The following is a 56794-nucleotide window of genomic DNA, read 5'->3' on the forward strand; positions in this document are numbered from 1 at the left end:
TGTTATAATTTGTCTGCATAAACAAATTGTACAGCAAATGAAACGAGAGGCCAACCCCCAAAAAGGTTAGCCTCTCGTTTTGTTGTTCTGGCCTATTTTGCAACAGGCCCATTTGTGTGTTTAGGAAGCTTTGGCCACTTCCGCCTCGTAATCTTGAAGGAGAGTGTTCCAGCTGGCGTATTTGCTGTCTCCCCGACGATCAGAGAACATCTGGGTCCCTTCCAGGTATTTGGCCAGGAATTGAGAGACTTTGACCGTTCCGGTGTGATTCAAGTGATCGCCCCGGTCAAAGGTGTCTTTGGACCAGTCGATGGGAACCTCCTGGGTCCTGGTGTTCAGGTCGATGTATTCCAGGCCCAGCTCGTCCGCCAGCTCCTGAATGCCGTTGTGGCGCTGATAGTTCCAGTTGACGGTGCTGGGGGTACTCAGCAACAGCAGCTTGGCGCCGTGTTCCTCACACAGCTCCTGAATCTGCTCCACCAACAGCCGGTTGAGCACGGGAATGGATGCAGTTTTATCCGTGTAGGCCATGTAGTTGGTGGCATCTGCACTGCTGGCTGCACTGCTCAGGCGGTATCCCTTATAGGGGGTGGTGTAGCTGTTGCCGTCGGTGGGGCTGAAATCCTCCCGGGTCATGGTCTTCCAGCGGTCGTGGTAGCGGAGGATGGGCAGGTACCGGGATACCTCATCCATCACCACGGTTTTAGCCGGAATTTGACGGTAGATACACAGGGTTTCCAGAATCACCAGCTTGGGGGACTGGGTCTCAAAAGCACGCTCCAACAGGGTCTTGCTGTAGGAGAGATACTGGCGGCCGCTGCCGCATACGTAGCTGGTGTATCCGGTGTCTTTCCAAATGAGCAGGGGGGAGATGGAGAAGTAAGACTCGCTGTCTCCCACCACTACCACGTCAATGGAATTTTCGGGTTCTCCCTGAATGCCGTTGGCGATGACCTCTTCCATACCGGCGTCCTTGGTGTTGTTCTTGGGAATGAAGAGAAAGGACAGGCTGTAGAGGATTACCAGAAGCCCCAGGGCAAAGGCGGCAAGGCCCAAGAGGGTTTTTGCGATTTTTACCATGAGATTACCTCCGATTAAAAGCCTGCATAGATGGGGTCAACAGGGATGTAGCCGATGCCGTAGGCACCGAAGATGACCAGGAAGCAGATGGCCGCATAATACACGGCAATGCGCACCGGCCAGGACTTGGACACCAGGGTCTCACCCAACTTGACGCCCCGCTCCTGCATAATGCCCACAACCAGCAGAAATACCAGGAAGAGCGCCACCAGAACGGTGTCGGGGCCGTCAATGCCGTAGGCAAAGAGGTTGCCCTTGAGGATGGGAGAGAAGGACCAGTCGGTCACTATGCGCCAGGCCATTTTCAGGCCGTTCTTCAGGCCCTCCGCCCGGAAGAACAGCTCACCGATGCACACCAGCACACAGGTTCTAAGGGTCTGCATGAGCCGGTAAGCGATGTGGTTGCGGTCAATGTGGAGCCGCTCGGTGACGGTGAGGACCAGAGGTTGCACCAGATTTCCAGCAAAGATCAGGGCGAAATGGTACAGGCCGAAGAAGATGTAGTTCCAGGCCGAACCGTGCCATAGGCCGTTACACAGCCAGACACACAACAGCGCCACGCTGCTGGTGAGGATGGGGCCGTAACGGGGGCCGAAGCGCTTTCTGGCCTTGGAGGTGAGCTTCTTCATGGGCTTGGACATGCTCACCGGGTAGAAGATGTAGTCCTTGAACCAGGTGCCCAGGGTGATGTGCCACCGCTGCCAGAACTCCGAGATGGTGCGGGAGAAGAAGGGACGCTGGAAGTTTTCCGGCAGGGCGACCCCGAAGAGCTGGGCGCTGCCCAGAGCCACGTCGATGGTGCCGGAGAAGTCCATGTACAGCTGAATGGTGTAGCAGATGGCGGCCACGGCGATGATGGAGCCGTTGTACTGGTCGTAGTCGGAAAAGACGTTGAGAATGAAGATGTTCAGTCGGTCCGCCACCACCATCTTCTTGATGATGCCCCACAGGATGCGCTGACCACCCAGCAAGAAGTTGTTCCAGCACATGGGGGGCGCCTCCCACAGCCGCTGGGCGGTCTGCTCATAGCGACAAATGGGGCCCTCCATCATCTGAGGGAAGAAGCCCAGGAACAGAGCCAGGCGGAAGAGGTTGTGGTCGGCCTGAATCTTGCCCCGGTACACGTCAATCAGGTAGGACACCGCCTGGAGGGTGTAGAAGGAGATGCCGATGGGGAGCAAGAAGGAGGGCACCGGAAGAATGGCGGGCATGTGGAGGAAGCGCAGCAGGGCGTTTCCGTTGCTGAGGAAGAAGTGGCTGTACTTGAGGGTGAGGAGCAGGCCGATGTGAATGACCACCGCCAGCAGGATGATGCCCCGCTGTTGCCGCTGAATGCCAGCACGGATGGCTTTCCGTTGGTCCGACTCCGCCAGTGCCAGCCTTTCCTTTCCGTTGCGTGCGGTCAGTTCCAGCCACAGCCCCAGGTGGTGAATGGACAGAGTGGAAAAGAGTAAGTAGACAATCAGCGACCCGCTCACCGCCCAGAAGAACGCATAGCTGGCCAGCAGCAGAATCACGCGGCGCGCCCGTTGCGGTGTGATGGCATAGAGCCCCACCGTAGCAGGGAGCAGGACGGCCAGGTACTGGGGGGAGAAGTAGGAGGCCATGTTATCCCTCCTCTTGGAGACGTTGAATCATAGCCCAGAGGTTTTGGGCGGAGTTGAAGTTGTGGGGAATGACTTCCACGGTGGGAACGGTGATGTCAAAGGCGTCCTCCAGCTCGGCCACGATGGAGATAATGTCCAGAGAGTTCAGGTGGTGCCCATCAATGAGGTCCTGGCAATTGGCAAAGTCCAGGTCGGGGCGAATTTCCTCCAAGATTTCCAGCAGTTGTTCCATGATAATTACCTCATTTCTGTAGATTTGATGTATTGAGATGGTAGGTTTCAAAGTGGGAACGCAGCTCGTTCACCTGTCCGTCTGGGTGGCGGTACAGCACGGCGGGCAGGTCCCGGCTGAGGAATAGGGAAATACCCTCGGTCATGCAGTAGGCCCCCGTGCGCTCAAAGGCCAGCACATCTCCCACGTGGAGAGAGGGGAGGGGTAGCTGCTTGACCAGAATGTCATTGATGGTGCATAGAGAGCCACAGATGTTCCACGGCTCCACATTTCCCGGGGAATGGTGGGTGTAGTGGCGGATGGGGGGCAGCTTCATGGCCATGGACTGGCCGTAGTACACCAGCTGGTGCATGCCACCGTCTACAATGGCGTAGTTCTGCTTGTGGTTGCACTTGGCGTCCACTACCCGGGTGAAGTAGGTGCCACAGTGAGCGGCCAGGCTCCGGCCCAGCTCCAGGGTGATGGTGCCGGAGAAGGTCATAGTTTGTAGCAGCTGGGCAAATTGCTCCAGGTACTCGTCCTCCGGGAAGTCATCTTCGGCGTAGTAGCTCACCGGGAAGCCGGGGCCAAACTCCAACTCTTCCATGGGGTGACCCAGCAGCTGCTCCAGAGTCTGCAAAAACTCGTCCACCGTGGACAGCTCCCGGGTCAGACGCTTCACCGAGGTCTTCTGGGTGCCGGAGAAGTACTGGATACCCTTAAAGTGGAGCAGCGGATCATTCTGGTGCTGGGTGAGAATCTCGATGATCTCGTCCTTTTCCAGACCAAATTGATTTCCACTGGTCAGCCGCAACAGCAGGGACACCGGGGAGCCGCTGTCCTGGGCGGTGCAGTGGATGAGATCAAACTGCTCCATGGACTCCACCGTAAAGATGGCCGGAGAGTTGGGCAGGATTTCCTGGATGAACTCTGGGGTCTTGTACACCCCAGATACCACAAACTGGGACAGGGGCAGGCCCTGTTGGGCACAGATGCGGTACTCACCGGGGGAGCACAGCTCCAGCCGCTCCACCAGAGGAGAGAGGTACCCGGCCAGGAAGGGATTTGCCTTGATGGCGTAGCACAGACCTACTCCGGAAGGCAGTTTGGAACGCAGGTAGGAAACCCGCTGTTGCAGCGTTTCCCCGTCAAACAGGTACAGGGGGGTGGCATATTGCGTGAGCAGGGATTGCACAGCGATATCATCCACGGCTACCAGCTCCTTTCATCAGTAATGTGCGGTCAATTTTGCCGTTCTTGTTCAGGGGGAACTGGTCCACCTGACGGAACACATTGGGAATCATATACGGGGGAAGGGTGGGGAGCAGCTGCAAGCGCAGTTCCTTGGAGGTGAGCTCTCCTTGATAGAAGGCATACAGCCGATGTTTTTCGCTGTGGAACACGCAGCAGCACCGATGCACACCGGGGAGATTGGACACAGCCCGCTCAATTTCCTCCAACTCAATACGGTGGCCCATGTGCTTGATCTGGAAGTCCTTGCGACCACAGAAGTGCAGCTCTCCCAGGGTGGAGTATCGGGCCAAGTCTCCGGTGCGATAGATGCGATCGGGATAGCATGGGTTGAGGGGATTGTTGGGAAAGGCAGCGGCCGTCTGGTCCGGGTTTCGGTAGTAGCCCAAGGCCAGGGCCGAGCCTCGCACACACACCTCGCCCACTACGTTGGGAGAAGTGACCAGCTGGTCGTCTCCGTCCAGCAGGAACACATCCTCGTTGGGAAACGCTTGTCCCATGGGAATGCCGTCGGGATAGGACCGCTCCCGGTCAATGATATGGTATGTACAGTTGCAGGTGATCTCAGTGGGGCCGTACAGATTGACAAATTGGGCGCGGGGCAAGTGCTCCATCCAGATTTTCAGGTGCTTGGCGGGCATCACCTCGCCGCTGAACAGCACCTTGTTCACCGTCTCTGGTGTGCGATAGTCCAAACCGTGGACAGTGGTGATTAAGCACAGAGCGGATACCGCCCAGATCAGGGTGGTGGCCCGGTGTTCACACAGGAAATCCAGCAACTGCTGAGGCTGGGAGAACAGGGGGCGGGGCACCAGCACCAGGGTGGCACCAGTGGCCAGGGCAGAGTAGATGTCCTTTACCGATACGTCAAAGTCAAAGGGGGCCTGGTTGGCAATGACGTCCTTCTGAGTAATGGAGAAGATGGGGCAGAAGTGGTCAATGAAATCCAGGGTAGAGCGATGGCCCACCACTACGGCTTTGGGTACCCCGGTGGAGCCGGAGGTGAAGTTGGCGTAGAGGGGGGCGGTGTCCACGTGGCGCTGCCGGATTTGGGCCAGCAGGGCACGGTCCACAGCGCTTTTCACCAGGTCCTGATAGAGCAGGATGCGGTGAGGCGGAAATACCTCTTCCAGAGCTGCCCGGTGCTCCTCGTCGGTGATGACAAAGGGCGCCTGCAACACCGACTGCATTTGCTGGAGCCGGGACGTGGGAAGCTGGGTATTAAAGGATACGTAAAAACCGCCGGCATACACGATGCCCCAGAAGGCGCAGAGGTTTTCCACGCTCTTTTCCATATAGACAGCCACAGGCTGTCCTTTGGCCAGGGAGAGGGCCAGAGAGGAACCCACCCGTCGGCTGTTCTCCAGCGCTTGGGCGAAGGTAATCGACTGCCGCTCGTCCACCAGAGCCGGTTTTTCAGGGTACAGCTGTGCGCTGCGTTCCAGGTATTCCAAAATATTCGTCATAGCGTATCTGTCTCCTATGAGGTGTCAGGGGGAACAGCCCCCTACATGTGTCATAGTATGGGGGATAAATTTTAATACTGCCATGGGTCTTTTCTTAAGAATTCTTAAGGATGTGGAAACAAATTGTAGTAATTACACCCGCTGGTTGCAGCCCTTACAGGGATGTGGTATAATGTGTGGAAAACAGCAAAGGGCTGAAATTTGGCCCATTTATGCCCAATACGGGCGGCTGATTGGGAAAAATAGCAAAGGTTGTGAAGCATATGCAACAGCAAACGGAAAAGAAAGTCATGCTCTCCGGTATTAAGCCCAGCGGGGATTTGACCCTGGGCTCCTATTTGGGCGCCATTAAGAATTGGGCAGCCCGGGCTGAAGAATATGATTGTTACTACTTCATGGCAGACCTGCACTCCATCACCGTGCGTCAGAAGCCCGCTGATCTGCGTCGGCGCACTCTGGAGCAGCTGGCCCAGTATATCGCCTGTGGTCTGGACCCGGAGAAGAACACCCTGTTCATCCAGTCCCATGTCCACCAGCATGCCGAGCTGGGCTGGGTGCTCAACTGCTATGCCATGTTTGGCGAACTGTCCCGCATGACTCAGTTTAAGGATAAGTCTGCCAAGAATGCGGACAATATCAACGGCGGCCTCTTCACCTATCCCTCTCTCATGGCCGCGGATATCCTCCTCTATCAGCCCGACTATGTGCCTGTGGGAGAGGACCAGAAGCAGCACGTGGAGCTGACCCGCAACATTGTCCAGCGCTTCAACGGCATTTATGGAGATGTGTTTAAGATGCCCGAGCCCTATATTCCCAAGGTGGGCGCCCGCATCATGTCCCTGACCAACCCCGACTCCAAAATGTCCAAGTCGGAGAATGAGGACACCGGACGGGTGTGCTTGATGGATGACCCCACCGTCATCATGAAGCAGTTTAAGCGTGCCATCACCGACAGCGATCGGGAGAACTGTGTGCGCTATGACCCCGAGCACAAGCCCGGTGTGGCCAACCTGATGACCATTTACTCCTCCGTGACGGGTAAGACCTTCCAGGAGATCGAGCAGGAGTTTGACGGACAGGGCTACGGCGTCTTTAAGCCCGCTGTGGGTGAGGCCGTGGTGGAGTGCCTGCGTCCCATCCGGGAGGAGGCCACCCGCATCATGAAGGACAAGGCCTATTTGGAGAGCGTCTACCGTGACGGCGCAGAAAAAGCCTCCCGCGTGGCCCAGAAGACCCTGCGGAAGGTGTATAAAAAGGTGGGCTTTGTGGCCCCCTAAAGGGTTATGTTTTTTCCTCATCGCCCCCCAGACCCAACAGCAGCATGAGTCCCAAGGTGATGACCAGTTCCAGGTTATCCCCCTCTAAAAAGAGAAACAGCAGGATGAGCACCAGGAGAATGTCGCCCGTGTCGATGTTTTCCAGGGAGAAATGCTTTCCAAGCCCGTCTAATAGCTGCGTCAGGCCCCCGGACACCTCCCGAAAGATGGCGTTGTTGGCCGGGGGCGTTGGCTGGCTGTGGGGCCGCTCCCGTCGGGGCGGCTCCTGGGCAGGCTGGTCGTCCAATACCATCCAATCGTCATCGTGTAAGTAGTGGCTATACATGGTCATCCTCCTTTGCCCGGAATAGCTCCAGTCCGCTGCGGATGAGCACCGAGAGTTTGGCGATTTGGATGGCTTTGTCCAGCTTGGCGTACCGCTCCGGTTTCACAAAGGGCCGCAGGGCCTGGAGCAGAGCGGTGCGCCGATCGTCCTGTCTACCCATTTGAGAGAAGAGTTTGGCCGCTGTGGACAAGATTTTAGGGTCCAGCTGCCCAACACTCCCCAAGAACCCGGACAAGTCAGAGGGGGCAGAGGGCGGGGAAGGGGCCGGAGCGGAAGCGGATGGAGAGGCGGAATTCTCGCCCCCCTCCAGAGATTTGGTCAGAGACATGATCTGTTCCATGGCCTGGGGATTGGACAAAATCCCCTCCAGTTTTTCTTCCCACTCCGCCATTGGCTCCCCCTCCTGTTTGTGGCTATTGGTTGAGATGTTGTTTCATCTTCTCCATGAGTTTGGCCCCTTCCGGGTCCCGCATCAGCTTGCGAATGGCGGAGACCAGGGAAGCGGAATCCCCCTGAGCGGCATGGTTGGCCGCCTGTTCCAGGTCGCCGCCGGTGCTCTTTTGCAGCATGGAGAATAGCTGTTGCGTCTCCGGGGCGTTACGCAGTTCTTCCAGCTTTTTTTGGTCGGACAGCAGCTGTGCGGCCTGCGGATTGTGGAGCAGACCATTCAAGTTTGCCATGGCAATTCCTCCTCTACGGCAGGAGAGCCCTTCTGGCTCGCCTGCTCTATTATATGAGTAAACAAAGAAAAGGTGACTACCATGAAAATACTTGTATTCTCCGACTCCCACGGCGCCATGGGTAAGATGGTGGAGGCCATGGAGCACGAACGGCCCCACCATGTGTTCTTTCTGGGTGACCACTACCGGGACGGCATCGAGCTGTCCCAGCTGTACCCGGATATCCCCATGGACATTGTCCGAGGCAACTGCGACTGGGGGAAGGGCCCAGACCTGCGGGTGGTGGAGCTGGAAGGAGTGCGGTTCCTCCTCACTCACGGACACCTGCAATACGTAAAAAGCGGGCTGGATGAGTTGCTCCAGGAGGCAAAAAACCGTCAGGTGCAGGTGGCTTGCTTTGGACACACCCACCTAGCCAAGGTGGTGTACCGGGAGGGTATCTACCTGATGAACCCCGGCTCCGTGGGCGGCTGCCACGCCCGGGAGGGGTACGGCGTCATCGAAGCCCTGGGCGGTTCCGTGAATTTGTTGTTAAAATAAGCAGATAAAAATCCCCCGACTTTCAAAAGTCGGGGGATTTTTACGGACTTATCCGTGATAGGTCTGTCGGTTGTCATGGTGTTCCATGGGACGGAACAGCAGGGTGATGCACCACACAGCGGCCAGACCCACCAGCGCATAGATGGTGCGGGCCAGCCAGTTTCCGGAGCCACCACAGATCAGGGCCACCAAGTCAAAGTTAAAAAGACCGATAGCGCCCCAGTTCAGACCACCGATAATGGCCAGGGACAAGGCTAATTTGTCTAAAAACACGTGAAAAACCTCCTTTTCTCTGCCACTGGTAGTATGGGCAGGGGAAAGGAGGTTTATTCATCAAACATCGTTGAGCTGTTGAGGGCCAAAGCCGTGGGGCATCAGTTGCTCCAAGGTTACTTCCTGATAGCTTTGGTCTCCTCGGGCCACTAAAATACGTAAATTTGGTTTGAATTCATACAACATTTGACGACAGGCGCCGCAGGGCCAGCAGTAATCTTCTCCCCGGGAGATCACAGCCAGGGTCTCCCAGTCGTGGGTGTGCCCCTCGCTCACCGCCTTAACCAGCGCCGTGCGCTCAGCACATAAGCACTGCCCATAGGCGGCATTTTCCACGTTGCAGCCAGTAAATACCGTCCCGTCCGAGCACAGCAGCGCCGCCCCAACCGGGAAGTGAGAGTAGGGGGCATAGGCCCGGTCCAGCATGACGTGGGCTAGAGCGACCAGTTCACGGTCTGTCATAGTTGTACCACCTTTCGTTAGTGGGGATGTACGTGGATGTGCAGATGGCTGGAGATGAGCAGCAGACCCAGGGCAAAGCCAATGATGGTGGCCAGAATGGCCCACTTGGACCGCCACTGCTGGTAAGCCTCGGGGAGTAGTTCAAAGAACACCACATACAGCATGGCGCCGCCTGCAATGCTCATGGCCACGGATAGGGCCATGGGGGTCTGGTTGCCGATGAAGTAGCCCAGCAGAGCGCCCAGCACCGTGGGAGCGCCGCTGAGGGCGGCCACGCCGATGGCAGACCAGGGCTTGGTGCCGTCGTGGAGGAGGGGGACCGCAATGCTCATGCCCTCGGGGATGTTGTGAAAGGCGATGGTGACAGCGGTGAGCAGGCTGGCATAGCAGATGCCCTGTACCGCCACGGTGGTGCCCACCGCCATACCCACCGGCATGTTGTGCAGGGCCACGGCGGCGGCCAGCACAAACCCGGCGGTCTTCAGGTCATGGTGGCCGCAGGCACAGTGGTGGGGGTGGTGGTGATCCTCGTGGTGCATGCTCTTGTCAATCCAGGCGTTGAGGGCGAAGGTAATGAGAAAGCCCAGCACCAGGCATGCAGGGGGGATGATGAGCTGGTCCACCTGCTCCATGGCCTCGGGAATCATGTCGAAGCAGACAATACACAGCATCAGCCCAGCGGTAAAGCTCAAGAGCAGGCTGGTGCCCTTGGGGGACTCCCGCTTGAGCAGCAGAGCCAGCAGGCCACCCAGGGCCAGGCCGCCCACACCGGTGACCGCAGAGAGAAGAATGAGATAAATCAGTTGGGAATGCATGGTGAAACTCCTTTGCAGTTTGGTTGCGCTAACGCCAATGGTATCACTGGACGGGGACTTCGTCAAGGGGGCGTTGACAGTTGCTGTGAAGTTGCTGGCAGATCTCCCGATATTCCTGGGCAAAACAGCTGTTTTTGCTCCAGATGAAGGTGAATTCGTGGTGCATCTGGAAGTCGGAAATGGGAATTACCTTCACTTTCCCCTCTTTCAATAGGTCTTGCACAGCGGCCTGGTAGACAAAGGCGATGCCGCAGTCCTGGAGCAGCAACCCCACAATGCTGTGCATGTTCTCCACCTGGGCATAGTGGGAGAAGTCTGACACACTCAGGTTGAAGGCCGAGAGGTATTTCTCCAGAATTTCACGGGTGCCCGACCCCTTCTCTCGGATGAGCAGTCGCTCCCCCAGCAAATCCCGCAGGGAGGACACCGGCTTTTGAAAGACGTGGCCTTTGGCACATACCGGAAGATATGGCTCCACCCGGTCTACCAAAATGTCGAAGTCGTCCAGGGAGACATAGCCCTCCACCAGGGCGAAGTCGATCTCCCCGGCGTGGAGCAGGTCCGCCAGCATTTGGGTGTTGCCATACCGCACCTGGACATTCACGTCTGGGTGCTGTTTGAGATACTGGGACAGAGCGGGGAGGATGGCATACTCTCCAATGGTACGGGTGGCACCGAACACCAGGGTTTTCCCCTGGGACCCCGCCTCTTGCATCCGCCGGATCAGGGCTTCCTCGTCGTTGCGCAGGGAACCCATGGTGCGCAGCAGCACCTTACCGGCCGGAGTGAGGGCAATTCGTTTCCCATCCCGGAGAAAGAGCGGACAGCCATAGGTCTTCTCCAGAAAGCGAATGTGTTGGGAGACGGCGGGCTGGGTGATGTGCAGCTCCTCCGAGGCGGCGGTGAAGCTCATATGCCGACATGCACTTAAAAAGGTTTCAATGCGAAAGTCCAGCATGGGGAGACCCTCCTCGTCAATCATCCCCTATATCATAATGGAAATTTATCTATATATCAATATAAATAATTTTATTTTTTGGAAGAGCCATATTATAATGCACTTGAACAACAAGAGAGACCAAAATCAGAGAAAGGTGGAATAACGTTGCAGTTCGTGAAAAAGAATGGATATGGAATTTTGCTGTGCCTGGCCATAGCGGTTCCATCTTGGTTTGCAGGGAAAGCATTCCCGATTATTGGTGGGGCGGTCATCGCCATTTTGGCCGGCATGGTGATCACCTTAGTTTGGAAGTGGCGGGAGCCCGTGGACAGCGGCATCAAGTTCGTCTCTAAGAAAGTGTTACAGTGGGCGGTGGTGCTTCTGGGCTTTGGAATGGACCTGAACGTGGTGATTCAAACCGGACGCCAATCGCTACCCATCATCGTGTGCACCATTACGGTGTCCCTGGTGGTGGCAGTTCTCCTCAGCCGATGGATGAACATCCCCGGCAAAGTGGCCACCTTGGTGGGTGTGGGGTCCTCCATCTGCGGCGGCTCCGCCATCGCTGCCACCGCTCCTGTTATTGACGCCGACGAAAACGAAGTGGCCCAGGCCATCTCCGTGATTTTCTTCTTCAATGTCTTGGCCGCCTTGCTTTTCCCTGCGCTGGGCCAGCTGGTGGGCTTTGATACCACGTCCGGCGAGGCCTTCGGTATCTTTGCCGGGACGGCGGTGAATGATACCTCTTCGGTCACAGCCACCGCTGCCACCTGGGACAGCATGTGGAATCTGGGTACCCAGACTCTGGACAAGGCGGTGACTGTGAAGCTGACCCGCACCCTGGCCATCATTCCCATCACTTTGGTGTTGGCTCTGATGCGCACCCGGAAGGAGCGGGGCAACGGCGAGGCCAAAATTCAGATGTCTAAAATCTTTCCCTTCTTCATTCTGTTTTTCATCGCCGCATCGGTGATTACCACCGTGTCCGTGAGCAATGGGATTCCTGCTGCGGTGTTTGATCCCCTGAAGGAGCTGAGCAAGTTCATGATCGTGTTGGCCATGGCTGCCATCGGTCTGAACACCAACATCATCCAATTGGTCAAAAGCGGCGGTAAGCCCATTGCCATGGGTGCCTGCTGCTGGGTGGCCATCACCGTTGTGAGTTTGGTCCTGCAATTTGCCCTGGGCCTGATGTAAAAAGAGAGGAGTATGCGATATGTATGATATCATTGTGGTGGGCGCTGGCCCCGCTGGGATTAGTGCTGGTATTTACGGTGTCAGCCGTGGCAAGAAGGTTTTGATTCTGGAGAAAGGCGAGGTGGGCGGTCTCATCGGGAAGGTCTCTACGGTCACCCACTATGCAGGTATTATCCCTGGAGAGACGGGAGTCTCCTTTGCCGCCCGGATGCGGGAACAGGCGGAGAGCGCTGGAGTGGAAATCCGCCAGGAGACGGTGGAGCAGGTCCAGATGCAAGGAGACGTGAAGACGGTGGTCACAGACCAGGGACAGTATACCTGCAAGAAGCTCATCCTGGCCAATGGTACCACTGGGCGCAAGCTGGGGATTCCCGGAGAAATGGAGTTGGCAGGAAAGGGAATGGGCATGAACGCTGCCAAGCACGGGGCCAACTACGCAGGAAAGCATGTGTACGTGGTCGGTGGTGCTGACGGCGCTGTGAAAGAAGCCCTGTACCTGGCCAGCCTGGCAGAGAAGGTGACCATCATCCACTTCGAGCCCCAACTGGGCTGCATTGCGGAGTTCCGAGACAAGGTGAAGAAGACCCGCAACATCCAGTTGATGCTCAACACACGCCTGCACGCCGTCCGCGGGGAGAACCAAGTGGAGCAGCTGGACCTTCGCAGTGAGGTGGACGGCTCCATCACCACCGTGGACGATCCCGGGTGCGGCATCTTTGTCTATGCCGGGACGGTACCCAATACCCAGCTGTATACGGAGCTGGAGCTGCAAGACGGCTACATCCCCGTCAACGACTGGATGGAGACCCGCATTCCTGGTGTCTACGCCGTGGGAGACATTCGGGTGAAGCAGGTGCGTCAGGTGGCCACGGCGGTGGCAGATGGAGCTACTGCCGCAGTTCATGCCTGCATAGGTTGAGCAAAAGTCAACGAGGAGCAAGCATACGCTTGCTCCTCGCAGCCTGTCGAAAAAGGCCACCAAAAGGTGACCTTTTTCGACAGGCAGAGGGAGCCGCCCATGCGGCTCCCTCTGCTGTTTTCTTAGGCGTCCACCTCGTCCAGCTTGGAGGCAGCAGTTTCCTCTGCCTCCTTGGCAGCGCGAGCTTCATTCAAGTCTTTGGCAGAGGCAAGAATGTCAGCAGCATTCTCCTGTACCGTGGTTACGGTCTCCATTACAGAATCCTTCATGCGCAGTCCTGCGGCAGTGGCATGAACGTAGGCTTTTTTTGCGTCCTTGCTGGACAGCAGTTTGATCCCGAAGGATCCAAACAAGGCTCCGCCTGCAAAGCAGGCCAATTTGCTATAAATACTCATGGTAACCCATCCTTTCCCTTACTTTCTCTTGTAGCCTGTCACCATGACCATGATCATACAGATGATGGCCCCCCAGGCCCAAAATCGATGCTGCTTCATTGGCGTCACTCCTTTTGTTCCAGGCTTCTTTGGAATATCTCATCATTATAGCAGCAAAGTAGGACGCTTGTCGTTGTCAAATCGGACGCGAGATTGCGGCTTCTGACATTTTTCTCAGTCGGCTTGGGGTCATACCATAGAATCGTTTGAATGTTGCATTGAATTGACTGATTCCGGCGTAGCCTACAGCTTGTGCGATTTGGTGGATGGGGAGTTTGGATGTGCAAATCAGTTTATGGGCCTGTTTCATGCGCTGTTCTACCAACCAGCTATGGACGGGAACCCCATACGCACGGTGAAACCATTCCTTCAAAAATGTGGGGGAAACAGAGCATTGTTTGCAGATGTGGGGGATGGTGAGTTTCTCCCCCAAATGGGCCTGCATATACCATGTGGCCTCCAAAATGCTCTGGGGGACATAGCGATGGACATTGGTACCTGGTGTATGAGAAACCGGTACTTTGGAGCAGAGCAAATATAACAATTCCACAGCCTTAAATACGCAATACCGATCCTGAGCTTCTTTCGACAGGTTCAGAAGATCCTGAAACAGTGCTTGGGACCAGGAGGTTCCGGATATGACCATATGACCCCTGCTTGAAATCATCTTTTCTCTGACGATTTTAGTGTCGAGTTCCATTCCCATTGTGGTACAGATAGAGGAAAAACTGTCCTTTGCCAGCTTTGCATCTACCGCCACCAGTACACCACACAGGTCTGGGCTACATTGGCAGGAGGGAAGCCATGAGGGGTCTGAGAGAAGAAGAATATCTGACGTTTCCACGGTATAGGGCTCTGCTTGATCAGGATGAAGGAAAAGCCGACCACCGAAACAAAAGAAGGCTTCAAAATGCAGAGGCTTTCCCACCACCGGAATGGGCAGTTGTCCATTTCTGCTGGACCTTGTCAGGGAAAAGTGACAGATCTGGACTCCAGGCATACTGACACTCCATGAAATTTGGTGAATCCGTTGACTTTGTAGATATTCTCGTAACATGTTCTTATCCCGCCTCATGATAAAACAGACCTTTTCCGAGAGGAAACGCCAGTGGTTAGCGCATACTAACTGGATGATACATCATAACACGACAAGATGCAAGAATTTTCTGAATACAGGGAACAGAGGAGATGGAATCATGCTTGTCATAGCGACTTCTGCTTCCAGCCAAGGAGAAGCGCCGAGTTGATAGTGACCAGGACGGAACCCGCATTATGTACCAGCGCTCCCACAACCGGCCTTAATACATCGGTGGTGGCAAGGACGGTGGCCAAAAAATTTAATCCCATGGAGAAGGTAAGATTTCGCTATGCAAATGGTCTTATGATTGACATGGATAGAGTCGTGTGGTAGAATTTAATGCAGTTAGCGACAGCTAACTGCGAGCGTTCTATGTTCTGATTATTCTCGGAACACAAAATAATACAAACTACAATGAAGGAGTGTTTTTATGCTGGAACACAAGAATACCAACGTCATGAATACTAAGGTTTCCGTCGAGAAAGTTGATTTACTGCATTTTGATCCCTTCAACCCGAATGGCCATTGTTGCTGCGGCGGGCACGATGGGCACCACTGTTGCGGAAAACATCATCACAATCATGACAACAGACCGGATGAAATATCTGATTTATGCCGAATGGATGCTATTACTGATTCATGATTTTTACGCTCGACTTTTCTTGATGGGTCGTTTTTTGATGATACATGAGTCATATAAGCGCAAGTAAAAGTGAAAATGGGAGCGTACTCATCAGAGCTGTCCGATGGGGACGCTCCCGTTTTACCTTCGAACGGTTAGAGCACTTTTGGAGCGGCAGGTAAGCAGCCTGTTGCTGACGCTCGGCGCACTGGAGGTGTCCATGCATATCCAGATTGTCCAGGTAAACTTTGCGAACAAATACCATGACCAGATTGGAGGATCGTATGTCAATGGAACTATGGCAAGGCCTGCTGATTCCTTTTGTTGGGACAACGCTGGGTGCGGCCTGTGTCTTTTTTATGCGAAACAATTTGAGCGAGCTGGTACAGCGTGCGCTTATCGGCTTTGCGGCAGGAGTGATGGTGGCCGCTTCCATCTGGAGTCTGCTGTTACCTGCGATGGAGCAGGCAGCAGATATGGGCCGATGGTCCTTTGTGCCTGCTGTTGCGGGTTTCTGGCTTGGTGTTCTATTTCTGCTGGGGCTGGATCGGCTGATTCCTCATCTGCACCGCGGCAGTTCGGAGGCAGAAGGGCTCAAAAGCAGTCTTGGAAAGACAACTATGCTCACTTTGGCCGTGGCACTGCACAATATCCCAGAAGGAATGGCAGTAGGCGCGGTCTACGCCGGGTGGCTTTATGGAGACAGTGGGATCACGCTGGCGGGGGCGTTAGCTCTTTCTTTGGGAATCGCCATTCAGAACTTCCCGGAAGGCGCTATCATATCCATGCCTTTGAAGGCGGAAGGGTTCTCAAAATTCCGCTCCTTCCTGTATGGGGCGTTGTCCGGTGCGGTGGAGCCGTTAGGCGCCATCCTGACCATCCTTCTGGCTGGAATTTTAGTCCCGGTACTGCCCTACGCCCTGAGCTTTGCCGCAGGAGCGATGATCTATGTGGTGGTGGAGGAATTGATCCCGGAAATGTCAGTGGGAAAGCACTCTAATGTGGGAACCATTCTGTTTGCAGTTGGATTTACCCTCATGATGACACTGGATGTGGCGCTGGGCTGAGGCTAGTTGCTTGGAAGGAGGATAACGAATGTCTCATTTAGGCGTTGTGGAAGATACGCTGTTTGTCCCTATGCTGGGTAGGCTCTATGCCAGCGAACATTGCCCGCAAATCTTATATGATAAAAAGGCGCTGGAGTTGAAGGAGAAGCTGCCGGCTGGTCTGCGGAAGCCGGGTGACCAGAACCAGTACACCTTGCTGGCCTCCGCCGTTCGGTCAGCCAATATGGATCGGTTCATCCGGTCATTTCTGGGACGCAGGCGGGACGGGGTCATCGTCCAGCTTGGATGCGGTCTGGAAACCACATATCATCGCTGCGACAACGGCCGCACTCGCTGGTATGCTGTGGATTTGCCTCATGTGGTGGAGTATCGGCGGGAGTTGCTGCCGGAGCCGGAGCGGGAAACCTATGTTGCTGCGGATGCCTTTGATGACGACTGGATCAGGCGGATCCGTGCCAATGTGCCGGAGGCTCCCCTCCTTGTCACCGCTGGTGGGCTGTTCCACTATTTTGAGGAAGCCGAGGTTATGGGGCTGCTTCGAATGCTGCAGCAATTCGGAGAGATAGAACTTGTCTTTGATGCTGTGAGCAAAAGCGGCATGGCCATGGTGCGGAAAAAGTACATGAGGCAGGTAGGCCACGGCGATGCCCGGATGTTTTTCTATGTGGATGAAGCCTCGGAACTGACCGGGAAAATCGGCGGCGGGGTCGAGATTCTTGCCCAGGAAGCTTATTATCGCCATATCCCCAGAGATGGTTTGCGATTCTCCACAAAGGTCAGTATGGCAGTTTCTGATCGATGGTGCATGGTGAAGATGATACATCTGAAGTTATAAAACGACCATTTTGCCCATATTTTATCGCAGAACTTTCTGGTAGCGTATAGGTGAGCAGTATACTATGTTTTGGTGGACACGGAGTAGTAGAAGTTTATACAAAAGGATAAGAACTACGTTTGGTATGATATAAAGGGATTGCTGTGTTAATTTTATACAGCAATCCCTTTTGCGATATTTCTTCCACTGCCTCTTGACAAAAGAAGCTCACCGCTCTATTATAACAGTGTTATATATCACTGTTATATGAGGTTGTATATGGAAGAAAAATCGACTGCCACGCTGGAGAGAATCCAGCAGGCCGCTATGGAGGAATTTACAGAGAAGGGCTTTCAGGGCGCCTCTCTGCGGCAGATTGTGAAGCAGGCTGGTGTCACCACCGGCGCATTTTACGGCTATTTCTCCAGCAAAGAGGCGCTCTTTGCATCCATCGTGGAGCCCCACGCCGCTGCGCTGATGGGCCGGTTCATGGAAGCCCAGACCTCCTTTGCCGAGCTGCCGGAGCAGGAACAGCCGGAACACATGGGACTGGAGTCCAGCCAATGCGTCCATTGGATGGTGGACTACATCTGCGACCACCGAGAGCCGGTGAAGCTGCTGCTGTGCAAGGCCGAGGGCACCAGCTATGAGCATTTCGTCCATAATATGGTGGAGGTCGAAGTGGAATACACCCTCCAATACCTGGAGGTACTCCACCGTCTGGGGCATGAATGCCCCCAGCTGGATGCACAGCTATGCCACATCATTGCCAGCGGAATGTTTAACGGCATTTTCGAGATCGTCGTCCACGACATGCCCAAGGAGCAGGCCATGCGGTATGTGGACCAGCTGCGGGATTTCTACACTGCCGGGTGGTTGCAGCTGATCGGCCAGTAACATACCGCCAATCTTTTTCGTAAGATCGGGGCTTTGCCCCTTTCTTTTTACACAAAAGGTTAGCAATAGCTAACCATAAAAGGAGGAATATTTGTGAAGGAAAAGAAGCAAAACGCTCTGACCGTTCTGCTGGGATATGCGGGCAGCCACAGGCGGCTTACCTTCCTGGGGCTAGGACTGTCAGCAATATCCATGGTGTGCAGTATGATTCCCTATCTCTGTATCTGGCTGGCGGCCCGAGATTTGATTGCCGTGGCGCCGGATTGGACGCAGGCCCAGAGCGTGACGCGCTATGGCTGGATCGCCTTTGCTTTCGCGGTGGGCGGCATCCTCATCTACTTCCTGGGTCTGATGTGCACCCATCTGGCGGCGTTCCGCACGGCGTCCAACATCCGCAAACAGGGCATGGCACATGTGATGCAGGCTCCGTTGGGCTATTTTGATGCCAATGCTTCCGGTTTGATCCGCAGCCGCCTGGACGCAGCGGCCGCCGATACAGAAACCCTGCTGGCTCACAATCTGGCGGACATCGTGGGCACAATCACCCTGTTTCTTGCCATGCTGGTGCTGATGTTCGTGTTTGATTGGCGTATGGGTGCGGCATGCCTGCTGTCGGCGGTGATCTCCATCCTTGCCATGTTCAGTATGATGGGCGGCAAAAACGCCGAGCTTATGGCGGAATACCAGGCGGCCCAGGACCGTATGACCAAAGCTGGCACGGAATATGTACGAGGCATCCCGGTGGTCAAGATCTTTCAGCAGACCGTCTACTCCTTCAAGGCCTTTCAGCAGGCCATTGAGGAGTACAGCGCTAAGGCGGAGTACTATCAAGGTGATGTGTGCCGCGTTCCGCAGTCCATCAATCTGACCTTTACTGAGGGCGCCTTTCTGTTTCTGGTGCCGGTGGTGCTGTTCCTGGCTCCCGGCGCACTGGCTTCGGGTGATTTTGCGGGACTTGTCACAAACTTCGCCTTCTACGCCGTATTCTCTGCCATCATTTCCACGGCACTGGCCAAGATTATGTTTGCGGCTTCCGGTATGATGCTGGCCAACACCGCTCTGGGGCGTATCCAGCCGGTCATGGACGCACCGATGCTGCCGGTGCCGAATCATCCCCAGACTCCCAGGGACAACCGGGTGGTATTCCGGGATGTGAGCTTTACCTACGACGGCGCGCAGTCTCCCGCCCTGTCCCAGGTCTCCTTCACCGCCGAGCCCGGAGAGACCGTGGCGCTAGTGGGGCCTTCAGGCGGCGGCAAGACCACCGCCGCCAGTCTAATTCCCCGGTTTTGGGACGTGGACACCGGCGCCGTGGAAGTGGGCGGCGTGGATGTGCGTCAGATTGACCCCCATGTGTTGATGGAGCAGGTCGCTTTTGTGTTCCAGAACAACCGGCTGTTCAAAGCCAGCATTCTGGAAAATGTTCGGGCGGCCCGGCCCGACGCCAGCCGGGAGCAGGTGCTGGCCGCCCTGGAGGCCGCCCAGTGCGGCGACATTCTGGAAAAGCTGCCCCAGGGACTGGACACCGTGATCGGCACCGAGGGAACCTATCTCTCCGGTGGCGAGGCCCAGCGCATTGCCCTGGCCCGGGCCATTTTGAAGGATGCCCCTATTGTGGTGCTGGATGAAGCCACCGCTTTCGCGGATCCGGAAAATGAAGCCTTGATCCAGAAAGCCTTCGCACGGCTGACAAAGGACCGCACCGTCATTATGATCGCCCACCGACTCTCCACCGTGGTGGGCGCGGATAAGATCCTGGTGCTGGAGGGTGGCCGGGTGACAGAACAGGGCACCCATAGAGAACTGATCGCGGCAGGCGGATTGTACACCCGGATGTGGGCCGACTACAATCGGGCGATCCAATGGAAAATGGAAAGCGGCAAGGAGGGGAAATAAATGTTCGGAGCAAAATTTCAACGGAAATATGCCCTGACGGATCAGGGCGTACAGAATACCAAAAAGGGCACCTTTTGGACGGTGGTCGTCAATCTGGTGGTCATGGGCGGGGTCAGCATCGTGTACCTTGTGATGTCCGGCCTGATGGCATCTCTGACCGACAGTGCCTCCTTGACCGCCTCTCTGCCTGTACTGGCCGGTCTTGTAGTATTTGCGCTTCTCTCTTTTCTCACCCATTTCCAGCAGTATAAGGCCACCTACGGTCTTGTGTACGGCGAAGTCAAAGCCACCCGGCTGGGTTTGGCGGAACGGCTGCGCAAGCTGCCCCTTGGCTTTTTCGGTAAGCGCGATCTGGCCGACCTGACGGAGACCCTGATGGGTGATGTCAACCGCATGGAACATGTCTGGAGCCATGTGCTGGGCTACCTGTACGGCTCCTACATTTCCACCGCCGTGATTGCGGTCTGCCTGCTCTGGTATGACTGGCGGCTGACCATTGCCTGTCTTTGGGGAGTTCCGGTCGCGTTTGGCCTGCTGTTTGGAAGCCGGAAGCTCACCGAGCGCCGGGCTGAGCAGACCAAGCACGCCGCCGTGCGGGTTTCAGATGGGATGCAGGAGGCGCTGGAACATGTGCGGGAGATCCGTGCCACCAATCAGGAGGAGCGTTATCTTGCGGGGCTGTACCGGAAGATCGACGACCATGAACGGATCATGATCCGCGGCGAGCTGGTTACCGGCCTATTTGTCAACGGGGCCAGCGTCATCATGCGGCTGGGCGTGGCGACCACGATCCTTACGGGCGCGGGGCTGATCCTGTCCGGACAGATCGACTTCATGCTGCTGTTTCTGTTCCTCATGGTCATTACCCGTATCTATGCCCCCTTTGACCAGAGCCTTGCGCTGATTGCCGAGTTGTTTGTCTCCCAGGTGTCGGCAGACCGGATGAACGCTCTGTTTGAGACACCCATCGCCGAAGGGGCGGAAATCTTCCAGCCCAAGGGACACGACATCGTATTTGACCATGTGGAGTTTGCCTATGACAAAAAGGCTGTCCTGCACGATGTCAGCTTTACTGCCAAAGAAGGCGAGATCACCGCGCTGGTGGGGCCCTCCGGCTCTGGAAAAAGTACCTGCGCCCGGCTTGCGGCGCGTCTGTGGGATGTCACCGGGGGCGCCATCAAAGTGGGCGGGGTGGATATTGCCACGGTGGACCCAGAGGTGCTGCTGACCGATTATTCCATGGTTTTTCAGGATGTGGTGCTGTTTGACGACACGGTGATGGAAAACATCCGCCTGGGCAGGCGCGGCGCCTCTGACGCGGAGGTGATGGCCGCAGCCAAAGCCGCCAATTGCGAGGAGTTTGTCAGCAAACTGCCCCAGAGCTACCAAACGCCCATCGGAGAAAACGGCGCAAAGCTATCCGGCGGCGAGCGACAGCGCATCTCCATCGCCCGTGCGCTGCTCAAGGACGCGCCCATCGTATTGCTGGACGAAGCCACCGCCTCTCTGGACGTGGAAAATGAGACCAAGGTACAGGGGGCGCTCTCGAAGCTTCTCGCCGGAAAGACGGTACTGGTCATCGCCCACCGGATGCGTACTGTGGCTGGGGCAGACCATATTGTTGTTCTGAAAGACGGTTGTGTGGACCAACAGGGAACCCCGCAAGAGCTGATGGCAGAAGGTGGCCTGTTCCGACACATGGTAGAGCTTCAGAACGAAAGTGCTCTGTGGCAGTTGAATCGGGCAGGCTCATAATTCTTTGTGCAATCAGGAAATGAGAGAAGCCCACAGTTCGAAAGGAGCTGTGGGTCTTTCTCTTGGCAGCAATTCTGTTGTCCGGTAGATCCAAAGCCTGTTTCTGCGTACATATAGAAAGCACTTCCTTGACAAGTGGGAAAAACAGGCGTATAGTTAACTCGAAAGTTAGCATAAGCTAACCTCGGTTGAAAGCCTAAGTCATTTGCCCATGCGCATTCCGTTTTTGCCGCATGAAGGGATGAGAGAGAAGGGAAGATTGGTATGTCAGAAGCATTGACGCCATTTCAAATTCAGCTGTTGCTGTACTATCTGGAGGCAGAGCCGTCCAAGCGTACGGTCACCGATTCTGCCAGAAGCCTGGGGGTAGGGAAATGGGCCATTACCCGTGCCATGGATGCCATGGAGAAACAGGGAATTGTAGAACGGCTGGAACACCGCAAAACGGCCCTCACCGTACCTGGAATCAAGCTGGCGGAGCAATACAGACGTAAATTCTGTGTTTTTCATCGATATATGCAGTACCTAGATGTCCCATTAAGTCAAATTCGAGAAAATGCGCTGCAGGGGCTGGCAGCGGGGTTTTCTGACGCATTTATGGATCGGCTCTCCGAACAGGAGAGCCGTATGGAAATCAAAGAACACTTTGCAGGCCGTCAACGATTTCATGGCGGCGAAATTTGTGACCTCCTGGAAGACGGAAGCTACCACTTTCCGTTTATCATCTATCGAGAGCAGATGAAAAATCACAGCAATATCTCTATGGCAAATCAAGGTTTCGAGCATCCCTGTGAGCTGATGGTGAAGGATCACCAGGGACTGGTATATCTCACCGTCAAAACTGTGTCGGCCCAGTCGGCATCCAGCGGCAAGCAGATGGAGGGGCGGATTCAGAAGCTGCAATATCTATGCGACGGGGAATTCCGGGACGGTGGAATGGACGGACGCTACATATATTTCCCAGCAACTGCGCTGCAGTTTATCTCTATGGGGAAAGGTCGTGACACGTTGCTTCATGGGAGCGTGTGCCTGAAGATGCAGTGCAGTGTGGGGGAAATGCATATGCCAGAGAGTACAGCAGTATTCACTGTGTTCATCCATTAAACACGGTGTTGCCCGAAAGATAGAAATTTTCTGTTGCACAGTTGCTCCAATCTTGATTTCTTTGTGGCTAAAGGATTTCAGGCGTTTTCTAATGGGGAAAAGATAGGTTTGTAGCAGAAGTGCAACAAAATATTCATTGACTACACTGGGAACAATGGATATACTATGCGTGCTTTAGGAAATGTTTGAGGTCCAAAGAGAAGAATATATATGGCGATTTACAGATCGACGAAATCCGGCTCCTTGTGGAGTTATTTTTTGGCCGGGCAGTTAGTTTCGGCTAATCGCTTGCCTGGTGAACAGTCTAACATACCTAAGGTGGAAGGTGCTGTATCATGTGAATAGAAATAGGAGGTGGTTTGATCCCGTATTGCCGTGTCAGCGGCTTTCTTTTTGTATAGTGGTTAGCGATTGCTAACAAGAGATCGTCAGTTTTTTCTTAGGAAAGAGAGGGGTTGCTTCTATGTGGATTGGAAAGCGTATGGCCAAGCAGGGCACATCTGCCGTTTTGGCAGCAGCTATGGTAGCCAGCCTGGGTAGCAATTATGGATTTGCGGACACTGTCCATGAGATAACCTACCCAGAAGGCTCCAGAGTTGTTCAGCGACTGGATGCGCCTGTGGAAGACGGGGTATACACCGCTTCCTTGAACTTAATGAATGCAAACAGTAGTGGACAGTACTCGATGGGAAACGCAGCACTTCGAGGCAGTGAATCGTTTCTGCAAAAACATCCCGACGACACCCAATACCAGGCGCTCTTGGTAGTGGAGCAGGGTACAGCCACTGCAATCGTAGAGTTTATGCCTATGGGGTATATTGGGCAGTATGGCTTTATGATGGAGTTGGAATCTGTCCAGGCAGAAGTTTTAACGAAATACGGGTATCCCGACGACAATTTCTGTACATACACTTCTGCAGAGCTGTTGACCCAACACCGAACACAAGATGGGAGCGTCGTGTATGATGCCTATAACAATCCAGAATCTGAAATGGTGTATGATGGGTCTAATCCTGATACCATGACACGACCGGCTGGATTTGGGCATGATGAACCTCGATTGATTGACATTGACAACCTGCCCTATCAGCATATGATGGCCTTGGATGTGACTCCCGTTGTGGTGGCCAATCAGTCCGGTGAGTTTGACATTCCGCAGACTAGCAGCGAGTTCACAGTCAACAATGCAGCCTATGTGCACGTATTTGTTCCCATTATGTTCTCTATCAGTCCCACATCTGGAGACCAGTATGCCAGACTACAAGTGGATTGGAGCAGTCTTACTGAGGTGGAAAATGCTCAGGAAAATGTAAGTTATCAGCTTTGGAAGGCTAAGAATATTTCCAAAGGGAATTATACGGAAAGCTCCTATCAGGCTTTGCAGGAAACCATCGAAGATGTGAGTGGTAAACTCACCAATATATGGCCCGATTCCACGCTGGAGATGTCGGGAGCTGGCTTCCAGGCAGTTCCTGTGCTGAATCAGAAGGAATTTACGGTTCAGGAGCAGCAGGACATGGCCTCTGCTATTGCTGCTGCTATAAGCGAATTGGAAGAAAAAGGAGATAAGACATCCCTCCGTGCCCTCATCGAGAAAGCGGATGTTTGCCAAGAGTCTCAATATACCCCTGAAACATGGGAACCCTTCCAGGTTGCGCTGGCTGCAGCAAAACAAGTGGAGCGGGACGACAATGCAGGTGTCTCCGAAGTTACGCGTGCTGTGAGTGAGCTAGGAAACGCGTTGGAGGCTTTGGTGAAGCGCGCCAATACGGACGAGTTGAAAACTATTCTGGAACAGGCGAGTGTTCTGAAGAATGAAGGATATACGCAGGCTACTTGGAGCGCATTGCAACAGGCCATTGACCACGCTCAGCGAGTGCTGGACAACGCCAATGCCACACAAAGTGAGGTGGATGCCCAAGTTCAGGCACTGCAAACCGCTATGGATAACCTGAGAAAAGAGGGGGAGTTGGATCGACATACCCTGGAGGATGGGGTCTACTCTGTTTACGGTGAAATGTTCAAGACAAACCAAACGGATTACTCCATGTCCAATGATGCCATCCACCATACCTTGAAACTCACCGTGGAAGACGGTAAGTACTATCTGACAATGGATTTTCAAGGTCTTTCTTATCTGAATAAATATGGGTATCTGGCGGAACTGGCCTATTATGAAAATGGCTATCAATACGGCGCTTATGGTGATTTGCAGGGAACTGTGGTGCCTGCAACCGTGTTGTCCACACAGAAAAATCCAGATGGAACGGATATTGTGGATGAATTCAATCAGGCGGGTGGGATTTATGCTGGAAAACTTTATCCAGATCAAATCAAATTCCCCCTGGTATCGGATGCTCTGGAGGATGAGCAGGGATTCGTGCCGCTTCAGGTATTTGTTCCGGTCATGGAGGACATCTCCGCTGGATCTGGTACTCAGGATGTATTACTGAAGTTGGACTGGTCTACCTTGAAAAAGACCACCGAGGATGATCCTAACTTCCAGCCGGAAGAACCTGTGGAGCAGTCCCCCGCCGTCAACGTCACCGACACCACCACCGGCATCAAGGTAGAGGCTGACAAAGGTGTGTTTCCTGAGGGCGTCCAGCAGGTGGTGACCCAGATTACCTCCGGGGAAGTCTACGAAAAGGCTGCTGAGCTGCTTGACGACGTGGGCAAGAAGTTCCGCCTGTTCGAGATCCATTTTGAGCTGAATGGTGTTGAGGTTCAGCCCAACGGTGTGGTCACCGTGTACTACCCCATTCCCGAAGGATATGATGCTGACAAGGTGGTTTTGTATCGAATCAATGAGGACGGAACCAAGACCCTGGTTAAGGGTACTGTGGAGAATGGCTACTATAAGGTGCTGACCAAGACCTTCAGCACCTACGCGCTGGTGGAGCAGGGCAGCACCATCACGGATGCGGAAAACAGCGCAAATGTGAATGGCAATCCCGACACCGGTGATCGTGCAAACGTAGCTCCCTTTGTAGTGTTGACTCTGTCCTGTGTCGGACTGATGGGGATTCTGCTTGCCAGAAAAAAAGAACAATGATACAGGGAGATTGATGTTATGAAGAATACCGCAAGAAAAGCTGTTCGAGGGCTTTGCGGTATGGTGGCAATGCTCGCCCTTGCGGCGAGCATTGTTTCCATGCCTGCATCGGCAGCTTCCCACGGCATATATACTGCCACCGCTACCGCCCACTACCGGCATCCAACCACAGGAGTCATCGAAGACTCTGGCGGAGAGAATTCTGCAGTACTAGGACAGTCCATGACAGAAAGTGCTACCAATAAAAAGGCTCTGGTAGAGGTAGATGCAAGTGGTAACACATGGATCACCGTTCGCTTAAATCTGATGGACAACATTCAATCACCCAAGTTTCAGGTGGATGGACGTTCCGTTTCTGCCAGTCTGATGCAAGAAGACTATGGCAGCAATACTGCAGATTTTCGCTTGAGAGCCAACAGCGAGAAATCTATCATCCGCTGCAATATGTATGTGACCCCCATGGGCCGTGAGGTCATCTTTTACATTACCGTGGGCAATCTGAAGTCCGGTTCTGGGGATTTTGTTACTAGCATCTCGGTGGAACAGCCCAAACCGACCCCTGCCCCTGCAGCAACCCCGGTGCCCACCAAGGCTCCGGTGGCATCCACGCCTGCGCCCGCCAGGACCCCGGTGACGACACAATCGCCTGCGTCTGAGGCCACAGCTGTACCCTCCGCTACCCCGGAGCCGTCTCCCACTACAGACCCAGAGGCCCAGTCCAGTGCCAGCGGCCTGGAGGAATTTGACGCCTCGGGCAACGCTGTGGAGGAAACCCAGGCTCCTGAAAACACCGACTCCTCCTCCGGCTCTCCCGTTCTCTGGTGGGTTATTGGAGGGCTGGTGGTCATCGCAGCTGTGGGCGGCGGCGTGTGGTACGTCTTCTTTGTAAGAAAGGGCAAGCATCCCTTTGGTAAGAAGTGAGGGAAGGAGCCGAGTATGAAACCAAGAAGACTTCTGTCTCTCTGCCTGGCGGGAATGCTGGCCCTGTCCGCCACCGGCTGTGTCAACCAACATCCAGAGCAAACTGCAGATGACGGTTCAGACCAGGTGCGTATTGTAGCAACCTCACCTGCTGCGGTGGACATCTGCGACAAGCTGGAACTGGATCTGGTGGGTGTGTGCTCCTCCACTCTGAGTACCATTCCCGAACGATATCAGGATGTGACCACTGTAGGGACGGCTATGAGTCCGGATTTGGAAATTTTAAAATCTTTGAACCCGGACTATGTGATTTCCCCCAACAGCCTGCAAAGCGATTTGCAGCCCAAATACGCCTCCATTGAAGTCAACTCCCTGTTTCTCAATCTGCGCAGCGTGGAGGGGATGTATGCCTCCATCGAGGGACTGGGGGAGAAGTTTGACCGGGAGGAACAGGCCCAGGCTCTGGTGGAGGAATACCAGCAGTTTATGGAGGAGTACCGAAGCCAAAATGAGGGGAAAGAATCCCCCACGGTGCTGGTGCTCATGGGTCTGCCTGGCTCCTACATTGTGGCCACGGAAAGTAGCTATGTGGGCAACCTGGTCAAACTGGCCGGTGGGGTCAACGTCTATGGAGATGGGGACGGCCAGGAATTCCTCACCGCCAACACCGAGGACATGAAAACCAAGGAACCAGATATCATTCTCCGGGCAGCCCATGCTCTGCCCGAAGACGTGGTGGAGATGTTCCAGGATGAATTTGAAACCAACGACATCTGGAAGCACTTTGAGGCGGTGCAGGAGGGGCGTGTCTACGATCTGCCCTACGACCTGTTCGGCATGAGTGCCAAGTTCAACTACCCCGATGCGCTGGAAGAGCTGCAGCCGCTGCTCTACGGCGAGGGAATAAAGCAAAATCCATAAGGGAGGCAAGATCATGACAACAACCAAACAGACGTGGGTCAAGCGCAGCTTGGCCATGTCCTTGGCTTCGGCCCTCACGTTGGGCCTGGCCACACCTCCGGTGTGGGCGGCTTCTCCGTCCACTCCAGAATTTGAAACCAATGCCACTTACCAGGTGGATGTCCAGATGCGCAAGCCTGACGAGGAAGGCGGATGGAACAGCAGCTTCTACAGCCATCTTCAGCGCACGGCCACTGTGACCACAGATTCCGATGGCAATCCCACCTTGGAGCTCCGGTTCCCTGAAGTGGTCGTCTGGGCAGACGACTATGAGACATCGGAGACCCAGTGGGTTACTGGCGTGCAGGTTTATGAAAAGGATAGCACCGACCCTGTTGCACTGGAATTTAATGAGGTGTCCTTCACGGAAGGATATTATACCATTCGTGGCGAAGCCACATTTGTGCTGCCCTACTGGGACAGTAATGAGTACACAGGTACTGTGACCCTCAACAACGAGACCCAGAGTGACATGGTGCTCACGGTGGACTGGTCCACGCTGGAGCAGATGCTGCCTGAGGCAGCAGTTCCGGAGATCACCCCCAATGGAGCAGATTTTGAAACCTCCCAGGAGGTCACCATCACCTGTGACACTCCGGGGGCAACCATTCTCTACACCACCGACGGCAGTGACCCGTCCTATTCTTCCGGCTATCAGACGGGAGAGGTGTACAGCGAGCCCTTTACAGTAACCAGAACCACCACCGTCAAGGCGATTGCCTACGTTCCGGGTGAATATGACCCCAGCGCTGTAGCTTCTGCCACCTTTACCCGTACCACCATGCCTGAACTGGTGCCTGGCCAAGAGTATGCGGTAACCATCTCGGTGGACGACCCTCAATGGGAGCTGACCAGCTATGTACACACTCAGGCTGTGGTCACTGCAGACCAGAATGGAAGTCTGACCATGAAACTGACCTATCTCCAGGATTGGCAGGGGAACAAGGTCTCTGCTCTGAGCATGTACCAGGTGGAGGGATCTGAGGATAGTCAGAATTTGAAGAACTTAGAGATTACACCAGCCTCCGGTACAATTGGCTGGAAGGACATCAGCGGCACCTCTACCTTCCAGCTGCCTTACGCTGGTGTTAAGCAGAACTACACCGGCACCTATCAGCTCAGCGACGATACCTCTGGCACCTACACCTTGTCGGTGCAGTGGGACACTGCCCACCAACAGACTGCCTCTGTGGCCACACCGGTCATCTCCCCCAACGAAGGCTCTATTTATGAGGAGACAGAGGTGACCATCACCTGTGATACCCCGGATGCCACCATCTACTACACCCTGGATGGCACCACACCCACCCAGGAGAGCACCCAGTACACTGGCCCCTTTACCATTAACCAGACGACCACGGTCAAAGCCATTGCAGTAAAAGATGGTATGGGAAGTAGCTTTGAGGCTACTGCTACCTACACCTGGAGTTTGCTGGGCCAGTTCACCGGTGCCGAGATCCAGCCCAAGGATGGATACACCACCCTCACCCTGAATACTGAGGATACCCGTTACGGTGATGCCATTTGGAGTGACCAGATGTCCAGCTCTCAGTATTTTGTCCGGGTTACCCAGGGGGACCGGGAGGAGAAGTTTGTCTATAACGGCGGCGTGGGCGGCTTTGCCCTCAAGCGGGTTGATGATGGCGTACAGATGCTGCTCAACTTCGATTCTGAGACTTGGGATCTTTCCCAGCCCATTACCCTGGACGTAGTGATGGAGGGTTCCAGCACCAAGCACGTGGTGCTGGATGCCAGCAACCTCGACGAAGTTACCTTGACTCAAGAGGATCAGTCTGCCGATGCAACTGGTGGTGCGCAAATTTCTGCCAGTGAAATGAAGCCGGGGCAGACGTACACCGCCACCTTCCAAGCCTTCCGCATTGACGATGGGGTCACTGAGTCCATGCTGGCTGGCTTCTTTGATCCCTATGTGGAAATCAAGGTGGCCCAGGACGGTACTCTCACCGCCTCCTTTTACAACACCGTGTACGCTCACTCCATGCTGGACTTTGCCATTCAGAGCAGTGATGGCACCTGGAAGGGCGCCATCACCGATGGTTCTCGTGTCCCTGAGACGGACGCTTCCGGGAAAGTGGTAGCCGCTGTGTACACCTTGCCCATCTCCGCATTGGACAGTGGCTATATGGTGGGTGCAGTCAATGTACAGGCTATGGGCGGCACTGAGGCTATGAACGGCATGTATGATCGATACACCCAGGTGAAGCTGGTATTTGACACCACCGTCACCGAGGGCTTTGAGGGCTTCCAGATCAAAAACTCCGGCTTCACCCAGGCTAAGCTTATCAACCGGGCGCTGATGACCGTGACTGGTCTGGACATGGACGGAGATGGCTATGTCACCACGCAAGAGCTCAACGACTTCCGATTTGCGGAAGGTAGGAAGAGCCTGGATTTGAGTTCCAGCACCCTGATGAACGCCTACGGCGTCTTTGATCCGTTCAAGATTCAAGATATTTCATGGCTTGCTGATTTGGGGGACAAGTCCCTGGAAAGCATTAACTTTAACGGCAACAGCATTTCTGAAATTCATGATGAGTTCCTGGGCTTTACCCAGCTCACCAGCCTAAACCTGTCCGCCAACTGTATTTCCACCATTGATGACGATGCCTTCTCCCAGCTTTCCTCCCTGAAGGATATGAAGCTGGCCAGCAACCTGCTTACTGTCATCAACGACAAACTATTTGCCGGCCTCAGCCAGGTAGGTGCCGGGGAAGACGAGTACATTCTGGATTTGGAGAATAACCGGATCTCCTCCATTGCTGCCGGTGCCTTTGATGATATGGAACATGTCACTGGTCTGTATCTGGCTCGCAACCAGCTGGTGAAGCTCAACGCCAATGCACTGCCTCAGCGGGAGACCTTTACCTGGCTGTCTCTCACCGACAACCAACTCATCCAGGTTCCTGAGGGGATCAACCAGCTGTCTGGCATTACCGACTTGTACCTCAACCAAAATGATATTGCTCAGTTGGGCAGCGATTTGGATGGGATGCTGGCCCTGGAGACCCTGAATCTCAGCGATAACCTGCTGGAGGAGGTCCCGGCCAGTCTGGTAGAGACCAATCCCGCCCTCTCCTCTCTGGATCTGTCTAAGAATAGTTTGCGTACCCTGCCTACTCCGTTGCTGGCCAAGGTAGCGGAAGGAGGCTATGGATTTGCCAGCGCCTTTGAGTACAACTCTGTGGACCTGTCTACCTGTGATCTCAGCGGCTTTACCCAGGAGCAGATTGCAACCATTCAAAAGGCCGCAGGAGAATATCCCTCCAAGCATCACCTGGGGCTCACCCTGGAGGTGGGGGAGGGAACCTTGAGCTATCAGTCTCAGTTGTCCGCCTTCGATTATTACTATTGGGCTTTGTGCAAGGGCGGCTATGTGTCTTGGGAAATCGAAGACAAGCTGCAAGAAGTGTTGGGCAAAACCTCCATTGACACCGTGGAGGAGCTGCTAAAGTTCCAGGCTGTGGATTTGCCCGACTTCTCTCAAGAGTCTATCAAGGGCTCCATTCTCACAGATAAGACCGGTACTGTGGATGCCTTCACCGTGCGCACCGATGTACAGGAGCTTCGCAACGGCACTTGGTACACCCTCAGCACCACACAGGTCAGCCAGGATGAGGATGCTTGCTCCGGCACCTTCCAGCAGGAGGGGATTACCCCTGAAGGCCGTTACCGTTTGGTCAAGACAGTGACTGGCACCAAGGCAGAACATCGCATTGTGGTTTATTCCGGCACCGGAACCGGGGAAACTCCGGATCAGGATGTGCTGGAGGATGGCATCTATTCTGTAAAGGTGGACATGTACCAGACTGACCGCAGCAAGCTGTCCATGTCCAACAATGCCATCAACCACACTGTAAAGCTGGAAGTGGTAGACGGAGTCTATTATGTGACCCTGGACTTCAAGGGCATGGCCATTGATAATCGCTTTGGCTACCTGTCCACCCTGTCCTACTACGATGAGGGCTATGTGTACAGCCAGTATGGCAGACCCCAGGGAGATCTGGTGTTGGCCGAGGTGCTCTCCACACAGAAGAATGCCGACGGCAGTGATGTCATCGACCAATACAACGATGCCAACCACCTATATCCCGACCAGGTGCGCATTCGCCTGGTGTCCACCGCCATTGCTGACCGGGACGGCTTTGTGCCCCTGCATGTCTTCGTGCCCATTATGGAGGCCATCAGCGCCGGTACTGGTGATCAGGATGTGTTGATGAAAGTTGACTGGTCTAGTCTGGAGAAGACCACGGAGGATGACCCTGACTTCCAGCCGGAAGAGCCGGTGGAGCAGTCTCCTGCTGTGAATTATACGGATGAGAAGACCGGTGTCACCGTCTGCGCTGACAAGGGAGTGTTCCCTGCAGGCGTGGGCTTTGAGATTACGCCCATAACCTCCGGCAGCGAGTATTCTTCCGCTGCCAACGCTCTCCAGGAGGTTGGGAAGAAGTTCAAGCTCTACCAGGTGAAATTTGTGGATGCCAATGGGGAGCAGGTGGTACCCAATGGAACGGTCTCCATTGGTTTCCCCATTCCGAATGGATATTCGGACCAACAAGTAGCTGTGTATCGCATGGCAACGGACAATAAAGTGCTGGTTCGTGGTAGTTTGAGAGATGACTATTATACGGTCATAACCAAATCTGCCGGAGCCTATGCACTGGTGGAAAAAGGCAGCACCATCACCGATGCGGAAAACACTGCTCAGGTGGGTGACGTCCCCCAGACCGGAGATGCCGCCCAGTTGCTTCCTCTGGTGGGAGTGATGATGAGCTGCGGCCTAGCTCTGGCAGGATGCACCGTATACGCTGCCCGTAAACGCAAGGGCTGATACCACAGTAAAGGCCGGGATGCCGTACTTCGACATCCCGGCCCTGCCTGCTTTATCTCATGGAAGGAGGTCTACTCGTCTTGATCAGCAGAAAAAAGATCATCGGATCTTTTGTGGGAACGGCTGTGCTGCTGGTTGGGCTGTTTCTCTTTGCAGTCAACACCGGCAGCTTGAAGGTCACCCCTGTGGAGCTGTTCCGAGGACTCTTTGTGGCCTACAATGAAAACGTGGCCACCATTTTTGACTTGCGATTTCCCCGTATTTTCATTGCCATGTTCGGCGGAGCTGTTATGGCGGTGTCCGGCGTGCTGCTGCAGGCGGTGCTGAAAAACCCGCTGGCGGACCCCGGCATCATTGGCATCAGCTCCGGTGCCAGCCTGGTGGCGGTGCTCATCACCGCCTTTTTCCCCGCACTTTACTTTTTTACTCCGCTGTTTGCCTTTCTGGGTGGTATGCTTGCCTTTTTCCTGGTGTACTCCCTGTCCTGGAAGGGCGGGCTGTCCCCGCTGCGTATCATTTTGGTGGGCGTGGCGGTGAATGCCATGTTTTCCGGCCTCATGAGTGCCTTCAACTCCGGCACCGGAAGCAACTATTCCGGGGTGGCCAGCATTGTCAACGCCAATATTACCATGAAGACATGGAGCGACCTGCAAACCCTGCTCCTCTACGGGTTGGTGGGGCTGATTGCCTCGTTCTTTGTGCTGGGGCAGTGCAACCTGCTGGCTTTGGAGGACAAAACTGCCCGAAGCCTGGGGGTCAATGTGAATCGGAGCCGGATTGTCATCTCTGTCATTGCCGTGCTGCTGGCGGGGATTGCCACCGCCGTCATCGGCCCCATCAGCTTCCTGGGTTTGATTGTCCCCCACATTGCCCGGCTTCTGGTGGGCAGCAACCATAAAATTCTGGTGCCCTACACCATCCTGTTGGGAGCATTCACCCTGCTGCTGGCTGACACGGTGGGGCGTACCATTGCCGCACCCTACGAGATTAGTGCATCGGTGATCATGTCTGTGGTGGGTGGCCCGTTCTTTATCATTTTGCTGAGGAGGTCCAGACAGAGCTATGGTCAGTGATATTTTTACCGTCAAAAACCTATCCTTTGCATACGGAAAGCACCAAGTGCTCCAGGGACTGGACTTTTCCCTCCGTGAGGGGAAAATTACCACTCTGATTGGCGCCAATGGCTGTGGCAAATCCACCCTGTTCAACCTGATGACCAAAAATCTGAAACCAGACCAGGGGGAAATCCAGTTCCGGGGGCAGGACATCGCCCATCTTCGGCTGAAGGACTTTGCCAAAGAGGTGGCCATCGTCCACCAGTACAACACCGCCCCCCCAGACCTGACCGTGGAGAAGCTGGTGGGATATGGTCGGACCCCCTACCATACCCTGGGTCTGTCCGGCGACCCCCAGCAGGACGAGGAGAAGATCCGCTGGGCTCTGGAGATCACCCACACGGTCAAACACAAGGACAAGCCGGTGGCAGAGCTGTCCGGCGGCCAGAAGCAGCGGGTGTGGATTGCCATGGCCCTGGCCCAGGATACCAAGGTGCTTTTTTTGGACGAGCCCACCACCTATCTGGATGTGCGCTACCAGCTCCAAATCCTCAAACTGATTCAAAAATTAAATCGGGAGTACGGCATTACCATTGTGATGGTGCTCCACGACATCAACCAGTCCCTCTATTACAGCGATGAAATTGTGGCCATGAAGGGCGGAAAAATCATTGCCCAGGGGGTACCGGAGTGCATTTTGACCGGAGAACTGGTCAAAGAGGTGTATGACGTGGACTTGACCATCCAGAGCGTGGACGGAAAGCCCTTTGTGATTCCGGTGTAGGGAGGAAAGGGGAGGCTTTCTATGAAAGTGAAACGACTGTTTTTTCTGGTGTTGGGCTGTGTCTGTCTGGGGCTGGGGTGCATTGGCGTTGTGCTGCCCATACTGCCCACAGTGCCGTTTTTCCTGGTTACTGTATTCTGCTTTGCAAAAAGCTCCCAGAGACTTCATAGCTGGTTTGTGGGGACGCGGCTTTATCAAAAGCATCTGGACTCCTTTGTGAAGAAAAAGGGCATGACAGTACAGACAAAGGTTGGCATCATGGTGCCTGTGACCCTGCTGATGGGGGTTGGTATCTTTATGATGCTACGAGGTGGAATTGTGATTCCCAGTATTATTTTGGCCATTGTCTGGGTGTGCCATGTTATCTACTTTGTCTTTGGAGTGAAAACCATCGTGTCAAAATCAGATAGTAGGGTCAAATGAATTTATCTGTGCAACGCCTTGACAATCTATAATGCGATGTGGTAATGTATTTCCTGTGGTTAGCGGTGGCTAACCAACTTGCAGGCAATAGCGTTACACCGTACAGCGGATTCATATAGATTCTTTTCCGCTTTGATGTAGTCCGCATTTTGTGAAAGGAGAACGTCATGACAAATTATAAGCAGTGGGAAGGTTTTGAAGGCCGTATCTGGAAGGAAGAGGTCAATACCCGTGACTTTATCCAGAAAAACTATAAGCCTTATGATGGGGACGAGGCTTTTCTTGTTGGCCCTACTGAGGCGACAAACAAGTTGTGGGATGCCTTGCAGGCCTTGCAGAAACAAGAGCGAGCCAAGGGTGGCGTGCTGGATATGGAGACCGAGGTTGTCTCTGGCCTGACTGCATATGGCCCCGGGTACATTGATCCTGAACTCAAGGACTTGGAGCAGGTGGTTGGTTTGCAAACTGACAAACCACTCAAGCGTGCATTTATGCCTTATGGTGGCATCAAGATGGCAGAACAGGCTTGTACCACCTACGGCTATACCCCCAGCGAAAAGCTGCATGAGATTTTCACCCAGTATGCCCGTACCCATAACCAGGCAGTATTTGATGCATATACCCCTGAAATGAAGAAGGCCCGGCATAGCCACATCGTCACGGGTTTGCCTGACACCTACGGCCGTGGCCGCATTGTGGGAGATTACCGCCGTGTGGCGCTGTATGGCATTGATTTCTTGGTCCAGGAAAAGCAAAAAGATCTGGCCAACTGCGGCGACGGCACGATGCTGGATGACGTGATCCGGCAGCGTGAGGAGATTGCACTGCAAATCCATGCGCTGAAGGGTATGAAAGACATGGCCGCCGCATACGGCTATGACATCTCCCAGCCTGCCGCCAATGCCAAAGAGGCCGTCCAATGGCTGTATTTCGGCTATCTGGCCGCAATCAAAACGCAGAATGGTGCGGCTATGAGTGTGGGCCGTGTCTCTACGTTCTTGGATATTTACATTCAGCGGGACATGGAGCGGGGCGTTCTCACGGAACGTGAGGCCCAGGAACTCATTGATCATCTGGTTATGAAGTTCCGTATGGTCAAGTTTGCACGTATTCCCAGCTACAATCAGCTGTTTAGTGGTGATCCGGTGTGGGCCACTCTGGAAGTGGGGGGCATTGGCATGGATGGCCGTTCCATGGTCACCAAGACAGACTTCCGTTTCCTGCATACGCTGGAAAACATGGGGCCTGCTCCCGAGCCCAACATGACGGTCCTGTACTCTTCTGCATTGCCCAAAGCATTCAAAGATTATGCTGCTCGTGTCTCCATTGATACCTCCTCGGTCCAGTACGAGAATGACGACGTGATGAAGCCGGTTTGGGGAGACGACTACTCCATCTGCTGCTGTGTGTCTGCCACGCAGACTGGCAAGGAGATGCAGTTCTTTGGGGCTCGTGCCAACTTGGCCAAGTGTCTACTGTACGCCATCAACGGTGGCATGGACGAAAAGCTGGAGGAACAGGTGGGCCCGGCCTACGCCCCCATCACCAGTGAGTATCTGGACTATCAAGAGGTCATGCAGAAATACGACGTGATGATGGACTGGTTGGCTGGTCTGTACGTCAACATTCTCAATCTCATTCAGTACATGCATGATAAGTATTACTATGAAGCGGCTGAGATGGCCCTCATTGACACCGACGTGCGCCGTACCTTTGCCACGGGCATTGCTGGTTTCAGTCATGTGGTTGATTCCCTGAGTGCGATTAAGTATGCCAAGGTCAAGTGTATCCGCAATGAAAAGGGATTGGTGACCGACTACGAGGTGGAGGGTGACTTCCCCAAGTACGGCAACGACGATGACCGTGCGGATGACATTGCCGTTGAGCTGCTGCGTAGCTTCCTGGAGAAGATCAAGCGCCGCCACACCTATCGCAATTCTGAGGCAACTACCTCCATTCTGACCATCACCTCCAATGTGGTGTACGGCAAAGCTACCGGTGCCATGCCGGACGGACGCAAGGCCTACACGCCCTTTGCTCCCGGAGGCAACCCCAGCTATGGGGCTGAAACCAATGGCCTGCTGGCCTCCTTGAACTCGGTGGCTAAGCTGCCCTACCACTGGGCGTTGGATGGAATCTCCAACACCCAGACCATCAGCCCTGAGGCGCTGGGTCACAGTGAGCAGGAGCGGGTGGAGAATCTGGTCCAGGTCATGGATGGATATTTTGACCAAGGTGCCCATCACTTGAACGTCAATGTGTTCGGTGTGGAAAAGCTGATGGATGCCATGGAGCATCCTGAGAAGGAAGAGTACAGCAACTTCACCATCCGGGTATCGGGATATGCAGTCAAGTTCATCGATCTGACCCGTGAGCAACAGATGGATGTGATTGCCCGCACTTGCCACAAGGTCATGTAATCTGATAAAATGATTTTAAAACCCGCGGCTGCTTGTGCGGCCGCGGGTTTTTCACACAACGATGTATATGAAGGAGTGGACTACTATGGCGCAAGATGAACGGATTGGATATGTCCATTCTGTTGAAACATTTGGTTTGGTGGATGGGCCAGGAGTTCGATATGTGATTTTTATGCAAGGATGTGCCATGCGCTGCCAATACTGTCATAATCCTGAAACCTGGACCTTTACCCAAAGCAATGGGAAAACGCCCCAGGAAGCCTTTGATGCGGCATACCGTTATCGGAATTACTGGCGTAACAACGGTGGCCTGACTATCAGCGGAGGTGAACCTCTCTTGCAGATGGACTTTGTCAGCGAGGTGTTCCGTTTAGCCCATGACAAAGGGATTCACACGGCACTGGACACCAGCGGACAGCCGTTTTCTCCTGACAATGCCCGTTGGATGGCCCGGTTCGATGCATTGTTGGAGCATACAAGCCTGGTGATTTTGGATTTGAAGGAAATGGATAACCAAAAGCATCGTGCCCTGACCGGTCACGACAACACGAATATTCTGGAAATGGCACAATACATTGCCAGAAAAGGAATTCCCCTTTGGATTCGCCATGTACTGGTTCCCGGCCTGACAGATGATACCGAAGGCCTTCGTCGTCTGAATGCGTTTATCAGGGCATTGCCTACCGTGCGACGGGTAGAAATTTTGCCTTACCACACCTTGGGTACGTTTAAATGGCAGAACCTAAACATCCCATATTCTTTGGATGGTGTCCGGGTCCCAACTGAAGAAGAAATTCAGGCCGCTGAGGAACTTTTGCATGTGAGAGAATACCAGGATGCACCCAAACGGTGAGCTTGAAATGGGTTGATGCGTAGACGTGTACCGTGTAAATGCATCCTCTGAACTAATACTCAGTTAGAATGAGCCCTTCTGGGCGGTCCATCATGAACCACCCCTGGGTCCAGCAGATGAGCGCAGCTCCCCCTTGGTGGAGAGCTGCGCTTTTTGCGGCCTTATCGGACGGTGTATAGATTGGAGGTAGAGCTACCGTTGGCTCGATGCCTAGGCGTCTTCTCCAGATATCCGTGCTGCTCCAAATCATGAAGCGCCCGCTTCACCGTGGAGTGGGACAGCTTCATGTCCGAAGCAATGGTGTTGATACCCGGCCAGCACTTGCCCTCGGCATCGGAGCGATCCCGCAGGTACATATAAACCGCCTTGGCCCGGGAGGGCAGTTCGCTGTCTGCATAAATAGTTTCGAAGTAACTCATATCTCATCATCTCCAAACGCTTTCGTGTGGCTGGATTTTCTCTTGACCGCAGTTTGGTTCCAGGTTGCATCCTGCCCCACGAACTTGTTGGATGGGGGGAGGTTCTGTGCCAGATCCACACGGTTGGCATAGGCCACCTCTCGATTGGCTCGCTCCGGCACAGTATACGGCTCCCCAAAGGTAATGCCCCACTGGAGAAACAGCCGCAGCTGGGTGCGCATGGGATGGGTACCGGTCTTCATCACAATGAAGCTGCCCTTGGGGATGGATTTCAGCTCGTCCGGGGTGAGAAGGGCACGCTCCATCATCTGCAGGCTCTGGCTTGGATCGTTCTTGCCACGGCTCACGGAGCCGGACAGGACGGTGCGGCTGCCCAGGGCTTTGGACAGCACTTCAGCGGTCTGGCTGTTGGGGGCAAAGCCACCGAAAATGGTGTCCTGGCAGTTGTCAGCAATAATTTCACAGCCCTCTTTTCCGTAGTTTTTCTCCAACTGTGCCAGGGATTGAATGATGGGTACCAGGGTGAGACGGCGGGAGCGGCCAGCAGAGAAGAGGGGCAGAATGTCAAAGGGGGGCATGGTGCCGAACTCATCGCAGAACAGCACCACCCGATTTTTCAGCTTGCCGCCGTTTTCGTCTGCCACAGCAAACAGCTCTCGGCTCAAGTTCTGGACCATTAGTCCCGCCATAAAGTTTTTGGTGGTGTCTTCCTCGGGGAGAATGAGGAAGATGGCAGACTTTTCGTAGAGTTTTACCAGGGCATCCGTCATCTCACGCTCCAGTTCCAGATCTCGCTTGCTCATGTAGCGTTTCAAGGCAGAGAGTTTTTCCTCGTCAAAGGGAATGGTCAGGTTTACTTGTTTCATTGGCACTTCCTTTCTCAGTCGTAATTGATGTATTCAATCTCCAGCCAGTGGGGCATAGCCGATGGTGGAGGGTTCCGGGTCGAGCTAGATGAGACAAATACAGTCTGTTCTCCGAAATGAGAAAGGCCGGAGCGTTCGCTCCGGCCTACACAGGGGTAAGATCAGTTTGGATTTGTATCCTGGGCAGAATAGCTCATCCATCTGGATGGGCGCTTCCTCCAGCAGAGTTTACCGACAAGATGATCAGCGGAATGGAAAAGGGGACCGCATCTATGAGATGCGATCCCTCTGCATTCTAGCTGGTCACATTGTCAACTCGGGGTTTCTCGACTGTTGCTCCTGCTGCATCAGGAGGTTCATACTGTAGTCCAGTATCTTTTCCTTACGCTCTGTCAGCATGGTGAGGTAGAACTCCCGCTGGAGCGGTTGGAGCTCCGGGATTCCATCCAGGAACCTCTGTATCCTGTCCAGATCGATTCGTGCGGCGATCCGTCTGAGTGCATCATTGCACTCCGGATAGCGCAGGGAAGCGATGAAATCGAAGTACGGAATCTTCACACCGTTTTCTTCAATGGAAGATGCGGGGAACACATAGATTCGCCGATCAATTTCTTCCTGTGACTTCAGTACCTCGGCCATGAGGGGCAGATCCAACTGCGGATAGAGACAGGAACCGCAGTCATAGACCGGCGCAATCTCCGCGCTTTGCTCCTCCTCATTTACCAGCAGGCCCCAGTTGCCGTTATGCCGGTCAAAGTTTCCGAGGAGCGCATCCGCAATAAACATATCCCAGAAAAATTTTCGAAGTTCATCTGCTGGATACAATGTTTGCTCATCAATAGCCTGCAGAATCGATGACAGCTCCTTGCCGTAGCCATTCTGCTCACTGTCGATACAGGTGTTCTTCAGTTGGGCGAACTCAATCAGCCGCTTTCCGCCCTCTGTAAAATCACGGCAGGCAACTACCAGCTTGCTTTTGCCCCGACGATCTGTGTAATTACCCAGCAGAGTATCCTGTACCCGGAAGCCCAGCATCTCGAAAATGTGACAGGCCACATATTCGCTGATGCATCCGTTGGTGTAACTCATTTCTTTGTTCCGGCTGGGGCGTGGAGGAAACTTCAGCATATAACTGGAGCCCGCATAGGAGATATTGATCTTATTTCCATTCGCACCGCCATAGGCACGGAAACGGTTGACAGGGCAGTTGGTAAAATCAATCACGTGTCGTTCCTCCCCATTACAGATATTTTGCTCTCAGGTAGTCCGCCTGCTCCTGTGTGATGGCGTTGCTCCACTGGTTGGAGTTGATGGCGCCATACAGCTCTCCCCACAGGCAGTCCATGTAGGACACATGGTCTTTCTCTCCCTGGATATATTCATCCAGGGCCTTTTGCAGGCTGGCTGGCAGTTCCTTTTCCAGGTAGGAGCGATCGTTTGGCTTCCCGTCCGGGGCCTGCCTTTGCTCTACAGTCATGGTCAGGAGCTGCTCCATGGGGATGTCCAGCGTGGCAGCAAGCTTGCTCAGTGTTCCGGCATTGCACCGCGTCAGCGACGTTTTGCCCGAGCAGATGTCCGCCAGCGTGGCCCATGGAACCCCGCTGCGCTTGGAGAGCTGGTAGCGGGAGAGACCCTTTTCCCGCAGGACTTGTTGAATCGTCATATGCATCACCCATCTCCGATTATATCGGTATCCCGATAACCAGTCAAGGGGTGCAGGCACAGCCAAATCGAAGGTGATGGCCAAGTTCACTTGCTTCATGCGGTACCTCCTCAGTTGTAGTTGATATAGGGAATCTCCAACCAGTGTGTCCATCCTCTGCCCTCCAGCTTTGTCTTTACCACGCCCTGTTGGGTGTTCATGGCTTCGATGACATAGCCGTCGCCAACATACACACCGATGTGACCGTTCTGCCAGACGGCCAGACCGGGTGTATCCGGCATGGTGTCAATGGGACCCGATACAGATGCAGAGTAGTACATTTGGTTGGCGGCGATATCGGGCATGCCATTGGTGGCGTAGCCAATGGTGAGTGTCTCTGGGTCGAGCCAGCCGTAGCCTTTGATCAGACCCACGCAGTCGGTGGTCCGACCACCCAGCCAGTTGGAACGAATGAAGTCTGCGTAGGTACCGACACCGTCGGGGTACTGCTCCTGCTTGTAGGCGAAGAGGGAATCGGTGAGGACGTTGCCGTAGGTTCCCCACACATAACCCCAGCCGGACTCCCAGGCGTGTATGGCATAGAGAGCCAGGTCTGCGGCATTCTTGGTGGAGGGATCGGTGAAGGTGGAGATGTCCAGCTCGACACTCGTTCCATCTCCACGGAGATACTCGCCGTTGTAGCTGCCACCGCTGGCGGTCCCGGCCACTGAGGTGTAGACGTGGTTGATGTTGTTTCTGTCATCCTCTGTGATATCTCTGCCCAGATGAGCTTCCAGCTGAGTGTATGCCTGGTAGAGAGACAGGGGCACGTTGACGGTGTAGGTCTCCTCCTCGGTGGTGACGGTGCCGTCCTCTTGCTCTATCTCCACGGTGCGGGTTCTGGTTTCTGTGGTGTAGAAGCACGCTACAAAGCTGTCCGCTTCGCTTTGGGACGGAGCATCCTCACCAAAGCAGAGAGCATAAAAAACGGCCTTGACTCGCAATGGGTCAAGGCCGTTGCCGCTCTCCGTCTGCTCATTGGCAGAGGCCACCGCCGAATCCAGAAGGGAGAAGGCGGAACGCATCTCCTCAATGGAGTGGCGAAACTCCGCAGGGACTTCAGCAGAGAGTGTGCTGCCGTAGAAGCACGCTTCCACTGAGGCGTTGTTGTGTTCGGCACCGCCCGAGCCTATGGAGCAGAGCAGGGCGATCAAAAGAATGACAGGGGAGAATACCGCAACCAGCACCCAGCCAAACCCTTTTCGAGTTTTCTTGTTGGTGAGCAGCGTGGCGGCGGCTTTGGCGATTGCCGCAGGTATAGCCATCAGCGACCACCTGCCGATCCAAAGAGCTTCTCCTTATAGGCCGGGGCATGGACTTCCAACAGGTATCGCTCGTTGCCACACTTGTACAGGCAGACACCCCGCTGGGGAAACTTGATGAGATTGTACTCCGCTTCCTCCAGCTGGAGCATATCCATGTAGGAGCGCTTGTCGATGGAGCCTGCGTTGAAGAGAAACTGATGGGGCGGGATGCTGAACAAGGGCTTGGTCATCTCCCGGATGCCCTCTTGGTCGAAGTCCTCCAAGTTCTGACTGGCCAGAAGCATGGCAGATTCTTTTTTTCGCACACGCTTCAGACAGTTGCGGATGTACTCGATGGCAGTGGGGTTGGACAGCCAGATATACAGCTCGTCCAGAGCCGCCACGGTATTGCCTACGGTCAGAAGCTTGTCGGACATATAGGACAGCACATTGAAGAGCATGGCGTTGCGGACATTTTTCGCCGCACTGAGCATCCCCTTCACACCGAAGACCAGGAAGCGGCTGGAGGTAATGTTCGTGTGTCCGTTGAAGAACTGGGCATCGGCGCCCTTGCACATGGAGTGCAGCCCCAGTAGTACCTCTTGCAGAAGCTTCTCGGTATAGAGGGGGTGACGGCTGGCGTCATAGTTGTGAAACTCCTCCTCCATCAGGTCGTAGAGGTCGGAGAGGATGGGGTAGTCTCCCGGGTGCATCTGCGTAAAGTTGGTGTCCTCGGTGATGCCGAACTTCTGGTACAGCTTGGAGAGCATGATCTCAATGGTGTCGATGTGGGCATCGCTGAACTCCTTGTAGGCTCGGAAGAAGTCTTTCAAGAAGGAGATGTGTTGGGCCAGCAGCGTGTTTTTGAGGAAGGGCTCCGGCGCATCGTCGACATTGGGGTCTCCGCTGTTGTCCCAGCACTTGGGTTCCAGAACATTAATGAGATAGTGTCCGGCCATGAGGTCGGCAAAGCAGCCACCCACCGCCTCGCACATCTCCTGCTGCTCATGTTCGGCATCCAGGGAGATGACAGATTTGCCAGACTCCAGCAGATTGAGGATGAGCAGCTTCATGAGGTAGGACTTGCCCTGTCCGGAGTTGCCCAGGATCAGGATGTTGGCAGAGGTCTTGTCCTCGTCTCGCTGGTCGAAGTCCACCAGAATGTTGCTGCCGTATTTGTCTTTGCCGATGTAGAAGCCCTTGGGGTCCAGCTTGCCGGAGTAGTTGAAAGGGTACAGGTTGGCCACGGAACTGGCTGGCAGCACCCGTTCAAATTGGACTCCGAAGACGTTGTAACCACTGGGTCCCACACAGCGGAAGCCCTGCTGCTGACGGAGCAGGAGCTTGTCCACGTTGAGCTTGCTTCGAACCAGCTCGGTGAGCACATCGGTCTGGAGCAGTTTGAGTCCATTGTAATCAGGGGCCACCAACTCTAGGTACACGGCACAGTGGAGGAGAGGCTCCCGGTTGCGGTGCATGGAAGCCACCAGGGTGGCCACATCCTGCAGGTTGCTCTCCGCTGTGATGGTCTCCTGCAGATTGCTGGTGTTGGAGCTGCTCAAGCGATTCTTGTTGGTGGCATTCTGGATGATGCGCTTTTCTTCGGTGGGAGTGACTTGCCTGGTATAGATGTGCAGGGTGATACCGTCCTTCTTGCCCAGATGACGGAGAATGGTCTGCTCGTCGGTGCTGGTGGGATATTCCCGGAGTGCCCAGACACAACGGTAGGTGTTGCCGCAGATAAAGTGGTCGGGCAGGAAGCTGACCACAGAGGGGGCGATCATATCCAGAAAGGATTTTGTGTTGGCCTCCTCGCCAATTTGGGCAGCGGACTTTTTCGGTTTTCTTGCCAAGGTAGATCCCTCCTTATTCTTTGGTTGTGACCCAGCGGTCCCCGTCGAAGTCCTCGAAGTCTTCTGTGGTCACGTTTTGCTCGAAGTAGACACCAAGCATCCGCTTGAGATCCTGCTGGGTGGCCCGGCGGGTGGTGAAGCCGTTGTCGTTGATGCTCTGCTCGATGCGGGAGAGATAGGGGAAGACATCTAATCCTTGATCTTCCCGCAGCCGAACGACGATATAAAACTCCCGGCTGGAGGCCATCAACACCTGGATGCGGTCCAGGTGCTGGCTGTCTTGGGCCAGAAGCTTGCCAATGGCGGGAAGCTCCTCCTGCTCCATGCGCTCCTGGTAGAAGTTTTTGTTGTACTCAAAGGACTCCTTGGAGTTGAGCGCCAACATCTCCACCTCGGCCAGACCCTTCATCACGTTGAGCAGAGCATGGATCCTTGCTGTGATGCTGGTGTCTGGCAGGACGCTGATGTTGGTGGGCTTGATGATGAAGAACACCAGATCCCCCATGTGGGTGGAGATACAGTAGTCCTTGAGGCTGTCAATGCCCATCAGCTGCTGGGTGGACTGGGCTGACTTTTCTTTTTTCTTTCGGTTCATTCATATTCCTCCGTAACGTGTGGCGGGACCAGGTGAGTACAGCACAGGGTGACGTGACAGACCAATGTCTTGGGATTCTGGGTAAAGTGATAGTTTGCCCGGACATTTTTGATGCCGGAACAGCCGTATTTCTCACCCAGCATGCCAGCCACATAGCTTTTCAGCAGAGCCCGCAGACTGCGAAATCCATAGTAATGCTTGCCGCTTTTACTGCGGCAGCTCCAATTGGTCTTGGGGTCCTGCCAGAAGTAGACGTCGTCGCACTCCCAGCGGCTTCGCTTTTCGCTCCAACGGAGCTTCAAGGAGCCGGATCGCTGGACGTCCTGATGGATGCACGGAGCTAGAGTTCGGTAGGTAGAGTTATGATTCATACTACATTCTCCTCCATTCGTAAAATTGCCGTTTGGTGAAGAGAAAGGCCACCGCATACCGGATGAAGTCCAGGATGCTGGTGCCATCAAATCGGATGCTGAGAAAGGCATAGACTGCCGTCAGCACCAGGGGGACGAAGATGCCGGTCTGGGTGAGCGCCAGGACAGAGAGGAGAAGTCCCACGCCGATGACACTCACGTCCCGGAGTTCCCAGAGCCACAGGGTTGCTTTGGCGGTCAGGTTATCGGGATAGATGTACAGATTGATTCACCTCCAAAAGAAAAGCCGCCGGGTTTTCCCGGCGGCCAGTTCAGTGAATTATGCTTCGGTTGTAGGTTGGGTCAGGCTTTGTGCCTCGTACTCAGCCAGTGCCTGTTCGATGAGTCCGATGACGAACTCCTTCTGGCTGATTTTCTTGCCCCGTTTCTTTTCAGCGGCGATGAAGTTCTTCAGCCGCCGGTCCAGTTCCTCGGGGATTTGAAAGGCCAGGGTTTTGGTTGCTGCCATGGTGACGTTACCTCCTTCAAAGTGTTGGGTGAGAATCATTTCTACACATTCGGCCAGGGTTCCCAGTGCAAGCTGCTCCTTCTCTGATATGACCTTGGCGTGCAGCTCTACAGGAATCATGGCGCAGAGATTTTTCTTATTTCCCATGGAATGGGCTCCTTTCTATGATTTTGCAAGCAAAGCATACTGGAACTGAGCAGGGAAAGCTATTCACACATTCCAACAAAGAAACAGGGCATCAACCAAGCAGAAGCGACGAGATTACCCCCATCCATACTGCTTGAGAAAATAGATGACAGTAGTGGGCAGATGTGATATCATAGCTGCAAATAGAAGTGCAACAAAAAGGAGGAAGTAGCGTATGATCAAGACATTGGGTAAGCATATCGGGAAGATAATCGCAGTTTTTGGTGTGCTGCTCATAGGGTTTGGGCTTGCTGGTGCTGGCCCCGATACCGGCTTATGGGCGTTCCTTGTGGGACTCTTGCTGGTGATTGCCTGTGCCGTTTCCAGTCGTGAGCTGCGGAAGTTTGTCCGTTCGGTGCTGGATTTCATTTGATGGCGAAGCAACAGGGGAGAGAACATGGATATTGTTTTAGAGTTTTTCTTGGAATTGATTGTGGATGGAGGCATAGAGGCTAGCGGAAACAAGAAATTGAGCCGTTGGATTCGCTATCCGTTAATTGCATTGGTAGTCCTGTTTTTTGGGGCTGTGATTGCCATGATGTTTTATTTGGCATTTGGTCTGAGTTCTAATGAGCCGGTGGCCTCGGTCGCTTTCTCGTCGCTGGGTGTATTTCTTCTGGTGGGAACTCTGCTGAAGTTTAGAAAGCTATACTTTGCAAAGCGGGCGGATAACGGGAGCGAGAGAACAAATGACAAAAGAGTATAACTGGAGCGCCACTGTGGATGGAGTGTCTCACGCAATCCTTTGTCAAGTGATGAATAACAAGTATGTCTTGTGGGTAGACGATAAATTTGAAAAAACTGTCTACCGCAAGAGCTTTCAGGCTGTTCGGGGAGGGCTGGATGAAACTCTGGAGCTGTGGGGAAAGACCTGTCACTTTGTGGTGTGGCCCAGCGAAAAGGTAGAGTTTTTTGTAGATGGAAAATCTCTGAATACGCAGGAGGACTACGAGCATGCTCTGGACATGTCCTATGAAGAATCCATATCTCACTATGAGCGGACTATGCGTCGTTACTCGTGGGTGATGGTGCTGATTATGGGGTTGACCTGTATTCTTTATTTGGTTGTTGAGCTGCAAGGAGGAGATATGTCCCGATGGAATGGAACGATGGTGCTCGTACTGGTTATTCTGGTGCTCAACCTCGTGGATATTGTCAGGGGGAGAAAGCGATGATGGACAGAAAACTTTGGTGGGATATTCTTGGGTTAGTCGTGACATGCGGAGTGAGCGCAGCGATTCTATACTGGAATGGTTGGAAAGAAAAAAGAATAACTAAGTCCGGCATTGTGTTTTGCTTGGCAATAGGAATACTTTGTGTTCCATCTCTCTTTTTCGTCCGAGGTTTCTCTCTGGCGATGACGCTGGTTTGGGTTGCCGCTTGGCTTGGTAGTGGATGTCTCAAGATGGTTCGATACCAAAAGAAAAAGGCACAATCGTAAAACACCAGCATGTCTGAGTTGACAGATCTAAATGCATCGTTTCAAAAATCGTCCTGCACTTTTTTAGGGTGTAGGACGATTTTTGTTTTGTGCTTTGTGTAAAGCGGATGCCACAGCTCTATGTCATTTGGCCACCGCCTGGACCACCGTCCTGGTGGTATTGACCGCAGCCTGGGCCGTATAGACCGCAGACATGATGTTGGCTCTGGTGGTAGTGTCCAGGCCGAAGGTTCCGGCGATGCGTGGGATTTCCCCTGCGGACAACATCAGTCCCAGACCCAGAAGGGCATTTTCTTTGAATACCATCAATCCTGCAATGAGGATGGTGGCTTGCAGGAAGGCGGTGAGGCAGAGTCCAATGATCTGCTTGCACCATTGGATGAAGCCGTCGGTATAGCCGCGGGGGACGCTGAACATATACAGGCTGCCCACGGCGATTTGGATGAGCAGGATACCGCCTCGCTTCAGGTTTGCAAAAAACACCTTAATGACGGCATAGGCCATAAGAATGATGCAGAACAGGAGCATGATGGGGCTGGTGATGGAAGTAAAGCCGAAGTAGGAGCCGGATGTCATTTCGGTCAGGGACTCCACATCGCCGAGAGTGTCGATGATCTCCGTGGCCACTTGGCCAATGGAGGTTCCGTATCCAGTGATTCCGGCGGTGAGACTGCCCTGCAACGTGACGGAGAGTTCATAGAGCCGCACGGGTACCACCGTGAAGAGACCGACTGCCATAAAGCCCTTTATGGCATTGAGGGCGGTCTCTTTCAGGTTTCCTCTGCCGGAGGAATACTCAATGCCGCATTCAAAACAGGCCACCACAAGGCCTGTGCCATAGAGCGCCCAGGCCAGATAGGAGAAAAACAGGACAATACTCTGTACCCAGTTCATGGTGAACAGCTCCACGCCCATGTTGCCCATCTCGGCAAAGAAGTTGCCCAGAAAGCCCATAATTTGACTGTAGATCCAATCAATGATCTGGCTCAGGACAGTATCAGCTACAAAATCCCAAATAAACAATGGTTGGTTCACCTCTTTTCGGGTTGAGGCCGTACCAACCGCATGACACAAAGACCCCGCAGCTGGTACGGCCTTTTGTGTCAATCAATTACATGGTTTGCTGGGTGTTAGATGCCAACGATACCCCAGATGTACAGGGGGGCGGTGAGGGTAAACACCAGACAGGCAAACAAAATGGCGGGTGCTGTCCACTCAAACTGCCCGGTTTTCCGATAATCAAAGTATGCGGTACCCACTTTGACAAAGAAAAACACGGCGAGGATCAGATCAATGGCAGGGAAGACCACGTTGTTGACCACAGTCTTGATTTGGGTGGATGCGGTGGTCCAGGTGCTCTCTACGGCTCCAGCTACATCTCCGCTGCCAGCGGCTAGGGCTGTGCCTGCCATCAGGGAGGTCATGGCCAGCGCCACCACCAGTAAGAGAGCAAAGCGTTTGTAGTTCCATTTACGCATATATTACCTCCAGTTACAAAAATATAGTGTGTATTTGGGCCCGGATGATGCTCTGGAACATCAGGGGGTGGAGGCCCACTGAAAAAAGGACTCAGGTGAACCATTACATCTGCTGGCTCATGGCCTGCTGGGAGTTCTGCTCCTGCTGCTCCCGGAGCTTTTGCTCATAAGCGGTATTGACCGCCTCCACCAGCGCAGTCCGAGCTTCGGCGGTGATGGCGTGGAAGGTGTCGTTGTACTTGGTCTGACCGTGTTTTTGGTAGGACTCCTGGGGCATGGAGACGAACCGGCCTTTGTCGGACTCGATAATACGGATGCCGTGGACAGCAAAGGCATCAGCGATGGTAGCACTGGCATAGGCTTTGGTTTTGAAGTCTCCATCTACCAGACGGTCGATGCGTGCTTCTACCTGAGGGGTGGGAATGTCCTGCTGTATGTTCTTAGGTGTTGCCATGGTGTTGATCTCCTTTCTTTACATGGATGGATGGCTCATGTCGGGAACGGTGAGAGATTTCTGCTGAAGCTGCTCCAGATGCTCTCTGGCCCAGTCGGGCAGATGCTCCTCCCGGAGAATGCCGATAAAGTCGCTGCGATTCCACCTGGCCTGCTCTCCGTCGCCAAGACAGGTGGCATATACCGCTCGGCCGGAAGCGGTGGGGGTGCATCCGAAGCCCCCAGTCGCCAGCCAGAGCTGGTTTTCCGGAGCCCAGTAGGATTCCTTCAGGGTGAAGGGACTCATGACCAGCACCGTGCCTTCCAGCGCTTGTCCGGTCATATCGTCGCAGTGGGAGCCGTCGAACAGTTTTAGCTCTGCCTGTGCCTCTCGGAAAGCGTTGACGAAGCCGTCCAGCACAGCAGGGTGACTTTCCACCGCAAACTCATAATTGCGGTCACAAGGGGGAATAAAAGTGGATGCAGCCCATGTTTTGTTTTGAGGGCTGAACCGCCCATCATACTGCTTTTGTTGTAGGGTGGAAGATAACACCCATCCCACACGCTTAAAACCGAAGCTGTCGATGACGCTCTGGGCGCAGTTAGCGTCCAGATGCATCCCATCAAAGCTCTTGCGGATGGCCTCCTCAATGGCTTGCTTGCAGGCGACATTCTCCGAGTGACTTGCCTGCCAAAGCCCTATCTCGTCTTGCCGCTTAGCTTCGGAGAGGGAGCTGAGGTAGAGGTAAGCGTAATCATTAGTCATGAGCCTTTTCACACTCCGTGGCCATTTTGGTCAACGCCTCGTGCCACTTTGCTTTGTGGTCGTCGGACACCACAAGGACAGCGCCGTCTACGCTGAACACTCGGAGATTGTCAAAGAGAATGCCTGCATCCGCAAAGGCCTCTGCCGGAATGGGAAGCATATCCTCGTCACACCCGTGGCAGCTGCCGCACATATCCTCATCGCCCTCCTGGCCCTCCCAGCCAGTCATCATATCTGCGCCCAGGCTGTTGACCAGCCGCATCAGCGTCATCATTGCGGCGGCTTTCTCCACAGGTTTCATCTCCGGCTTGAGCAGGACGATGGCGTTTTCCAGGGTGTGCAGCTCCAGGGTTTTCTCTCGCTCCAGACCGCTCAGAATCAGGGCGGCAGACTGGATGACGGCTTTTCCGTCGTTGGTGTAGTTGATAAATGTCATGTTCATTCCTCCATATCGTTAAGTATTTTGATTTGGTTCATGGATCAGGGTATAGCGCCCCTCGTACTCGTCGGTGGGGGACAGGTGAAACATACTCAGTTGCCAATTCCTTGCCGTGTTGTAGCGGCGGGGGTCGTAGTTGGTGATGACAATTTCTTCGTACTCACTGCCTGCCTTCTGGGACATGCTGTTGGGTCGGGTGGTGTAGAAGATATAAAACTCCTGATACAGCTCCACGATATAGGGACAGTAATTGTAGGACACCATGACGTACCCTTCACAATTCAGCAGGGCATCGTGGAGCCGCTGGTGGTCCTCTTTGGGGAAGGCCACCGCATAGCAGCCCTCCGCCTCGTAATAGGGCGGATCGCAATAGAAAAACGCACCTTTGCGGTCATATTGCCGAACGATCTCCACGCAGTCCTTGTTTTCAATGATGACCTCCGCCAACCTGCGGGAGCATTCCCAGACCAGGTGAAAAAAGCGACGGATGTCGCAGGATTTTCCTGCAAAGGACTTGGCGCCGCCGCTGAAGCTGTACCGGATGAGTTTGAAGTAGTCTGCAGCCCGGCGGACGTCTCCACGAGGAGCCCTCTCCAGCATCATTCTGCGGATAGCCTCTCCATCAGGCGGCTCCAAATATCGCTGGGTCAGCTCCATCTCCTGGGTGAGATAATCGTCGGTGAATTCTTCCTTGGAGAAGAATTTGTACAGCACATTGAAATCATCTCGGGTGTTCAAGGGCAGAAAGCCCAGTTCCAGAAGCAGAGCCATAGTTCGGTTCTTGACGCAGCAGAAGAGGTTGGTCAGGTCGCTGTTGAAGTCGTTGTAAACCTCCATACATCCTTGCTGAATGGGACGGTTGAGGGTTACGGTACCACTGCCGCCAAACACGTCGATAAACCGGGAAAAGCGTGGGGGAGCCAGGCGGTGGATCAGCCAGAGCAGCTTGGCTTTGCCGCCCACCCATGGGATAAAGCTCTTCAATCGGCGTCACCGCCAAAGGAGTCCAAAGCTTGCTCCAGACCCTCGATGGCCAATTTCAGGCCGTACTCCATGGCCCTCAACTGGCCAATGGTGGAGTAGACCTCTCCGGCAGTCACGGCGTAGAAGTAACCGTCCTGGCTGCTGGCGATGGGGTGTCCCTTTTGTCGCAGACGGTGGACCTGTTTACGCAGTTCGTTGCCGTTGATGTGAAGCGCCAGCTGGATCTGACGGCTTTTCTGGATGTTTTTTCTGCCTTTGCACACGGCCTTCAGATAGGCCAATACCTGTTGTTCTCGCATCATTGTTCCTTTCCGGGGCCATACCCGAACAAGGAGCAACAAAAAAGCAGGAGCCGTGTCCCTTTCGGGTACGGCCCCTGTGTGTTTTGTTTGGGAATATGAGAGGGTTACGGTTTACTGCATCTGCATCCCTCCCAGTTTAGGGTCAGAGGTAGGGCAGAGGAGGGGTTCGCCATCTTCTCGCGCCACCAGTCCATAGGGAGTCAGGACTGCATTGCCATGATTCAGGATGTCTCTGCCGTAGGCGTTGAGATTGACGTGCTCTTGCAGCATGGAAAGGGTTTGCTCATCCAAGATGGTGTGCAGCTTCTGGAGTGCCACCTCCTTGGGACTGCGCTGGTCGGGCTGGAGCAGGTAGTCGTCCAGATTTTCCGCAATGCGAGCGGCGGCGACGACCTCGTGGCAGTCGGTGGCAAGGATGACTGCTTTGAGTTTGGTGAGCTGTCCAGACCGCTCCAGGCATTTGATGGCCTCTGCCAGATGATTCAGATCCTGGATGTCGTTGCACTCCAGGTTCTCCAGTAGATCGGGAATGGCGCTGTCCTCGGTCCAGAAGACCACCTGATCCCAGGAGGCAGATTCGCCCAGCTCCTCCAGCACACGGTCCAGCTGACTCTGTGTGGCGGGGAGTTCCAAAGTGACCTTGGGTTCCTGCTGATTAGAACCTTTGGCCACCAGCAGGCGAATGGCGTAAGAGGGAGGCTTGGGAACTACGACCAGGCTGTCATGTACCTGCTTGAGGTCCGTGTGCTGAGTCACATAGCCATGGCTGACGAAGACACCGCCCTCCTCCTGTCGGGCTTTTCGGCCCAGCTGTGCAAAGTCCAGATAGTCAAAGATGGAATCGGAGACATCCTCTACTTCAGGAATAAAACCATTTTCAGCATAGAATTTGCCCAGTTGATGATCTGTAACGGCATCCACCACATGACAGCAGTCCGTGCTGTAAGCCAGATTCAGCAGGGTGGAGAGGGGGATGGGACCATAGTCCTTGGCGGCTTCCATCTGGACCAGTCCTTCAAAAACGGCCTTTTCCATGTCACTCAGCCCCTCCAGCCTGGTTAGCAGGGTGTTGAGCTGGTAGAGGTCACAGTCCGAGCTCAGATGGTCATGGAGAAAGGGAAAGGCTCCCGGATGGAGCAGTTCCAGGTCCGGTTTTTCACCAGGGGCCATTTGGAGCTTATCCATGGCATCCTGGAGCTGGTAGTAGGTAGCCGGAAGCTCCAGGCAGCTGTATTGATTATTTCTTCCGTAGAGCGCAATGCAGAACGCATTATCCAAGGGTCATCCCTCCCAGCGTCGTTCCGTGCTCCATATCCTTCGCCTTGTCCTGGGGACAAGGCTCACTTATTTCGCCGGAACTCCTTTCCCCACCAAACCCGCTGCGCTGGGCTTCGGCGGGGGCCCCGGTTTGTACATAGTCTTCCTGATACTTGGCAGGGTCTGCGCCGGGGACATCCCAGCCGCACAGACTGCCCACCTCCATGGCCTGTCTCTGCCACATATCTACGCCAAGGTGCTCGTTGAGCTGGTCGGCCAGCTCCACATTCCGCTCTTTGTCGCCGGTGTCCCACTCCGAGGGGTGGTAGCCGGTTTCACCTCGTTTGATGCAAATCAGCTGGCCCGTAGTGGGCAGGGTGGAGTAGCACATCTCCGGCAGTCCCTCTGCCAATTTGGGGGAGAAGCGCTCCTCCTCCGTCTGGATACTCCAATCGTCGAAGCTCCACAGATGGACATACAGCTCGTCGTCACCAATGCAGATGTCCCGCTGCTCAAATCCTTCGCCCCAGCCATCCGATGCCTGTCCAGAGATGTACTCCTTTAGGTTGGACAGTTCCACCGGGGTAAGGGCCCCTGCAACACGGCATTCCGCAACACCCCAGAGCTGGCCGTCTCGATCCTCGACCGTGAACACAGCGGACTGGACTTTCCGGTTGACGCTGTCATCTTCGCTGTACCAGTGCATCAGTCCACGTTCCATTTCTTCCGGCATACGGTATTTGGTGAGAGCGCTGAGAATGTCACCTTCGTAGCCACGCAGCATTTTGCCATCCAGCTGGGTACAGTCCTCCTCTATGTCGCCGTACTCGTTGCGAGTGTACAGGTCTGCTGTCAGGGGCATATACAGCTTCAGGGTGGTGAGTTCCGGTGGAATCACGGAGAAGCTGTCCTCTCCAATGATCAGGGCAAGGCCACTGCCGTTGTCCCACTTCATGTGGAACTGGCCGATATCGTCGATGTAGTCCAGGGTGCCGGTGCTGCCCGGCTCCAGCTGGGTATAGGGGTCTTTCATCTCTCTGAGTTTAATTCTGGTTCCTGCGGGGAATTGCTCTCGCAGGAAATTCAGCCATTCCTTTGGAACTGACACTTACATTCCTCCCATCTGAAAAGTTTGTTCTTCTTGGTGTGTTTCTTCCATCGTCAGCACCTCCAGGCTCACCGTGCCGTGGTAGGCCACATATCCCCGGTCGGTAAATGCACCGGTCTCTTGATTCATGTGCTGCAGGCCGTACTTCTCGTAGTCATAGAACTCGTCCAGATTGGGGTCATACTCAAAGTGGCCGGACTGCTGGATCATGAATGTTCCGTACTCTGCAGGGGTATGGGCGCCGGGGGCAAACTGGAACAAATCCAGATTCTCGGCCAGACAGCGGATCTGGCTGGCATTCTCTGGCTTAGCTAAGGCTACCACAGCCCCCAGCTTTTGAAGGTTATCCCGGTCAAGTCTGGCCACAGCCCATGCCAGGTCGTTGAGGTCGAAGATGCTTTCCTGTTTGAAATCCAGTGCTACGTCCACCTCCATAGGGAATTCGCTGCTCCCTACTTGAAAGCACATATCCTCCGGGTCTTGGATGCCAGAGCGAAGCATACCACGCTCCAGCTGCTTCTTTGTGGCGGGGAGGTAGAGCCAGGTGGTGGTATTCTTGGTGTTCTCCGGCTCCCCCTTGGAGATTAGCCCCAGGGACAGCACAGTATCATCGTGGATGTAGCAGGGGAGATGCTTGCCGTCGTAGAGTTGTTCCAGCTGTATCCCGTTGTCGTAGACCACACCGTAACGTGTGACGGTAGCTGGGGTGCTTTCCATCAGAAGAATTGCGGTTTCTTCACCATCCAGATTCCCCAACTCCTCGGTGCTGGCACATCCGCCGTGGGTGTTCATGTAGTGGTTACGACCTATGGCTTCCAGGTCAGAAAAGTCCGTGATGACGGTGGCCTGCTGGCAGCAGAAGGATAGGTTAATCAAGTCTTTCAGGCTGGTGAGGCCCAGTTTCTCAGCCATGGCCTGGAACTGTGCCACCTCGCCACGATCGAAACTGTCCAGCCGCTTGGCCAGATAGTCCAGCTCGTCCAGATTCACCTGGGTTCCCTCCAGCTGATTCAGAACCGGCCAGGGAGTGTGGAGTTCCTCCACACGGCAATCATGGCGGGTGGCGTTTCCCATTTCCAGCGCTTCCAGCAGTTCGGTGCAGCCGTCGTACTGTTCTTTAGGGATGGGGAGGGGGATGGAGACAACGCCATATTCCGGGTGGCTGCTGTTGCGCAATACTGCTTTTGTCACTTCTTTTTATCACCTGTCTTTCGATTTTTTGTTGGGTTGGTGGTTATCATGCTGTAAATCAGCACCACAGCGGTACAAATGCTCAGCCCTAGTGCGAATACCTGCAAGTGTTTTTCCGTGTGAATGGCAGGTTGGGAGACCTCCGCCTGTTCCTGCTGCACATCGGGTGTGGTCGTGGTAGTTGGCTGGATGGGAGCCTCGTCCTCCACCCGCTGGCAGTACACCAAATACCGATGGGTGCCCACAATATAGGGGTGGCAGGTGAGCAAGGTCACCATGTCTTGGCTCGGCTGAATGGCCACAGCCTCCACTTCGTCGGGCCAGATGATAGAGATTCCCGTCACCTGATAGGTCAGGGTCTCCCAGAGGTTTGTGAGGTACACCAGATCTCCCTCTTGAAGCAGCTCCACATCCCGGAACATGGCTTTTCCATTCCAGCCCCGGTGGGCGGCAATGACGCAGTTGGTGGAGCTTCCCCCAATGGGCATACTGGTCTGACCCAGTACCGCCGCTCCATCGTTCATGTGCGCTCTAGAGGCCCCCAGATAAAGAGGTAAGGTGACATCCATGGCGGGGATTTCTAAATAGCCTACGGCATCATCGACTTCCATTCCGTAGTCCTCTAAGTTCAACCCCGGTGCTTCATAGCTGTCTACACTGTCCAAGCCGGACTGATCCTGGGACAGCTGGAGGTTGTACGCCTCCATGGCTTCTCTCAGGTCTTGGTGAATCCCTGGCTTTTTCTGTCCCTGCTCCACCACGGCAACTTCCTCTTTCGCCGTCTGCTCATACACCATGGGTGCAGCAATGGGCTGGCAGAGAATTACCATCAGCACCAAATCCACCGCCAGAGCCAGTCCCAGCAGCCATCTAGCCATGCCGTAACTGCTTCTGGGGACAATTCGCTTTCAAATTCATTTCATCCACTCCTTTTCTGTTGCAAAGAAAAAAGCAGGAAATCTCGGAAGATTTCCTGCTCAAAGCAAGTCTGTTCAGTTTACGTTATTCCTTGACAATAGGCGAAATAACAGGTTTTCCATCTCGATCTAGTAAGGGGGTCAATCCTCCTGCATACCCGGAATGGCTAAACAAATAGTTGACACCGGTTTCCTTGTCCACCCAAATTTCCATACCCTTAGCCATGCCTTGGGAATAGACCACTTCAAATCGTTCTTTTTTCCCCATGAAATCCATCTCCTTTTTCCATGTCACTCAGAATGACCGATACATACAACACGGGTAATGTCCAGGTTATCCCTGAGTTCATTTCTCACGTTCAAATACCACAGTGCCACATTCATAGGGGTGGTCATAAAACATGACGTCTTTTCCACTTGCGTTGTACGTTAATAGTTTCCAGACAATCAGGAAATCTCCGCAACCTGCGACGATCATGGCTTCAGACAGAAGAAACAACAGATCAGACTGCAAGGCAACAGAAACAGCGGCCATTCCAAATCCTAGAATGAATGTTGGCATCAATCCCCCAAGAACATATTGCCATCTTTTCAACGGTTCCCCACAAGTGCAGTATGGGGTAAGCGCACTCCAAATCACTCCGAATGATATCGACCTAAGGTGTCCTTTTGCAAAAATCCCCCACGTCAGCCCGTGTATCGCCT

Annotated in this window: 60 protein-coding genes and 1 pseudogene (1 of these 61 cut by a window edge); 24 read left to right on the forward strand and 37 right to left on the reverse strand. The window is 54.2% G+C overall.

Features of this window, described 5'->3' with window-relative positions; translation table 11 throughout:
* Nucleotides 1–120 precede the first annotated feature (120 nt).
* Genes B5F22_RS00005 through B5F22_RS00025 form a run of 5 tightly spaced genes read right to left on the reverse strand, consistent with a single transcriptional unit; the run spans nt 121 to nt 5615 of the window.
* Nucleotides 121–1080 (reverse strand): SGNH/GDSL hydrolase family protein, encoded by a 960-nt coding sequence (locus B5F22_RS00005; protein WP_087389504.1) that lies wholly within the window; start codon nt 1078–1080, stop codon nt 121–123.
* A 14-nt stretch (nt 1081–1094) separates the two neighbouring features.
* Nucleotides 1095–2687: an MBOAT family O-acyltransferase gene (locus B5F22_RS00010; protein ID WP_087371368.1), complete on the reverse strand. Its 1593-nt coding sequence runs from the start codon at nt 2685–2687 to the stop codon at nt 1095–1097.
* 1 nt (nt 2688) lies between these two features.
* On the reverse strand, nt 2689–2919 hold the full coding sequence (locus B5F22_RS00015) for a phosphopantetheine-binding protein (protein WP_087231748.1): 231 nt from the start codon (nt 2917–2919) through the stop codon (nt 2689–2691).
* A 10-nt stretch (nt 2920–2929) separates the two neighbouring features.
* Complete coding sequence (locus tag B5F22_RS00020; protein ID WP_242955016.1) at nt 2930–4108, reverse strand: alanine racemase; 1179 nt, start codon at nt 4106–4108, stop codon at nt 2930–2932.
* Nucleotides 4101–5615, reverse strand: a complete 1515-nt coding sequence (locus B5F22_RS00025) for an amino acid adenylation domain-containing protein (RefSeq protein ID WP_087389506.1) — start codon at nt 5613–5615, stop codon at nt 4101–4103. The genes B5F22_RS00020 and B5F22_RS00025 overlap by 8 nt, the downstream gene beginning before the upstream one ends.
* A 263-nt stretch (nt 5616–5878) precedes the next feature.
* On the opposite strand from B5F22_RS00025, the gene trpS reads away from it, so the two are divergent.
* The gene (trpS, locus tag B5F22_RS00030) at nt 5879–6892 is read left to right on the forward strand and encodes a tryptophan--tRNA ligase (RefSeq protein WP_087389508.1); all 1014 of its coding nucleotides are present in this window, start codon (nt 5879–5881) and stop codon (nt 6890–6892) included.
* A gap of 4 nt (nt 6893–6896) precedes the next feature.
* Here the strand turns inward: trpS and B5F22_RS00035 are convergent, their stop codons facing one another.
* Genes B5F22_RS00035 through B5F22_RS00045 form a run of 3 tightly spaced genes read right to left on the reverse strand, consistent with a single transcriptional unit; the run spans nt 6897 to nt 7897 of the window.
* Entirely contained in the window at nt 6897–7217 is a 321-nt protein-coding gene (locus tag B5F22_RS00035) for a hypothetical protein (RefSeq protein WP_087371359.1), read from the reverse strand.
* Complete coding sequence (locus B5F22_RS00040; protein WP_087389510.1) at nt 7210–7608, reverse strand: hypothetical protein; 399 nt, start codon at nt 7606–7608, stop codon at nt 7210–7212. The genes B5F22_RS00035 and B5F22_RS00040 overlap by 8 nt, the downstream gene beginning before the upstream one ends.
* Nucleotides 7609–7630: 22 nt before the next feature.
* Complete coding sequence (locus tag B5F22_RS00045) at nt 7631–7897, reverse strand: hypothetical protein (RefSeq protein WP_087231731.1); 267 nt, start codon at nt 7895–7897, stop codon at nt 7631–7633.
* Between the two features lie 81 nt (nt 7898–7978).
* On the opposite strand from B5F22_RS00045, the gene B5F22_RS00050 reads away from it, so the two are divergent.
* Nucleotides 7979–8437 carry a YfcE family phosphodiesterase gene (locus B5F22_RS00050; protein WP_087389512.1) on the forward strand — a complete coding sequence of 153 codons (459 nt, stop codon included), beginning with the start codon at nt 7979–7981 and terminating at the stop codon, nt 8435–8437.
* A 48-nt stretch (nt 8438–8485) separates the two neighbouring features.
* Here B5F22_RS00050 and B5F22_RS00055 read toward each other — a convergent pair whose 3' ends face one another.
* From B5F22_RS00055 to B5F22_RS00070, 4 genes are read right to left on the reverse strand one after another with little or no spacing between them, the layout of a single operon-like run.
* Complete coding sequence (locus tag B5F22_RS00055; RefSeq protein WP_087231725.1) at nt 8486–8710, reverse strand: DUF378 domain-containing protein; 225 nt, start codon at nt 8708–8710, stop codon at nt 8486–8488.
* A 60-nt stretch (nt 8711–8770) separates the two neighbouring features.
* Nucleotides 8771–9172, reverse strand: coding sequence for a cytidine deaminase (gene cdd / locus B5F22_RS00060; RefSeq protein ID WP_087371349.1), 402 nt, complete (start codon nt 9170–9172; stop codon nt 8771–8773).
* Between the two features lie 17 nt (nt 9173–9189).
* A complete protein-coding gene (locus B5F22_RS00065; RefSeq protein WP_087389514.1) occupies nt 9190–9987 on the reverse strand; it encodes a ZIP family metal transporter in 798 nt (265 codons plus the stop codon).
* A 43-nt stretch (nt 9988–10030) separates the two neighbouring features.
* A complete protein-coding gene (locus tag B5F22_RS00070; RefSeq protein WP_087389516.1) occupies nt 10031–10945 on the reverse strand; it encodes a LysR family transcriptional regulator in 915 nt (304 codons plus the stop codon).
* 78 nt (nt 10946–11023) lie between these two features.
* On the opposite strand from B5F22_RS00070, the gene B5F22_RS00075 reads away from it, so the two are divergent.
* Nucleotides 11024–12124: a YeiH family protein gene (locus B5F22_RS00075; RefSeq protein ID WP_143482134.1), complete on the forward strand. Its 1101-nt coding sequence runs from the start codon at nt 11024–11026 to the stop codon at nt 12122–12124.
* A 19-nt stretch (nt 12125–12143) separates the two neighbouring features.
* Nucleotides 12144–13043, forward strand: a complete 900-nt coding sequence (locus tag B5F22_RS00080; RefSeq protein ID WP_087231710.1) for an NAD(P)/FAD-dependent oxidoreductase — start codon at nt 12144–12146, stop codon at nt 13041–13043.
* 122 nt (nt 13044–13165) lie between these two features.
* Here the strand turns inward: B5F22_RS00080 and B5F22_RS00085 are convergent, their stop codons facing one another.
* Nucleotides 13166–13438, reverse strand: a complete 273-nt coding sequence (locus tag B5F22_RS00085) for a DUF6110 family protein (protein WP_087257637.1) — start codon at nt 13436–13438, stop codon at nt 13166–13168.
* A 175-nt stretch (nt 13439–13613) separates the two neighbouring features.
* Entirely contained in the window at nt 13614–14534 is a 921-nt protein-coding gene (locus tag B5F22_RS00090; protein ID WP_087389518.1) for an AraC family transcriptional regulator, read from the reverse strand.
* A gap of 539 nt (nt 14535–15073) precedes the next feature.
* Here B5F22_RS00090 and B5F22_RS12170 point away from each other — a divergent pair.
* The 16 genes from B5F22_RS12170 (at nt 15074) to pflA (ending at nt 38030) form a co-directional block, all read left to right on the forward strand.
* Complete coding sequence (locus B5F22_RS12170) at nt 15074–15265, forward strand: hypothetical protein (RefSeq protein WP_087389520.1); 192 nt, start codon at nt 15074–15076, stop codon at nt 15263–15265.
* A gap of 196 nt (nt 15266–15461) precedes the next feature.
* Nucleotides 15462–16244 (forward strand): ZIP family metal transporter, encoded by a 783-nt coding sequence (locus B5F22_RS00105; RefSeq protein ID WP_087389521.1) that lies wholly within the window; start codon nt 15462–15464, stop codon nt 16242–16244.
* 46 nt (nt 16245–16290) lie between these two features.
* The gene (locus B5F22_RS00110) at nt 16291–17079 is read left to right on the forward strand and encodes a class I SAM-dependent methyltransferase (protein ID WP_343223900.1); all 789 of its coding nucleotides are present in this window, start codon (nt 16291–16293) and stop codon (nt 17077–17079) included.
* A gap of 258 nt (nt 17080–17337) precedes the next feature.
* A complete protein-coding gene (locus tag B5F22_RS00115) occupies nt 17338–17955 on the forward strand; it encodes a TetR/AcrR family transcriptional regulator (RefSeq protein ID WP_087231692.1) in 618 nt (205 codons plus the stop codon).
* Nucleotides 17956–18048: 93 nt separating this feature from the next.
* The gene (locus tag B5F22_RS00120; RefSeq protein WP_087389525.1) at nt 18049–19851 is read left to right on the forward strand and encodes an ABC transporter ATP-binding protein; all 1803 of its coding nucleotides are present in this window, start codon (nt 18049–18051) and stop codon (nt 19849–19851) included.
* Entirely contained in the window at nt 19852–21606 is a 1755-nt protein-coding gene (locus B5F22_RS00125; protein ID WP_087389527.1) for an ABC transporter ATP-binding protein, read from the forward strand.
* Between the two features lie 264 nt (nt 21607–21870).
* A complete protein-coding gene (locus tag B5F22_RS00130) occupies nt 21871–22710 on the forward strand; it encodes a hypothetical protein (protein ID WP_087389529.1) in 840 nt (279 codons plus the stop codon).
* Nucleotides 22711–23191: 481 nt separating this feature from the next.
* A complete protein-coding gene (locus tag B5F22_RS00135; RefSeq protein ID WP_158096556.1) occupies nt 23192–25765 on the forward strand; it encodes an NEAT domain-containing protein in 2574 nt (857 codons plus the stop codon).
* A 99-nt stretch (nt 25766–25864) separates the two neighbouring features.
* On the forward strand, nt 25865–26686 hold the full coding sequence (locus B5F22_RS00140) for a heme-binding Shp domain-containing protein (RefSeq protein WP_242955028.1): 822 nt from the start codon (nt 25865–25867) through the stop codon (nt 26684–26686).
* 15 nt (nt 26687–26701) lie between these two features.
* Nucleotides 26702–27607, forward strand: coding sequence for a heme ABC transporter substrate-binding protein IsdE (gene isdE / locus B5F22_RS00145; protein ID WP_087389535.1), 906 nt, complete (start codon nt 26702–26704; stop codon nt 27605–27607).
* A gap of 13 nt (nt 27608–27620) precedes the next feature.
* The gene (locus tag B5F22_RS00150; RefSeq protein WP_087389537.1) at nt 27621–32495 is read left to right on the forward strand and encodes a chitobiase/beta-hexosaminidase C-terminal domain-containing protein; all 4875 of its coding nucleotides are present in this window, start codon (nt 27621–27623) and stop codon (nt 32493–32495) included.
* 59 nt (nt 32496–32554) lie between these two features.
* Complete coding sequence (locus B5F22_RS00155) at nt 32555–33568, forward strand: iron ABC transporter permease (RefSeq protein ID WP_087231669.1); 1014 nt, start codon at nt 32555–32557, stop codon at nt 33566–33568.
* Nucleotides 33558–34334, forward strand: a complete 777-nt coding sequence (locus B5F22_RS00160) for an ABC transporter ATP-binding protein (protein ID WP_087231666.1) — start codon at nt 33558–33560, stop codon at nt 34332–34334. The genes B5F22_RS00155 and B5F22_RS00160 overlap by 11 nt, the downstream gene beginning before the upstream one ends.
* A 21-nt stretch (nt 34335–34355) precedes the next feature.
* Entirely contained in the window at nt 34356–34757 is a 402-nt protein-coding gene (locus B5F22_RS00165; protein ID WP_087389540.1) for a YbaN family protein, read from the forward strand.
* Nucleotides 34758–34924: 167 nt separating this feature from the next.
* The gene (pflB, locus tag B5F22_RS00170; protein WP_087389543.1) at nt 34925–37177 is read left to right on the forward strand and encodes a formate C-acetyltransferase; all 2253 of its coding nucleotides are present in this window, start codon (nt 34925–34927) and stop codon (nt 37175–37177) included.
* 85 nt (nt 37178–37262) lie between these two features.
* Nucleotides 37263–38030: a pyruvate formate-lyase-activating protein gene (gene pflA / locus B5F22_RS00175; RefSeq protein ID WP_087371289.1), complete on the forward strand. Its 768-nt coding sequence runs from the start codon at nt 37263–37265 to the stop codon at nt 38028–38030.
* A gap of 161 nt (nt 38031–38191) precedes the next feature.
* Here the strand turns inward: pflA and B5F22_RS00180 are convergent, their stop codons facing one another.
* The 10 genes and pseudogenes from B5F22_RS00180 to B5F22_RS00225 all read right to left on the reverse strand — a co-directional run bounded on the left by B5F22_RS00180 (nt 38192) and on the right by B5F22_RS00225 (nt 45735).
* Nucleotides 38192–38449 carry a helix-turn-helix domain-containing protein gene (locus B5F22_RS00180; RefSeq protein ID WP_087389545.1) on the reverse strand — a complete coding sequence of 86 codons (258 nt, stop codon included), beginning with the start codon at nt 38447–38449 and terminating at the stop codon, nt 38192–38194.
* 110 nt (nt 38450–38559) lie between these two features.
* Nucleotides 38560–39192 (reverse strand): annotated as a pseudogene (locus B5F22_RS00185) (TraG/TraD/VirD4 family protein); the annotation flags it as partial.
* A 426-nt stretch (nt 39193–39618) separates the two neighbouring features.
* Nucleotides 39619–40539 (reverse strand): HipA domain-containing protein, encoded by a 921-nt coding sequence (locus B5F22_RS00190; protein WP_087389547.1) that lies wholly within the window; start codon nt 40537–40539, stop codon nt 39619–39621.
* Nucleotides 40540–40555: 16 nt separating this feature from the next.
* Nucleotides 40556–41077 carry a helix-turn-helix transcriptional regulator gene (locus B5F22_RS00195; protein ID WP_343223902.1) on the reverse strand — a complete coding sequence of 174 codons (522 nt, stop codon included), beginning with the start codon at nt 41075–41077 and terminating at the stop codon, nt 40556–40558.
* Nucleotides 41078–41088: 11 nt separating this feature from the next.
* Nucleotides 41089–42282, reverse strand: coding sequence for a hypothetical protein (locus tag B5F22_RS00200; protein WP_087389548.1), 1194 nt, complete (start codon nt 42280–42282; stop codon nt 41089–41091).
* Nucleotides 42282–44045: a DUF87 domain-containing protein gene (locus tag B5F22_RS00205; protein ID WP_087390065.1), complete on the reverse strand. Its 1764-nt coding sequence runs from the start codon at nt 44043–44045 to the stop codon at nt 42282–42284. The genes B5F22_RS00200 and B5F22_RS00205 overlap by 1 nt, the downstream gene beginning before the upstream one ends.
* 82 nt (nt 44046–44127) lie before the next feature.
* A complete protein-coding gene (locus B5F22_RS00210) occupies nt 44128–44709 on the reverse strand; it encodes a hypothetical protein (RefSeq protein WP_087389550.1) in 582 nt (193 codons plus the stop codon).
* The gene (locus B5F22_RS00215) at nt 44706–45080 is read right to left on the reverse strand and encodes a hypothetical protein (RefSeq protein ID WP_087389552.1); all 375 of its coding nucleotides are present in this window, start codon (nt 45078–45080) and stop codon (nt 44706–44708) included. Before B5F22_RS00215 ends, B5F22_RS00210 begins: the two co-directional genes overlap by 4 nt.
* A gap of 1 nt (nt 45081) precedes the next feature.
* Nucleotides 45082–45342 (reverse strand): hypothetical protein, encoded by a 261-nt coding sequence (locus B5F22_RS00220; protein ID WP_087389555.1) that lies wholly within the window; start codon nt 45340–45342, stop codon nt 45082–45084.
* Between the two features lie 57 nt (nt 45343–45399).
* Complete coding sequence (locus B5F22_RS00225; RefSeq protein ID WP_087389558.1) at nt 45400–45735, reverse strand: hypothetical protein; 336 nt, start codon at nt 45733–45735, stop codon at nt 45400–45402.
* A 214-nt stretch (nt 45736–45949) separates the two neighbouring features.
* Between B5F22_RS00225 and B5F22_RS00230 the strand changes: the two genes are divergently transcribed.
* The 4 genes from B5F22_RS00230 to B5F22_RS00245 are packed head-to-tail and all read left to right on the forward strand — an operon-like array spanning nt 45950 to nt 47215.
* Nucleotides 45950–46147, forward strand: coding sequence for a hypothetical protein (locus tag B5F22_RS00230; protein WP_087389561.1), 198 nt, complete (start codon nt 45950–45952; stop codon nt 46145–46147).
* A 24-nt stretch (nt 46148–46171) separates the two neighbouring features.
* On the forward strand, nt 46172–46480 hold the full coding sequence (locus B5F22_RS00235) for a hypothetical protein (RefSeq protein ID WP_087389563.1): 309 nt from the start codon (nt 46172–46174) through the stop codon (nt 46478–46480).
* Nucleotides 46464–46949 carry a hypothetical protein gene (locus B5F22_RS00240; RefSeq protein ID WP_143482136.1) on the forward strand — a complete coding sequence of 162 codons (486 nt, stop codon included), beginning with the start codon at nt 46464–46466 and terminating at the stop codon, nt 46947–46949. Before B5F22_RS00235 ends, B5F22_RS00240 begins: the two co-directional genes overlap by 17 nt.
* On the forward strand, nt 46946–47215 hold the full coding sequence (locus tag B5F22_RS00245) for a hypothetical protein (RefSeq protein ID WP_087230296.1): 270 nt from the start codon (nt 46946–46948) through the stop codon (nt 47213–47215). The genes B5F22_RS00240 and B5F22_RS00245 overlap by 4 nt, the downstream gene beginning before the upstream one ends.
* 123 nt (nt 47216–47338) lie before the next feature.
* Here B5F22_RS00245 and B5F22_RS00250 read toward each other — a convergent pair whose 3' ends face one another.
* The 13 genes from B5F22_RS00250 to B5F22_RS00310 form a co-directional block, all read right to left on the reverse strand.
* The gene (locus B5F22_RS00250; RefSeq protein ID WP_087258508.1) at nt 47339–48238 is read right to left on the reverse strand and encodes a conjugal transfer protein TrbL family protein; all 900 of its coding nucleotides are present in this window, start codon (nt 48236–48238) and stop codon (nt 47339–47341) included.
* Nucleotides 48239–48345: 107 nt separating this feature from the next.
* Nucleotides 48346–48693, reverse strand: coding sequence for a DUF3852 domain-containing protein (locus tag B5F22_RS00255; RefSeq protein ID WP_087389565.1), 348 nt, complete (start codon nt 48691–48693; stop codon nt 48346–48348).
* A gap of 103 nt (nt 48694–48796) precedes the next feature.
* Entirely contained in the window at nt 48797–49147 is a 351-nt protein-coding gene (locus tag B5F22_RS00260) for a SpoVG family protein (protein WP_087389567.1), read from the reverse strand.
* An 18-nt stretch (nt 49148–49165) separates the two neighbouring features.
* On the reverse strand, nt 49166–49891 hold the full coding sequence (locus B5F22_RS00265; RefSeq protein WP_087389569.1) for a DUF3849 domain-containing protein: 726 nt from the start codon (nt 49889–49891) through the stop codon (nt 49166–49168).
* Nucleotides 49884–50327: a hypothetical protein gene (locus B5F22_RS00270; RefSeq protein WP_087389571.1), complete on the reverse strand. Its 444-nt coding sequence runs from the start codon at nt 50325–50327 to the stop codon at nt 49884–49886. The genes B5F22_RS00265 and B5F22_RS00270 overlap by 8 nt, the downstream gene beginning before the upstream one ends.
* Nucleotides 50328–50345: 18 nt before the next feature.
* On the reverse strand, nt 50346–51314 hold the full coding sequence (locus B5F22_RS00275; protein ID WP_087389573.1) for a DNA adenine methylase: 969 nt from the start codon (nt 51312–51314) through the stop codon (nt 50346–50348).
* Nucleotides 51311–51613, reverse strand: coding sequence for a hypothetical protein (locus B5F22_RS00280; RefSeq protein ID WP_143482137.1), 303 nt, complete (start codon nt 51611–51613; stop codon nt 51311–51313). The genes B5F22_RS00275 and B5F22_RS00280 overlap by 4 nt, the downstream gene beginning before the upstream one ends.
* 114 nt (nt 51614–51727) lie before the next feature.
* Entirely contained in the window at nt 51728–52894 is a 1167-nt protein-coding gene (locus B5F22_RS00285) for an antirestriction protein ArdA (protein WP_087389575.1), read from the reverse strand.
* Nucleotides 52887–53981, reverse strand: a complete 1095-nt coding sequence (locus tag B5F22_RS00290) for a DUF4314 domain-containing protein (protein ID WP_087389577.1) — start codon at nt 53979–53981, stop codon at nt 52887–52889. Before B5F22_RS00290 ends, B5F22_RS00285 begins: the two co-directional genes overlap by 8 nt.
* Nucleotides 53982–55172 carry an antirestriction protein ArdA gene (locus B5F22_RS00295; RefSeq protein WP_087389579.1) on the reverse strand — a complete coding sequence of 397 codons (1191 nt, stop codon included), beginning with the start codon at nt 55170–55172 and terminating at the stop codon, nt 53982–53984. It lies immediately after the preceding gene.
* Nucleotides 55169–56050 (reverse strand): class C sortase, encoded by an 882-nt coding sequence (locus B5F22_RS00300; RefSeq protein WP_087389581.1) that lies wholly within the window; start codon nt 56048–56050, stop codon nt 55169–55171. The genes B5F22_RS00295 and B5F22_RS00300 overlap by 4 nt, the downstream gene beginning before the upstream one ends.
* A gap of 124 nt (nt 56051–56174) precedes the next feature.
* Entirely contained in the window at nt 56175–56357 is a 183-nt protein-coding gene (locus tag B5F22_RS00305; protein WP_087230270.1) for a DUF6440 family protein, read from the reverse strand.
* Nucleotides 56358–56435: 78 nt separating this feature from the next.
* On the reverse strand, nt 56436–56794 hold the 3' portion of the coding sequence (locus B5F22_RS00310) for a DUF3267 domain-containing protein (protein ID WP_087230267.1). 274 nt of this gene lie beyond the right edge of the window; 359 of the gene's 633 nt are visible here — the last part of the coding sequence; the start codon falls outside the window, past its right edge; the stop codon is at nt 56436–56438.

This window comes from Pseudoflavonifractor sp. An187, from assembly GCF_002160275.1.
Lineage (GTDB): Bacteria > Bacillota > Clostridia > Oscillospirales > Oscillospiraceae > Enterenecus > Enterenecus faecium.

What these genes read in the sequence shown, in the direction of transcription:
- B5F22_RS00090 (WP_087389518.1), bottom strand. Translation starts at nt 14,534, where the DNA reads ATGTTACGAGAATATCTACAAAGTCAACGGATTCACCAAATTTCATGG.
- B5F22_RS12170 (WP_087389520.1), top strand. Translation starts at nt 15,074, where the DNA reads ATGGCCATTGTTGCTGCGGCGGGCACGATGGGCACCACTGTTGCGGAA.
- pflA (WP_087371289.1), top strand. Translation starts at nt 37,263, where the DNA reads ATGGCGCAAGATGAACGGATTGGATATGTCCATTCTGTTGAAACATTT.
- B5F22_RS00165 (WP_087389540.1), top strand. Translation starts at nt 34,356, where the DNA reads ATGAAAGTGAAACGACTGTTTTTTCTGGTGTTGGGCTGTGTCTGTCTG.
- B5F22_RS00130 (WP_087389529.1), top strand. Translation starts at nt 21,871, where the DNA reads ATGTCAGAAGCATTGACGCCATTTCAAATTCAGCTGTTGCTGTACTAT.
- B5F22_RS00015 (WP_087231748.1), bottom strand. Translation starts at nt 2,919, where the DNA reads ATGGAACAACTGCTGGAAATCTTGGAGGAAATTCGCCCCGACCTGGAC.
- B5F22_RS00065 (WP_087389514.1), bottom strand. Translation starts at nt 9,987, where the DNA reads ATGCATTCCCAACTGATTTATCTCATTCTTCTCTCTGCGGTCACCGGT.
- B5F22_RS00080 (WP_087231710.1), top strand. Translation starts at nt 12,144, where the DNA reads ATGTATGATATCATTGTGGTGGGCGCTGGCCCCGCTGGGATTAGTGCT.
- B5F22_RS00270 (WP_087389571.1), bottom strand. Translation starts at nt 50,327, where the DNA reads ATGACATTTATCAACTACACCAACGACGGAAAAGCCGTCATCCAGTCT.
- B5F22_RS00035 (WP_087371359.1), bottom strand. Translation starts at nt 7,217, where the DNA reads ATGTATAGCCACTACTTACACGATGACGATTGGATGGTATTGGACGAC.
- B5F22_RS00160 (WP_087231666.1), top strand. Translation starts at nt 33,558, where the DNA reads ATGGTCAGTGATATTTTTACCGTCAAAAACCTATCCTTTGCATACGGA.
- B5F22_RS00205 (WP_087390065.1), bottom strand. Translation starts at nt 44,045, where the DNA reads ATGATCGCCCCCTCTGTGGTCAGCTTCCTGCCCGACCACTTTATCTGC.
- B5F22_RS00305 (WP_087230270.1), bottom strand. Translation starts at nt 56,357, where the DNA reads ATGGGGAAAAAAGAACGATTTGAAGTGGTCTATTCCCAAGGCATGGCT.
- B5F22_RS00240 (WP_143482136.1), top strand. Translation starts at nt 46,464, where the DNA reads ATGACAAAAGAGTATAACTGGAGCGCCACTGTGGATGGAGTGTCTCAC.
- B5F22_RS00200 (WP_087389548.1), bottom strand. Translation starts at nt 42,282, where the DNA reads ATGGCTATACCTGCGGCAATCGCCAAAGCCGCCGCCACGCTGCTCACC.
- B5F22_RS00085 (WP_087257637.1), bottom strand. Translation starts at nt 13,438, where the DNA reads ATGAGTATTTATAGCAAATTGGCCTGCTTTGCAGGCGGAGCCTTGTTT.
- B5F22_RS00195 (WP_343223902.1), bottom strand. Translation starts at nt 41,077, where the DNA reads ATGAAGCAAGTGAACTTGGCCATCACCTTCGATTTGGCTGTGCCTGCA.
- B5F22_RS00045 (WP_087231731.1), bottom strand. Translation starts at nt 7,897, where the DNA reads ATGGCAAACTTGAATGGTCTGCTCCACAATCCGCAGGCCGCACAGCTG.
- B5F22_RS00140 (WP_242955028.1), top strand. Translation starts at nt 25,865, where the DNA reads ATGCCTGCATCGGCAGCTTCCCACGGCATATATACTGCCACCGCTACC.
- cdd (WP_087371349.1), bottom strand. Translation starts at nt 9,172, where the DNA reads ATGACAGACCGTGAACTGGTCGCTCTAGCCCACGTCATGCTGGACCGG.
- B5F22_RS00300 (WP_087389581.1), bottom strand. Translation starts at nt 56,050, where the DNA reads ATGGCTAGATGGCTGCTGGGACTGGCTCTGGCGGTGGATTTGGTGCTG.
- B5F22_RS00125 (WP_087389527.1), top strand. Translation starts at nt 19,852, where the DNA reads ATGTTCGGAGCAAAATTTCAACGGAAATATGCCCTGACGGATCAGGGC.
- B5F22_RS00280 (WP_143482137.1), bottom strand. Translation starts at nt 51,613, where the DNA reads ATGCGAGAACAACAGGTATTGGCCTATCTGAAGGCCGTGTGCAAAGGC.
- trpS (WP_087389508.1), top strand. Translation starts at nt 5,879, where the DNA reads ATGCAACAGCAAACGGAAAAGAAAGTCATGCTCTCCGGTATTAAGCCC.
- B5F22_RS00255 (WP_087389565.1), bottom strand. Translation starts at nt 48,693, where the DNA reads ATGCGTAAATGGAACTACAAACGCTTTGCTCTCTTACTGGTGGTGGCG.
- B5F22_RS00010 (WP_087371368.1), bottom strand. Translation starts at nt 2,687, where the DNA reads ATGGCCTCCTACTTCTCCCCCCAGTACCTGGCCGTCCTGCTCCCTGCT.
- B5F22_RS00025 (WP_087389506.1), bottom strand. Translation starts at nt 5,615, where the DNA reads ATGACGAATATTTTGGAATACCTGGAACGCAGCGCACAGCTGTACCCT.
- B5F22_RS00215 (WP_087389552.1), bottom strand. Translation starts at nt 45,080, where the DNA reads ATGAATCATAACTCTACCTACCGAACTCTAGCTCCGTGCATCCATCAG.
- B5F22_RS00040 (WP_087389510.1), bottom strand. Translation starts at nt 7,608, where the DNA reads ATGGCGGAGTGGGAAGAAAAACTGGAGGGGATTTTGTCCAATCCCCAG.
- B5F22_RS00235 (WP_087389563.1), top strand. Translation starts at nt 46,172, where the DNA reads ATGGATATTGTTTTAGAGTTTTTCTTGGAATTGATTGTGGATGGAGGC.
- B5F22_RS00180 (WP_087389545.1), bottom strand. Translation starts at nt 38,449, where the DNA reads ATGAGTTACTTCGAAACTATTTATGCAGACAGCGAACTGCCCTCCCGG.
- B5F22_RS00225 (WP_087389558.1), bottom strand. Translation starts at nt 45,735, where the DNA reads ATGGGAAATAAGAAAAATCTCTGCGCCATGATTCCTGTAGAGCTGCAC.
- B5F22_RS00105 (WP_087389521.1), top strand. Translation starts at nt 15,462, where the DNA reads ATGTCAATGGAACTATGGCAAGGCCTGCTGATTCCTTTTGTTGGGACA.
- B5F22_RS00210 (WP_087389550.1), bottom strand. Translation starts at nt 44,709, where the DNA reads ATGAACCGAAAGAAAAAAGAAAAGTCAGCCCAGTCCACCCAGCAGCTG.
- B5F22_RS00245 (WP_087230296.1), top strand. Translation starts at nt 46,946, where the DNA reads ATGATGGACAGAAAACTTTGGTGGGATATTCTTGGGTTAGTCGTGACA.
- B5F22_RS00135 (WP_158096556.1), top strand. Translation starts at nt 23,192, where the DNA reads ATGGCCAAGCAGGGCACATCTGCCGTTTTGGCAGCAGCTATGGTAGCC.
- B5F22_RS00070 (WP_087389516.1), bottom strand. Translation starts at nt 10,945, where the DNA reads ATGCTGGACTTTCGCATTGAAACCTTTTTAAGTGCATGTCGGCATATG.
- B5F22_RS00155 (WP_087231669.1), top strand. Translation starts at nt 32,555, where the DNA reads ATGGAAGGAGGTCTACTCGTCTTGATCAGCAGAAAAAAGATCATCGGA.
- B5F22_RS00265 (WP_087389569.1), bottom strand. Translation starts at nt 49,891, where the DNA reads ATGACTAATGATTACGCTTACCTCTACCTCAGCTCCCTCTCCGAAGCT.
- B5F22_RS00230 (WP_087389561.1), top strand. Translation starts at nt 45,950, where the DNA reads ATGATCAAGACATTGGGTAAGCATATCGGGAAGATAATCGCAGTTTTT.
- isdE (WP_087389535.1), top strand. Translation starts at nt 26,702, where the DNA reads ATGAAACCAAGAAGACTTCTGTCTCTCTGCCTGGCGGGAATGCTGGCC.
- B5F22_RS00150 (WP_087389537.1), top strand. Translation starts at nt 27,621, where the DNA reads ATGACAACAACCAAACAGACGTGGGTCAAGCGCAGCTTGGCCATGTCC.
- B5F22_RS00115 (WP_087231692.1), top strand. Translation starts at nt 17,338, where the DNA reads ATGGAAGAAAAATCGACTGCCACGCTGGAGAGAATCCAGCAGGCCGCT.
- B5F22_RS00050 (WP_087389512.1), top strand. Translation starts at nt 7,979, where the DNA reads ATGAAAATACTTGTATTCTCCGACTCCCACGGCGCCATGGGTAAGATG.
- B5F22_RS00260 (WP_087389567.1), bottom strand. Translation starts at nt 49,147, where the DNA reads ATGGCAACACCTAAGAACATACAGCAGGACATTCCCACCCCTCAGGTA.
- B5F22_RS00005 (WP_087389504.1), bottom strand. Translation starts at nt 1,080, where the DNA reads ATGGTAAAAATCGCAAAAACCCTCTTGGGCCTTGCCGCCTTTGCCCTG.
- pflB (WP_087389543.1), top strand. Translation starts at nt 34,925, where the DNA reads ATGACAAATTATAAGCAGTGGGAAGGTTTTGAAGGCCGTATCTGGAAG.